Annotated in this window: 47 protein-coding genes and 1 tRNA gene; 18 read left to right on the forward strand and 30 right to left on the reverse strand. The window is 66.9% G+C overall.

Annotated features, from left to right (window positions below):
- Positions 1 to 116: 116 nt before the first annotated feature.
- The 9 genes from ACLD0W_RS18000 to ACLD0W_RS18040 form a co-directional block, all read right to left on the reverse strand.
- The gene (locus tag ACLD0W_RS18000) at positions 117 to 1343 is read right to left on the reverse strand and encodes an FAD-dependent monooxygenase (protein WP_410308828.1); all 1227 of its coding nucleotides are present in this window, start codon (positions 1341 to 1343) and stop codon (positions 117 to 119) included.
- A 118-nt stretch (positions 1344 to 1461) separates the two neighbouring features.
- Positions 1462 to 2190 (reverse strand): ABC transporter ATP-binding protein, encoded by a 729-nt coding sequence (locus ACLD0W_RS18005; RefSeq protein WP_410308829.1) that lies wholly within the window; start codon positions 2188 to 2190, stop codon positions 1462 to 1464.
- On the reverse strand, positions 2187 to 2975 hold the full coding sequence (locus ACLD0W_RS18010) for an ABC transporter ATP-binding protein (protein WP_410308830.1): 789 nt from the start codon (positions 2973 to 2975) through the stop codon (positions 2187 to 2189). The genes ACLD0W_RS18005 and ACLD0W_RS18010 overlap by 4 nt, the downstream gene beginning before the upstream one ends.
- The gene (locus tag ACLD0W_RS18015) at positions 2972 to 3958 is read right to left on the reverse strand and encodes a branched-chain amino acid ABC transporter permease (protein ID WP_410308831.1); all 987 of its coding nucleotides are present in this window, start codon (positions 3956 to 3958) and stop codon (positions 2972 to 2974) included. Before ACLD0W_RS18015 ends, ACLD0W_RS18010 begins: the two co-directional genes overlap by 4 nt.
- 2 nt (positions 3959 to 3960) lie before the next feature.
- Positions 3961 to 4833 (reverse strand): branched-chain amino acid ABC transporter permease, encoded by an 873-nt coding sequence (locus ACLD0W_RS18020; protein WP_410308832.1) that lies wholly within the window; start codon positions 4831 to 4833, stop codon positions 3961 to 3963.
- Between the two features lie 3 nt (positions 4834 to 4836).
- Entirely contained in the window at positions 4837 to 5970 is a 1134-nt protein-coding gene (locus tag ACLD0W_RS18025; protein ID WP_410308833.1) for an ABC transporter substrate-binding protein, read from the reverse strand.
- A gap of 222 nt (positions 5971 to 6192) precedes the next feature.
- On the reverse strand, positions 6193 to 6978 hold the full coding sequence (locus ACLD0W_RS18030; RefSeq protein ID WP_410308834.1) for a hypothetical protein: 786 nt from the start codon (positions 6976 to 6978) through the stop codon (positions 6193 to 6195).
- Between the two features lie 83 nt (positions 6979 to 7061).
- Positions 7062 to 8771, reverse strand: coding sequence for a toxin-antitoxin system YwqK family antitoxin (locus tag ACLD0W_RS18035; protein ID WP_410308835.1), 1710 nt, complete (start codon positions 8769 to 8771; stop codon positions 7062 to 7064).
- Entirely contained in the window at positions 8768 to 10888 is a 2121-nt protein-coding gene (locus tag ACLD0W_RS18040) for a hypothetical protein (RefSeq protein WP_410308836.1), read from the reverse strand. Before ACLD0W_RS18040 ends, ACLD0W_RS18035 begins: the two co-directional genes overlap by 4 nt.
- Before the next feature lie 104 nt (positions 10889 to 10992).
- Between ACLD0W_RS18040 and ACLD0W_RS18045 the strand changes: the two genes are divergently transcribed.
- Positions 10993 to 11667, forward strand: coding sequence for a tRNA (guanine(46)-N(7))-methyltransferase TrmB (locus tag ACLD0W_RS18045; RefSeq protein ID WP_410308837.1), 675 nt, complete (start codon positions 10993 to 10995; stop codon positions 11665 to 11667).
- Positions 11668 to 11675: 8 nt separating this feature from the next.
- On the opposite strand, the gene ACLD0W_RS18050 is transcribed toward ACLD0W_RS18045, so the two are convergent.
- From ACLD0W_RS18050 to ACLD0W_RS18080, 7 genes are all read right to left on the reverse strand, one after another.
- On the reverse strand, positions 11676 to 11840 hold the full coding sequence (locus ACLD0W_RS18050; protein ID WP_410308838.1) for a hypothetical protein: 165 nt from the start codon (positions 11838 to 11840) through the stop codon (positions 11676 to 11678).
- A gap of 78 nt (positions 11841 to 11918) precedes the next feature.
- On the reverse strand, positions 11919 to 12350 hold the full coding sequence (locus ACLD0W_RS18055; RefSeq protein ID WP_204428807.1) for a GNAT family N-acetyltransferase: 432 nt from the start codon (positions 12348 to 12350) through the stop codon (positions 11919 to 11921).
- 10 nt (positions 12351 to 12360) lie between these two features.
- The gene (locus ACLD0W_RS18060; RefSeq protein WP_410308839.1) at positions 12361 to 13488 is read right to left on the reverse strand and encodes a JmjC domain-containing protein; all 1128 of its coding nucleotides are present in this window, start codon (positions 13486 to 13488) and stop codon (positions 12361 to 12363) included.
- A gap of 1 nt (position 13489) precedes the next feature.
- Positions 13490 to 14860, reverse strand: a complete 1371-nt coding sequence (purB, locus tag ACLD0W_RS18065) for an adenylosuccinate lyase (protein WP_410308840.1) — start codon at positions 14858 to 14860, stop codon at positions 13490 to 13492.
- 108 nt (positions 14861 to 14968) lie between these two features.
- Positions 14969 to 15595, reverse strand: a complete 627-nt coding sequence (gene hflD, locus ACLD0W_RS18070; protein WP_410308841.1) for a high frequency lysogenization protein HflD — start codon at positions 15593 to 15595, stop codon at positions 14969 to 14971.
- Positions 15592 to 16713, reverse strand: coding sequence for a tRNA 2-thiouridine(34) synthase MnmA (gene mnmA, locus ACLD0W_RS18075; protein WP_410308842.1), 1122 nt, complete (start codon positions 16711 to 16713; stop codon positions 15592 to 15594). The genes hflD and mnmA overlap by 4 nt, the downstream gene beginning before the upstream one ends.
- Before the next feature lie 2 nt (positions 16714 to 16715).
- Positions 16716 to 17183: an NUDIX hydrolase gene (locus ACLD0W_RS18080; protein ID WP_410308843.1), complete on the reverse strand. Its 468-nt coding sequence runs from the start codon at positions 17181 to 17183 to the stop codon at positions 16716 to 16718.
- Positions 17184 to 17317: 134 nt separating this feature from the next.
- On the opposite strand from ACLD0W_RS18080, the gene moaC reads away from it, so the two are divergent.
- From moaC to ACLD0W_RS18095, 3 genes are read left to right on the forward strand one after another with little or no spacing between them, the layout of a single operon-like run.
- Entirely contained in the window at positions 17318 to 17809 is a 492-nt protein-coding gene (gene moaC, locus ACLD0W_RS18085; RefSeq protein ID WP_410308844.1) for a cyclic pyranopterin monophosphate synthase MoaC, read from the forward strand.
- A gap of 4 nt (positions 17810 to 17813) precedes the next feature.
- A complete protein-coding gene (gene moaD / locus ACLD0W_RS18090) occupies positions 17814 to 18068 on the forward strand; it encodes a molybdopterin converting factor subunit 1 (RefSeq protein ID WP_410308845.1) in 255 nt (84 codons plus the stop codon).
- A gap of 1 nt (position 18069) precedes the next feature.
- Positions 18070 to 18537: a molybdenum cofactor biosynthesis protein MoaE gene (locus ACLD0W_RS18095; RefSeq protein WP_410308846.1), complete on the forward strand. Its 468-nt coding sequence runs from the start codon at positions 18070 to 18072 to the stop codon at positions 18535 to 18537.
- Here the strand turns inward: ACLD0W_RS18095 and ACLD0W_RS18100 are convergent.
- Positions 18443 to 19066 carry a pseudouridine synthase gene (locus ACLD0W_RS18100; RefSeq protein WP_410308847.1) on the reverse strand — a complete coding sequence of 208 codons (624 nt, stop codon included), beginning with the start codon at positions 19064 to 19066 and terminating at the stop codon, positions 18443 to 18445. The two genes, ACLD0W_RS18095 and ACLD0W_RS18100, sit on opposite strands and share 95 nt — an antisense overlap.
- A 108-nt stretch (positions 19067 to 19174) precedes the next feature.
- On the opposite strand from ACLD0W_RS18100, the gene icd reads away from it, so the two are divergent.
- Entirely contained in the window at positions 19175 to 20437 is a 1263-nt protein-coding gene (gene icd, locus ACLD0W_RS18105; protein ID WP_410308848.1) for an NADP-dependent isocitrate dehydrogenase, read from the forward strand.
- A 24-nt stretch (positions 20438 to 20461) separates the two neighbouring features.
- Here the strand turns inward: icd and ACLD0W_RS18110 are convergent, their stop codons facing one another.
- A complete protein-coding gene (locus ACLD0W_RS18110) occupies positions 20462 to 20752 on the reverse strand; it encodes a cold-shock protein (protein ID WP_410308849.1) in 291 nt (96 codons plus the stop codon).
- 209 nt (positions 20753 to 20961) lie between these two features.
- On the opposite strand from ACLD0W_RS18110, the gene clpS reads away from it, so the two are divergent.
- From clpS to ACLD0W_RS18125, 3 genes are all read left to right on the forward strand, one after another.
- The gene (clpS, locus tag ACLD0W_RS18115; RefSeq protein ID WP_410308850.1) at positions 20962 to 21357 is read left to right on the forward strand and encodes an ATP-dependent Clp protease adapter ClpS; all 396 of its coding nucleotides are present in this window, start codon (positions 20962 to 20964) and stop codon (positions 21355 to 21357) included.
- 43 nt (positions 21358 to 21400) lie between these two features.
- Entirely contained in the window at positions 21401 to 23665 is a 2265-nt protein-coding gene (clpA, locus tag ACLD0W_RS18120; RefSeq protein WP_410308851.1) for an ATP-dependent Clp protease ATP-binding subunit ClpA, read from the forward strand.
- 483 nt (positions 23666 to 24148) lie between these two features.
- A complete protein-coding gene (locus ACLD0W_RS18125) occupies positions 24149 to 25354 on the forward strand; it encodes an ISL3 family transposase (RefSeq protein ID WP_410308852.1) in 1206 nt (401 codons plus the stop codon).
- Positions 25355 to 25467: 113 nt separating this feature from the next.
- Here ACLD0W_RS18125 and infA read toward each other — a convergent pair whose 3' ends face one another.
- Both infA and ACLD0W_RS18135 read right to left on the reverse strand, forming a co-directional pair.
- Positions 25468 to 25686 carry a translation initiation factor IF-1 gene (gene infA, locus ACLD0W_RS18130; RefSeq protein ID WP_014994331.1) on the reverse strand — a complete coding sequence of 73 codons (219 nt, stop codon included), beginning with the start codon at positions 25684 to 25686 and terminating at the stop codon, positions 25468 to 25470.
- A gap of 75 nt (positions 25687 to 25761) precedes the next feature.
- Complete coding sequence (locus ACLD0W_RS18135) at positions 25762 to 26496, reverse strand: arginyltransferase (protein ID WP_410308853.1); 735 nt, start codon at positions 26494 to 26496, stop codon at positions 25762 to 25764.
- 183 nt (positions 26497 to 26679) lie between these two features.
- Here ACLD0W_RS18135 and ACLD0W_RS18140 point away from each other — a divergent pair, with 183 nt between their 5' ends.
- The gene (locus ACLD0W_RS18140) at positions 26680 to 28656 is read left to right on the forward strand and encodes an acetoacetate--CoA ligase (RefSeq protein ID WP_410308854.1); all 1977 of its coding nucleotides are present in this window, start codon (positions 26680 to 26682) and stop codon (positions 28654 to 28656) included.
- Between the two features lie 25 nt (positions 28657 to 28681).
- On the opposite strand, the gene aat is transcribed toward ACLD0W_RS18140, so the two are convergent.
- Both aat and trxB read right to left on the reverse strand, forming a co-directional pair.
- Positions 28682 to 29383 carry a leucyl/phenylalanyl-tRNA--protein transferase gene (aat, locus tag ACLD0W_RS18145; protein ID WP_410308855.1) on the reverse strand — a complete coding sequence of 234 codons (702 nt, stop codon included), beginning with the start codon at positions 29381 to 29383 and terminating at the stop codon, positions 28682 to 28684.
- Positions 29380 to 30327, reverse strand: a complete 948-nt coding sequence (trxB, locus tag ACLD0W_RS18150) for a thioredoxin-disulfide reductase (RefSeq protein WP_410308856.1) — start codon at positions 30325 to 30327, stop codon at positions 29380 to 29382. The genes aat and trxB overlap by 4 nt, the downstream gene beginning before the upstream one ends.
- 307 nt (positions 30328 to 30634) lie before the next feature.
- On the opposite strand from trxB, the gene ACLD0W_RS18155 reads away from it, so the two are divergent.
- From ACLD0W_RS18155 to cysG, 5 genes are all read left to right on the forward strand, one after another.
- The gene (locus ACLD0W_RS18155; protein ID WP_410308872.1) at positions 30635 to 32878 is read left to right on the forward strand and encodes a DNA translocase FtsK; all 2244 of its coding nucleotides are present in this window, start codon (positions 30635 to 30637) and stop codon (positions 32876 to 32878) included.
- Between the two features lie 23 nt (positions 32879 to 32901).
- A complete protein-coding gene (lolA, locus tag ACLD0W_RS18160) occupies positions 32902 to 33513 on the forward strand; it encodes an outer membrane lipoprotein chaperone LolA (protein WP_410308857.1) in 612 nt (203 codons plus the stop codon).
- Entirely contained in the window at positions 33510 to 34841 is a 1332-nt protein-coding gene (locus ACLD0W_RS18165; protein WP_410308858.1) for a replication-associated recombination protein A, read from the forward strand. The genes lolA and ACLD0W_RS18165 overlap by 4 nt, the downstream gene beginning before the upstream one ends.
- Before the next feature lie 118 nt (positions 34842 to 34959).
- Positions 34960 to 36252: a serine--tRNA ligase gene (gene serS / locus ACLD0W_RS18170; RefSeq protein ID WP_410308859.1), complete on the forward strand. Its 1293-nt coding sequence runs from the start codon at positions 34960 to 34962 to the stop codon at positions 36250 to 36252.
- A gap of 31 nt (positions 36253 to 36283) precedes the next feature.
- Positions 36284 to 37675, forward strand: coding sequence for a siroheme synthase CysG (gene cysG / locus ACLD0W_RS18175; protein WP_410308860.1), 1392 nt, complete (start codon positions 36284 to 36286; stop codon positions 37673 to 37675).
- Positions 37676 to 37695: 20 nt separating this feature from the next.
- Here the strand turns inward: cysG and ACLD0W_RS18180 are convergent, their stop codons facing one another.
- Genes ACLD0W_RS18180 through ACLD0W_RS18200 form a run of 5 tightly spaced genes read right to left on the reverse strand, consistent with a single transcriptional unit; the run spans position 37696 to position 40302 of the window.
- Complete coding sequence (locus ACLD0W_RS18180; protein WP_410308861.1) at positions 37696 to 38682, reverse strand: glycosyl transferase family protein; 987 nt, start codon at positions 38680 to 38682, stop codon at positions 37696 to 37698.
- A 3-nt stretch (positions 38683 to 38685) separates the two neighbouring features.
- Positions 38686 to 38943, reverse strand: coding sequence for a hypothetical protein (locus ACLD0W_RS18185; RefSeq protein WP_410308862.1), 258 nt, complete (start codon positions 38941 to 38943; stop codon positions 38686 to 38688).
- Between the two features lie 16 nt (positions 38944 to 38959).
- Positions 38960 to 39274 carry a hypothetical protein gene (locus tag ACLD0W_RS18190; RefSeq protein ID WP_410308863.1) on the reverse strand — a complete coding sequence of 105 codons (315 nt, stop codon included), beginning with the start codon at positions 39272 to 39274 and terminating at the stop codon, positions 38960 to 38962.
- Positions 39267 to 39623, reverse strand: a complete 357-nt coding sequence (locus ACLD0W_RS18195) for a DsrE/DsrF/TusD sulfur relay family protein (RefSeq protein WP_410308864.1) — start codon at positions 39621 to 39623, stop codon at positions 39267 to 39269. Before ACLD0W_RS18195 ends, ACLD0W_RS18190 begins: the two co-directional genes overlap by 8 nt.
- The gene (locus ACLD0W_RS18200) at positions 39616 to 40302 is read right to left on the reverse strand and encodes a Bax inhibitor-1/YccA family protein (protein WP_410308865.1); all 687 of its coding nucleotides are present in this window, start codon (positions 40300 to 40302) and stop codon (positions 39616 to 39618) included. The genes ACLD0W_RS18195 and ACLD0W_RS18200 overlap by 8 nt, the downstream gene beginning before the upstream one ends.
- Before the next feature lie 150 nt (positions 40303 to 40452).
- Here ACLD0W_RS18200 and ACLD0W_RS18205 point away from each other — a divergent pair.
- Positions 40453 to 40542 (forward strand) — tRNA-Ser (locus ACLD0W_RS18205).
- Between the two features lie 46 nt (positions 40543 to 40588).
- On the opposite strand, the gene ACLD0W_RS18210 is transcribed toward ACLD0W_RS18205, so the two are convergent.
- From ACLD0W_RS18210 to ACLD0W_RS18220, 3 genes are read right to left on the reverse strand one after another with little or no spacing between them, the layout of a single operon-like run.
- A complete protein-coding gene (locus ACLD0W_RS18210) occupies positions 40589 to 41485 on the reverse strand; it encodes an efflux RND transporter periplasmic adaptor subunit (RefSeq protein WP_410308866.1) in 897 nt (298 codons plus the stop codon).
- Positions 41482 to 41697: a DUF1656 domain-containing protein gene (locus tag ACLD0W_RS18215; RefSeq protein WP_410308867.1), complete on the reverse strand. Its 216-nt coding sequence runs from the start codon at positions 41695 to 41697 to the stop codon at positions 41482 to 41484. The genes ACLD0W_RS18210 and ACLD0W_RS18215 overlap by 4 nt, the downstream gene beginning before the upstream one ends.
- Positions 41694 to 43727 (reverse strand): FUSC family protein, encoded by a 2034-nt coding sequence (locus ACLD0W_RS18220; RefSeq protein WP_410308868.1) that lies wholly within the window; start codon positions 43725 to 43727, stop codon positions 41694 to 41696. Before ACLD0W_RS18220 ends, ACLD0W_RS18215 begins: the two co-directional genes overlap by 4 nt.
- Before the next feature lie 173 nt (positions 43728 to 43900).
- Between ACLD0W_RS18220 and ACLD0W_RS18225 the strand changes: the two genes are divergently transcribed.
- The 3 genes from ACLD0W_RS18225 (at position 43901) to ACLD0W_RS18235 (ending at position 46649) form a co-directional block, all read left to right on the forward strand.
- Positions 43901 to 44728: an AraC family transcriptional regulator gene (locus ACLD0W_RS18225; RefSeq protein WP_410308869.1), complete on the forward strand. Its 828-nt coding sequence runs from the start codon at positions 43901 to 43903 to the stop codon at positions 44726 to 44728.
- A 102-nt stretch (positions 44729 to 44830) separates the two neighbouring features.
- Positions 44831 to 45505 carry a TetR/AcrR family transcriptional regulator gene (locus ACLD0W_RS18230; protein WP_410308870.1) on the forward strand — a complete coding sequence of 225 codons (675 nt, stop codon included), beginning with the start codon at positions 44831 to 44833 and terminating at the stop codon, positions 45503 to 45505.
- A 112-nt stretch (positions 45506 to 45617) separates the two neighbouring features.
- Positions 45618 to 46649, forward strand: a complete 1032-nt coding sequence (locus tag ACLD0W_RS18235) for a leucyl aminopeptidase (protein WP_410308871.1) — start codon at positions 45618 to 45620, stop codon at positions 46647 to 46649.
- Positions 46650 to 46832: the final 183 nt, after the last annotated feature.

Raw genomic sequence — 46832 nt, forward strand, 5'->3', positions numbered from 1 at the left:
GCCGGGCGGTGAGCATGGCCGGAATCTCGGTCTCCATGGTGATGTTGGAGCTCGGTACGATCTGGCCGATTCGATAGAGGTTTTTTTTATCCGCGCTTTGCATGGCTGGGCTCCGATCAGGCGGTGGCGGTGGCGTCGAACCGCTCGGCGCAGGTGGTGGCGTCGTACTCGTAGATCCACTCGGCGCGGATGCCCACCGCGTTGGGGTCCTTTTTCTGTGCTTCGCGGAACGCTTCGTCGCGCTTGCGCAGTTCTTCCGGCGTGGACAGGTGGTAGCTGCGGCCGCGCTCGCGGGCCTGCAGCTGCACTTCGGCGGTGCGCGGGCGGCGCTCCTGCTCGTAGGCGCGCAGGGCGGCGGCGGTGTCGCTCTGATAGTGGGTCAGCGCCTCGGCCAGCACATAGGCGTCCTCGATGGCCATGGCGGCGCCCTGGGACAGGAACGGCAGCATCGGGTGGGCGGCGTCGCCGAGCAGGGTGGCCCGGTCGGTGGACCAGCGCGTCAGCGGGTCGTGGTCGAACAGGCCCCATTTGAAGGTCTGGCTGGGGTCGGTCATTTTGAACAGACGGATCAGGTCGTCGTTCCAGCCTTCGTAGGCGGCCAGCAGCTCCTCGGTGCTGCTCGGTTCGGTCCAGGATTCCTCCACCCAGTCGGCGGTCTCGGTGACGGCGACGATGTTCACCGCCTGGCCGCCTTTCACATAGTAGGTGACCACATGGGCCTTGGGGCCCATCCAGAAGGCGGCGTCCGGGCCCACGAAGGGCAGCGGGTGCTGCTCCACCGGCACCAGCGCGCGCCAGCACATATGGCCGGTGAACTGAGGCTGGTCGTGGCCCCACAGGGAGGCGCGCACCGGGGAATGGATGCCGTCGGCGCCCACCACCAGGTCGGCCTTGAACTCGCCGCCGTCGGCGAAGCGGGCCAGCACGCCGTCGTCCTGTTCTTCGATGCCGGTGCAGCGGGCGTTGAAGGTCACTTTGTCCGCCGGCAGGTCGGCGGCCAGGATGCCGTGCAGGTCGGCCCGGTGCACATGGTAGAACTCGGCGCCGTAAACCTGGGGGAAGGCGTCCTTGAGCGGCGTGCGGAACAGGGTCTCACCGGTCTGCCAGTTGATGCCGCGCATGGATTCCGGCAGAAAGCCGATCTCGTCCAGGGCCTCGGTGAGGCCCAGGGCCTTGAGCACTTTCACCGCGTTGGGGGTCATCTGCACCCCGGCGCCCACTTCGCCGAACGCCGGCGCCTGCTCGAACAGGTGAAAATCGATGCCGCGACGGCCAAGGGCCCGGGCCAGTGCCACGCCGCCGATGCCGCCGCCGATGATGCCGACACGAAGTTGCTCAGACATGGAATACTCCTTATTAAATATTCAACTAATTAATTATGGCGGTGCGCCGATAACGGGGCGCGACCGCCTTTTCGGTGGTAACCGTCGGTGGTGACGCTGGTCAGCCGTAACCGGCTGTTCAGGCGCCCAGATAGGCGCTCAACACCTCCGGGTCCTCGAGCAGGGTGGCGCTGTCCGCCTCGGTGCTGATGGTGCCGGTTTCCACCACATAGGCCCGGGAGGCCACCGCCAGGGCGTTGTGCACGTTCTGCTCCACCACCAGCACGGTGACGCCGTGGCCGTTGATTTCGCGAACCACCTCGAACACCTCGTCGGCCATTTTCGGCGACAGGCCCAGGCTCGGTTCATCGAGCAGCAGCAGGCGCGGCTCGGACATCAGCGCCCGGGCGATGGCGAGCATCTGCTGTTCACCGCCGCTGAGCGTGCCGGCCATCTGCTTGTAGCGCTCGCGCAGTCGGGGAAAGCGATGGAAGGCCATGCCCACCCGTTCTTCCACCTGCTGCTTGGAGCCCACCAGAAAGGCGCCCAGGATCAGGTTCTCGCGCACCGTCATGGCCGGCCACACGTGGCGTTCTTCCGGGCAGTGGGCGATGCCGGCGGCGACCACCTTCTCGGCGGGCCGGCCGGCGATCTCCTGGCCGTCCCAGACAATGCTGCCCCGGCTCGGTTTGAGCAGGCCGGAGATGGCCCGCAGGATGGTGCTCTTACCGGCGCCGTTGGCGCCGATCAGCGCCACGGTTTCGCCTTCGCCCACCGCCAGATCCACGCCGTGCAGAGCGGCGATCTTGCCGTAGGCCACGTGCAGGTCGCGCACCTGCAGCAGGGTGTTGTTATGGCTCGCGGTCATGCCCGTGCCCTCCCCAGATAGGCTTCCACCACCTGTGGGTTGTTTTTCACCTCGGCCGGCTTGCCTTCCGCCAGCTTGCGCCCGAAGTCCATCACCATGACCCGGTCGCTGACGTCCATCACCAGGCTCATGTTGTGTTCGACGATGACGATGGACGGCACCTGTTCGCGGCGCAGCCGCTTGAGGATGCCGCCGAAACGCATGGCCTCCTGGCTGTTGAGGCCCGCCGCCGGCTCGTCGAGCATCAGCAGGGTGGGCCGGGCGGCCAGGGCCACCGCCACTTCCAGCAACCGCAGTTCACCGCAGGACAGCCGGTAGGCCGGGGTGTCCATGCGCGCGCCCAGGTCCAGCAGGGTCACCAGCCGGGCGGCGTTGTCGCGGGCCTCCCGTTCCGCCCGCCGCACCGGCGCGGTGGGGAAGAAGGTTGCCAGCAGGCTCTGCCGGGCGCTCAGGTAATGACCGGCCAGCACGTTCTCGAACACCGTCAGCGGCTTGAGCACATTGGTTTTCTGGAAGCTGCGCACCAGGCCCCGGCGGGCGATCCGGTAGGGGCTCTGGCCGGTGATGTCCTGGCCCTGGAAAGCCACCCGGCCGGTGGTGGGCGTGTAGAAGCCGGTGATCAGATTGAAGCAGGTGGTCTTGCCGGCGCCGTTGGGCCCGATCAGGCCGAACACTTCACCCCGGTTCACCTGGAAGTCGATGTCCTGCACCGCCTTGATGCCGCCGAAGGTCTTGCTCAGGCCCTCCACGGTGAGCAGCGGTGCGTCGCTTTGCGTCGGGTTCATGCCGGACCTCCCTGTACGCGGGTGGCGCCGTCGTCGGGCTCGGCGCGGTCGCCGCGCTCGCGACGATGGTTGAGAAAGCCCATCAGGCCGTTGGGCAGGAACAGCACCACCGCCATCACGATCAGCCCGAACAGGGACAGACGCAGCTCCTGCAGTTCACGCAGGTACTCGGTGAGCAGGGTCACCAGCAGGGCGCCCAGCAGCGGTCCGATCAGGGTGCCCTTGCCGCCGATCAGCACCATGATGATCATGCTCACCATAAAGGCGAAGCCGAACACATTGGCGCCCACGAAGGTGATGTAGTGGGCGTAGAAGCCCCCGGCCAGCCCGGCCAGGAAGGCGCCCAGCACGAAGGCGCGCATGGCGTAGACGAACGGGCGGATACCCACCGACTGGGCCACGAAGCGGTTCTCGCGCACGGTCACCGCGGCGCGGCCGTTGTTGGAGTACACGAAGCGGTAGGCCAGGTAGAGCGACACCGCGGTGAGCGCCAGGGCCAGATAGAAATAGAAGCGCTTGGCGATCAGCGGCGAGGCGTCGGCCAGCAGCGCCGGCTGGGCCACCCCGGACAGTCCCATGGGGCCGTTGGTGAAATCCACCCAGTTGTTGGCGATCAGCCGCAACACCTCGGCGAACGCCAGGGTGATGATCACGAAGTAGGGGCCGCGCAGCCGCAGGGTGATGGCGCCGATCACCACCCCGAACAGGGCCGACACCACCCCGGCCAGCGGGATGGTGGCCCAGGCCGGCAACCCCAGCCGCAGGGACAGCAGGGCGGCGGTGTAGGCGCCCAGGCCGAGAAAGGCGGTGTGCCCCAGGGAAAACTCGCCCACGTAGCCGACGATCAGGTTGAGGCTGGTGGCGAGTATCGCGTAGAGCAGCACCATGATGCCGATGTGCAGCAGATACTGGTTGCCCACCAGCAGGGGAAAGGCGAGGGCGATCAGGCCCAGCACCAGCAGGGTATTGCGTTCGAATTTCATGCTCAGGCCCTCTCCACCTGGGTTGAAAACAGCCCGTAGGGTTTGAAGATCAGAGTCAGGATCACGATGATGAAGCCGATGATGTCCACCGTCCCGGTGGAGATGTAGCCGCCCCACAGGGCTTCGGCCACGCCCAGGATCAGGCCGCCGACGATGGCGCCGGCGAAGCTGCCCATGCCGCCCAGGATCACCACCACGAAGGCCTTCAGGCTGACCAGCCCGCCGGCGCTGACATGGGTGGAATAGATGGAGCCCAGCACCATGCCGGCGGAGGCCGCCAGCATGGTGCCCAGGGCGAAGGTGCTGGCGTACACCCGGGCGGTGTTGATGCCGGCCAGCCGCGCTGCCATCGGATCCTGGAAGGTGGCGCGCATGGCGCGCCCCAGGCGGGTGTGGCGGATCACCAGATGGGCGGCCAGAATCAGCACCGCGCAGGCGGCCACCGCGAACACGCGCAGCTCGGTGAGCACCACCGGGCCCAGGAACACCGGTTTGTTGGGCAACGGGCCTTCGATGGTCAGCGGCGCGGTGCCCACCAGCAGCAGGGCGGTGTTGGTGAGAAAGATCGACAGCCCGATGGTGAGCAGAATGCTGGGCTCCTCGCCCTGGTCGCGCACCCGCTCGATCAGGAAGCGGTCCACCAGCCAGCCGCAGGCGCCCATCACCGCCAGGGTCAGTGCCAGCCCGGCGAAGAAGTTCAGGCCCAGCACGGTGGTGGCCAGCCAGCCCATCACCCCGCCCAGCATATACAGCTCACCGTGGGCGAAGTTGACCACCCGCATCAGCCCGAAGATCAACGTCAGGCCCAGGGCCGAGAGCGCGTAGAACGCCCCCGACACCAGACCGTTGGCGACAAACTGCAACAGCATATCCATGGATTATTGCCCGTCCTTGGCGCTGCCTGCCTCGGGGTCGGCGATACGGGTGGTGGCGACCACCTCGGTGTGGCCGTCGCGGATCTGCACCAGCGCCGCCTCGAAGCCATAGCCCTGGCCTTTCCGGGTGAACCGGTAGCGGCCGTTGGGCGCCTCGTAGTCGGTGGCATGGAGCCCGTCGACGATGGCGCCGGCGTCGGTGCCGCCGGCCCGGTCGATGGCGTCCATCATGATGTTCAGGGAGTTGTAGCCGGCGGCGGCGTACTTGCCGGGGGCATGGTCATAGGCGGCGCTGTAGTCCTTCACGAAGCGCTGGTTGCGTTCGCCGGGCAGGTTGGAGACATAGGGCACGGCGGCGTAGATGCCTTCCGCCGCGTCACCGGTGATCTTGATGAAATCGCTGGTGGCCCAGGAGCCCACCCCGAACACGTCCATGTCGATGCCGAACTGTTTGATCTGCTTGACCAGGGTGGAGCCGTCCTGGGTCTCGGCGGCCACGAACACGCCATCGGCGCCGGAGCCGCGCAGCTTGGTGAGCAGGGTGTAGAAGTCGGTGGCGCCATGGTTGAAGTATTCGATCATGGTGGTTTCGACGCCGTGGCTGGACAGCTCCTGCTCGAACGCCTTGGCGCTGCCCCGGCCCCAGTCGTCGTTGACGCCGATATAGGCCACCTTCTTGAGGCCCAGGTTGTCGACGATCAGACGGGAGAACGCCTGGCCGAGCAGGCCGTCGGTTTCGGCGGAGCGGAAGAAGTAGGGGTTGCCTTTCTCGGTGAGGCTGGCTTCCGAGGACACACCGGTGAGGAAGGGCGTTTTGTACTTGCGCGCCACCGGCATCACCGCCGAGGTGGCGGAGCTGCAGAAGGCGCCCACCAGGGCCACCACCTGGTCACGCTGAATCAACTTCTCGGCGGCGTTCACCGAGTTGGCCGGGCTGCACTGGCCGTCCTCGATGATCAGTTCCACCTGCTTGCCGAGCACGCCACCGGCGGCGTTGCGCTGCTTCACGGCCAGCCGCGCGCCGTTGGCGTCGGCGGTGCCGTTGTAGGCCACCGAGCCGGTGAGCGGCTGGATCAGCCCGATCTTGACGGTGTCCTGGGCCGGAGCCGCGGCGGAGGCCAGCACGGCAGTCGCCATTATGGGAGCCAGAATCAGTTTTCTCATCGTCGTTATCTCCTGTTGAACTTTGTTGTTAGCGCGACTGACCGACATATTAATTAATCGGTTAGTAAATTTACAAGCGCTGTGGCTCTCATAGCAAGTTGCGGACCAGAATACGGGACGGCCGGCGGCGCCGGAGGGCGTCTGAAGAGGGCTGTTTTGGTGCGCCGCAACGAAAACCGCCCCGTGACGGGGCGATCAGTCGCCTTGCAGTTCCACCTTCACTTCCAGGGGCAGGGACAGCCGTTCGCTGTGGCGGTCGGCCCCGCCCAGGCCGGCGGCACTGCTGTCCTCGGTGACGGTGATGGCGCCCAGGGGCTGCCATTGGCCGGGCACCATCATCAGGGTGCTGGCGGCGCCCTGAATCTCGGCGGTGCCGCCGCCGGCGGGCCGTTCGAAGCGCTGGGCGATGTCCAGCCGCACCCGGCCGTCGCCGGTGAGCATGGGGCGCACCTCAATACCCTGGCGCAGGCTCATCAGTGCCGGGTACTGGGTGCCGGTGAGCGCCACCAGCGTGCCCTGGCCGATGGCCGCGGCGTGGCCGGAGAGGGTGTTGATGCGGTAATCGTCCTGGCGCTGGCGGGTGACGCTGCCGGCGCCGGCGCTGACGCCGCCGGGGCCGACCCGGATGCCGCCGCCGGCGCTCTCGCCACCGGCCCGGCGGCGCAGATGCACGGCCACCGTGCGCGGCGCCTCCGGCATGTCGCCCAGGGCGGCCAGGATCTCGTCGAAGTTGGCGGTGCTGGTGCGGATGATCAGCTTGCCCTGATAGGCGTTCACATAGCCGCCTTCAGGCAGCAGCGGTCGGATCACCGGCACCAGGGCCTGGGCGTCGGCGCGCTGGATCACATGGATCGACAGGGCCTGGGCCTGGCCGGCGCGGGGCAGGGCGAACAGAACGCACATCGAGGCGGCCAGGATCGCCAGCGCCAGCCATTTCAGCGGCGGCGACCGGTGCGCGGGGACGGAGCGGGCAGGGGCCATGATCAGCATTCCTTTGGCTGAAAAAGCGCGGGAAAAACCATCATAGCCCCAACCCCGCGGGGATCAACAGGGCGCCGGGCCGCTCACCGCGCCGCCCCCGGGCGCCCGGACGACCGCGAGGGCGCCACCAGACGGCCCTGTTCCCAGCGGGCCGGCACCAGCTTGCCCTGGCGGTCGCGGATCCAGCCTTCGCCGTCCGGCTGGTTGTCCCGGTAGGGCGTGATCTCCTCCACCCGGCCCTGCTCGCCGTATTCCACGAAACGGCCCTGACGCTTGCCGTCCTGGTAGTGGCCTTCCAGCCTCGGGTAGCCCTCGGCGGTGGTTTCCCGGTAGGGCCCGTCCAGGCGATCCTTGTCGAAGCGGGCGTACACCTGGACACCGTCGTCGCGCCGCTCGAACACGTCGCCGTGCCGTCGGCCGTCGCGGTAGGGCACCCGCGACAGCAACTGGCCACTGTCGTCGTACTGCGTCCATTCGCCGGTCCGCTGGCCGTTCCGGTAATGGCGCTCGGCGAGCAGCTCGCCGTCGGCGGAATGCAGGGTCCAGTCGCCGTCCAGCTCGCCGTCGACATAGTGGGCGTCGCGCACCCGGCCATCGTCCTCCAGGGTGCGCCAGTCGCCCACCGGCTGGCCCTGGCGGTAGTGGCCGGACTCGACCACCTCGCCGTCGGCGTTCTCGGTGCGCCAGGGGCCGTCTTCCTGGTCCTGGCTGTAGTGTTTGTGGGTCCAGCGCTGGCCGTCCGGGCCACTGCGTTCACGCCAGTCGCCGTCCAGCCGGCCTTTTTTGTAGTGCATGACCCGGACCAGTTGGCCGTCGTCGTCGTAGGCTTCCCAGGTGCCGGTGCGCAGGCCGTCGCGCATCTGGCCCTGTTCGCGGCCACCGTTGCCCAGCGGGGCGATGGCCGGCCCTTGCTGCACACGCTTGACCCAGTGTTCCAGCCTCACCACGGTGTCGCCGTTGAAGCCGATCCGCCACTGGCTGTTCTGTTGCGGGTAACGCAGACTGACACTGCTCGGCGAACCGTCGCGGTTATGATCGGCCATCAGAGACAGCCACTGCGGCGCGCCGTCCCGGAAGCGGCCCTGATCGTCCCGGAAGAAGTGGGCTTCGCGGCGCGAATAACTGCCGTCGCCGCGCCGGTTCCAGGCCATCAACACCCCGGGGGCGGTGAAGTCGGCATGGCCGATGCGGTTGCCGTCGCGGTCGTAGCGGTTGTAGAAATTGTCGTAATCGCCGTCGCGGTAGCGTCGCTCCTCCTGAATCTGACCGCCGTCCGGGCCGCCGTTTTCCCGGTAATAACTGATCTGCATGCCGTCGGGGCGGTTGTCCTTGACGGGCCTTTCCAGCAGCAGGTTGCCTTCCTCGTCGTACATTTTTTCGACGCCGTTCATTTTGCCGTCGCGGTACGGCTTGTACTTCTCCACCTGGCCGTTTTCGTAGTAGGTGATCAGTTCGCCGTCCGGGCGGCCTTGCTCATCGTTATGGCCCTTCTCCTTGACCTGGCCGTCCGGGTACAGATAGCGGAAGTCGCCGAGCCATTGATCGTCCTTGCCGGGCCCGCTGCGCACCCCTTCCGCGTAGAGGGCGTCGCCGTCCTGGTAGTGGGCCTGGAAGCGATAACCGGGGCCGTCCGGATTCTCCGGCAGCGGCACCTCCACGTAGTAGAAGGCGTTGTCCGGTTTGTCGACCGGGTAGCCGTATTCGCTGAAGTAGCGGCGCTCCGCGTGGGCGCCGGCGCCGAGCAGCAGGGCGCCCAGCGTGACCAGCGCGGTGGGCATCAGGGTCGGTTTCATTGTGGCACCTCCGCGAAGTCGGCCCGCAGATCACGGTGCTGTTCGCCGTCCGCGCGCAGCAGCCGCACCTCCTTGACCTTGCCCCAGAAGCGGCGTACCCCCTGGTCGTCCTCGCCGAGCGTTTCCAGGGCCAGGCCGGTGTCGTCCAGGGCGGCGTAGTCCAGGCCCTCGATGCCGCCGCAATCGTCGCCCAGTGCCACGCCGTCGTCGCCGTCGAAGCGCGCGCAGCCGGGCTGCTCGCGGGTCAGCGTGACGGTGTCCACCTCGGTGGGGCAGCGGGCCTGGAAACGCAGTTCGCGGCCGTAGAAGTAGCGGATTTCGTCGTCTTCCGTGCGCAGCTCGAAACCCGGGTCGATGCCCTCGCGGGCGCTGCCCTTGTCCCAAACGAAACGCAGGGGCGTGCCGTGAAACTCGGCGCCATCCTCCGGAGTCAGGGTGCACAGCCGCAGCCCCGGCGGGCCGGTGACCCGCAGACGGTTGTCGTCGAGACCCTCCAGGGTCAGCCCCTCCAGCAGCGCCTCGGTGTCGTCCGGTACCTCCGGCAGCGGTGAGGGCTGGTGGCGCACGCCGCCGGGGTTGAGGCCGGGCGGCCCGTCCCGCGGCAGCGGCCGCACGGTAAACGTCAGCGGGCGCTGGCTTTCCTTGAGCGGGGTCAGGCGCAGAGCGGCGATGGGTGCCTCGGTGATCAGGGTGATCTGGTCCAGGGACGGGCCCAGGGTCAGGCGGCCCACGAAGACTTCGGCGGAGGTGTCCGCCTGCTGGTAGGGCCGGTAGACCACCGCGTAGGGCAGCGGCTCGCCGTCCGCGTCCAGGGGCTCGGCGCGCCAGTGACCCTGGTCGCCGCCCAGTTGCAGGTCCACGCGCCGGTCCTGCCAGTCGAGGATTTTCGGCGCCTCCGGCGTGTCGCCGTCGCGTTTCACGATAACCGGTTCGCCGTCGGTCCAGATGCGGGCGGCGCCGGTGATCTTCACCGGCTGGTCGGCGTCGAACTTGCCGTCCCCGGTGAGCACCAGCGGGTCGCGGCCGATGTCCGAGGGGATCGGCGAGGCCAGGCCATAGAAGCCGCCGCTCTCGCCCAGCCGGTTGAGCAGCAGGCCGTCCGGCGCCGGGCCGTCGAAGCCGGTCAGATGGAAGCTGGCCTGTTGCTGCAACGGGGTGGCCAGGGTCCAGTCTCCCTCGGTGAGCAGCCGGGTGTCTTCCAGCTCGTCGCGTTTGTAGAACAGGCTTTGCTCCAGGCTGTCCAGCAGGGTGTCCACATAGGCGTCATCGCGCATCGGCTGGCGCTGGTCCGGGGACAGAATGCGCGGCTCTCGCAGTTCGCGCTCGGTGCGGTCCGCGTACATCTCCACCTGCATCGGGTCCACGTCCCAGTCCTGCACCGGGTAGGGGTAGTGCTGCTGGCTGATCAGCACCAGTCGTTGCTCCATGCGCGCGTCCTGTTCCGGCACCGGCAGGCTGCTTTGCAGGCGCAGCGCCTCGGGCATGCCGGAGGGCCAGCGGGCGATCATGCGTGCCTGGCCGGTGACGCCGTCGCCGTCCAGGGTCAGAGCGATCAGCACCCGGTCGCCGTCACGGGCCAGCACCCGGTAGTCGGCGGTGACCTTGGGCAGACCCCACAGCGAGGCGCTGGCCTGCCAGGTATCCCCGGGCCGGGGATCGTCGGGCAGCGGCACCGCGGTGGCGGTGGCCTGATCCAGCAGTTGTTCCACCTTGTCGCCGAAGCGCTCCACCATTTCCGCGTGGAGCGCCGGGTCGGCGATGCGGGTTTCGGTGATTTCGCCATCTTCCACCCGGCTCAGCGTGCCGGTGTCGAGGAAGCGGCGCAGCGGCTTGGCGCGCTCACCCAGCGTCGCCAGGTTGCGGGTGTCCAGTTCGCCGCTGCCGAGGCGCATCCAGGGCAGGGTGGTGCGGATCCACAGGCCGCCGCCGGCGTCGTCGTCCACCCGGTTGCGGACCATCGCCTGCAGCCGCATGTCCTGGCCGTAGTCGCGGTCGGCACGCTTCAGGGTCTGGTGGGCGACGAGCAGAAAGTCGTCTTCGTAATCAGCGTCGGGGGCGCGGTTGTCCTGGCAAGCCGCCAGCAGGAAAAGGCAGAAAAAAGGCAGTAAAAAACGCATAATAAGAGCTCTCCGTCAGCGTCGAAGTGTAGCGAATGCCGCTGCGTCACGGGGCGCTGTAAACGAAAATTGTGAAAAACACCCGGCAAAAAAAGAGAGAGCTGATGGTGGGGAACAGCCGGTCCGTGACCAGCAATCAGGACGATCTGCATCCGGCCCTGGAGGCCACCGTGCGCCGTCATCTGGACCATGCGTGGCGGGCGCCGCTGGCGGACCATGATCGGGCCGCGTTCCAGCGCGCGCGGGAGTGGGTGGGTGATCGTGACCGGCCGCTGATCCTGGATTCCGGGTGCGGCACCGGACGCTCCTCGGTGCGGTTGGCGCACTGCTATCCGGACGCGCTGGTGCTGGGGCTGGATCAGTCCGCCCACCGTCTGGCGCGGGCACCACGGCGCTTCGACATACCGGACAACGTGCTGCTGGTGCGCACCGACTGCGGCGGTTTCTGGCGGCTCGCCGAGCAGGCCGGCTGGCGGCCCTGGCGGCATTATCTGCTGTACCCGAACCCCTGGCCGAAAAGCGCCCATCTGAAGCGCCGCTGGCATGGCCACCCGGTGTTCCCGCATTTGCTGGCGCTGGGCGGCACCCTGGTGCTGCGTACCAATTGGGCGCTCTATGCCCGGGAGATGGCCGCCGCTCTGGCCCTGGCGGGCCGCGCGGCGACCCTGAGCGAGGCGGAGGTCGGCGCTCTGGCGCTCACCGATTTCGAGGACAAATACCGCAACAGCGGCCAGCGGCTCTGGGAGCTGGTGGCCGAGACGGCGCGTCCGCCCCGTTGACGGTCAGGTCAGTTGAAGGTCAGGTAGAGTTTGTAGGCGATGGTGGCCAGCATGCAGATCGTGCCCGCCGCCAGCAGCGCCACGCCCCAGTTGTACTGGCGGCCGGCGAAACCCGCCGCCATCAACGCCAGCCCCACCACGATCAAAGCGATCAACCCGTCAAAAAGCGCCATCGTCGTCCCCCCGCCGGGAGTGGTTATTGTTACTCACCATGATGCCGATTTTCACCGGCGCCGCCAGTGCGGCGCCGCTCAGTCGAGCAGTTTGAACATCTGCCGGTGGGGGATGTGGGCGTCCATGAAGATGCCGCCGGAGACACTGAAGCCGGCGGTTTCATAGAAGCTGGTGGCGTGGGTCTGGGCGTACAGGAAAATCTCGCCCATGCGCGCGGCGCGAGCGGCTTCCTCGGCGGCCACCAGCAGGGCGCGGCCGACGCCGCTGTTGCGGTGGGTTTCCAGCACGCAGAGGCGGCTGATCTGGCCGCTGCCCAGCAGGCGCAGGCAGCCGATCGGTCGTTGTTGGTCATCCAGCGCCAGGAAGTGGCGGGCGGCGTGGTCGGCGCCGTCCCATTCCAGTTCCTCGGGAACACCCTGTTCGCCGATGAAGACGCGCTCGCGCAGCGCGCTCAGTTCATCGCGGTGTTCGTCCCAGGACGTTTCGATGATGGTAAAGCTAAAGCCCATGGCGTTCTCGTCAAAGCTCGGCAAAGTAGCCCTGGTCCATCCAATGGTCCAGCAGGGCGCGGCCGTCGGCGTCGAGCACCGCGGCCAATTCCTTATCGGTGTAGCGGCGTTGGCGGGCGAGCAGCCCGGCCAGGGCGAGCTGGCCACCGTGCAGGGGCCAGGGCTCGCCGTTGAGCCAGGCGGTGTCGTCCGCCACCAGGAGACGCACGCCGCCATGGCGAACCAGGACGGCGTCGGAATCGGCGGCGCGAATGTGCGCCGGGTCGATCAGAAAATCAAGTCCCGATTGTCGCGGGGTGCTCAGCCAGCGGGCCAGGGCGTTGCGCGCGGCGGCCCGGTCGAACAGGCCCAGGGCCTGCTCCAGCATGGCCTCGCGCTCGCCGGCCTCGAGCCGGCCCGGGTCCGCCGGCGCCACGCGGCCGGCATCCCGGTACAGGGTGGGCGCGGCGTCGGCCAGGGTCTCGGCCACCATTTCCGCCAGCAGATCCCGGTAATCCGGGGCGCGGAAGCCCACCGACCAGGTGATGCAGTCGCTGTCCAGGGCGACGCCGTGGTGAGCCACCCCCGGCGGCAGGTAGAGCACGTCCCCGGGGCCGGCGATGTGCTCCCCGGTCACCGGCATGTCGGCCAGCATTTTCAGCGGCACGTCGCCGCGCAGCCGGCTGCTGTCGTCGCACTCCGGGCCCAGTCGCCAGTGCCGCCGACCGGCGGCCTGCACCAGAAACACGTCGTACTGGTCGTAATGGGGACCCACGCTGCCGCCCTCGGCGGCGTAGCTGATCATGATGTCCTCCAGCCGCCAGCCCGGCAGGAACCGGAAGTCGTCCAGCAGCAGCGACACCTCGGTGAGGTAGTGGTCCACGGACTGCACCAGCAGGGTCCAGTCGCGCTCGCCGAGTTCCGCGAAGCGTTCCGCTTCCAGCGGGCCCTGTTCCAGGCTCCAGGGGCCGTCGCCGGCGCCCTGGATCAGCCGCGACTCCACCTCCGGTTCCAGCGCCAGGCCGGCCAGGGTGTCCGCGTCCGGGTGCGCCAGCCCGGCGGCGGCGCCGGGCATGAACAGGGGCGCGCGTTGCCAGTGGCGGGCCAGGAAATCCTCCGGCGCCAGCGGCAGCGTGAAGCGGGGCAGGGGCTGGGTCACGTTACTGAACGTCGCGGGCCTGTTGCCCGGCGTTGCCCACGTAGCTGCCCGGGGTCATTGCCTTGAGGCGTTCCTTGGCGTCCTCGGGGATCGCCAGGCCGTCGATAAAGGCGGCCAGGTTTTCCTGGGTGATGGCCTTGCCGCGGGTCAGCTCCTTGAGCTTCTCGTAGGGCTTCTCGATGCCGTAGCGGCGCATCACCGTCTGGATCGGCTCGGCCAGCACTTCCCAGGCGTGGTCCAGATCGTCCGCCAGCCGCTCGCGGTTGACTTCCAGTTTGCCGATGCCCTTCAAGGCGGCCTCATAGGCGATCAGGCTGTGCGCCAGGCCCACGCCCACGTTGCGCAGCACCGTGGAGTCGGTGAGGTCGCGCTGCCAGCGGGAAATCGGCAGCTTGGCGGCGAGATGGTCCATCACCGCGTTGGCGATGCCCAGGTTGCCTTCGGAGTTCTCGAAGTCGATGGGATTGACCTTGTGCGGCATGGTGGAGGAACCCACTTCGCCTTCCACCGCGCGCTGCTTGAAGTAGCCCAGGGAAATATAGCCCCACACGTCCCGATCGAAGTCCAGCAGGATGGTGTTGAAGCGCATCAGGGCGTGGAAATACTCCGCCACCCAGTCATGGGGCTCGATCTGGGTGGTGAACGGGTTGAAGGTCAGGCCCAGGCTTTCCACGAAGCGGCGGGCGAAGGCCGGCCAGTCCACCTCCGGGTAGGCGGCGTAGTGGGCGTTGTAGTTGCCCACCGCGCCGTTGATCTTGCCCAGGATCTGCACCGCCACGAACTGGTCGCGCTGGCGCTTGAGGCGCTCCACCACATTGGCCATTTCCTTGCCCACGGTGGTCGGGGAGGCGGACTGGCCGTGGGTGCGCGACAGCATCGGCACGTCGGCCAGGCCGTGGGCCAGCTGGCGGATGGTGCGAATGATCTGGTCGAGCTTGGGCAGCAGGGCGTCGCGGGCCTCGCGCAGCATCATCGCGTAGGACAGGTTGTTGATGTCCTCGCTGGTGCAGGCGAAATGGACGAACTCGGTCATCTCGTCCAGTTCTTCATGCTCGGCCATGCGCTCCTTGATGAAGTACTCCACCGCCTTGACGTCGTGGTTGGTGGTGCGCTCGATCTCCTTGATGCGCTCGGCGTGCTGTTCCTCGAAGTCCCGGGTCACGCCGCGCAGATGCCAGGCGGCCTTGCCGCTCATCAGCGGCACTTCCGGAATGTGCTTGTCGTGGGACAACTGTTCCAGCCAGCTCACTTCCACGTGCACCCGGTAGCGGATCAGGCCGTACTCGCTGGTGATCGGGCGCAGCGCCTCGCACTTGCCGGCGTAGCGGCCGTCCACCGGAGAAATGGCGGTGAGGGGGTTAAGGCTGGACATGGGGGACTCCTGAAATGGGAAACCGTTGGCGGCGCAATGATACCGTAATTGACCGGGAATCGCGCGCCGGTCTCGTAACCTCGAAATGGCTTTATATGTAGCTGCTAATTATCTGATTTTAATACTATTAAGAATCTCAAGACGTTGCTTGCGTTGAAACAGCAGCCGCCACCGGCGACCGTCCAGCTGGTGCCACAGGAAGGCGGCGCGCACGCCGGCCAGGAACAGGGCGCGAATGCGCGCCGCGTTGTCCTCGTCCTGCAGCTTGGCCGGGTCGCCCTGCACCCGGATGCGGAAGCGGAAGGTGCCCAGGGTATCCAGGTAGATGCCGGCCAGGCGATGGCAGAAAGTGACATTGGCCAGGCTGTCGAAATGTTCGCGCTGGCCCTGCAGGGCGATCAGACGGTGACGCAGCAGGCTGATCACCTCGTCGTTCTTGCGCAGCTTGGACGACAGGTGCAGCAGCGCCAGGGCGTAGCTGAGCGGCCGCGCCGCGTCGCGGGTGTGCTCCCGGCCCAGGCTCTGGCGCAGCAGGCGTACGCCGTCTTCCAGCGCCGCCGGGTTCGGGTAGATCTGGTCGAACTCGCCGGCATCCATGGCCATCACCCCGCCCAGCAGGGCTTCCACGGCGCCGCTGTCCGCATCGCCCCGGGTGGCGATGCGGTCGGCCAGCACCGCGGCTTCGAACACCGCCGCCAGCGCCAGCATTTGTTGTTGCTCGTGATTGAACGTCATTCCGTCGCCTCGATCACGGCGCCGCCCAGGCAGGTGTCGCCGTCGTAGAACACCACCGATTGCCCCGGGGTCACCGCCCGCTGGGGTTGCTCGAACGTGACCCGCACCCGGCCGTCGCCGGCGTCTTCCACCCGGCAGGCCTGATCCGCCTGGCGGTAGCGGGTTTTCGCGGTGAGCCGGGCGGGCAGGGCCGGCGGCTCGCCGGCGACCCAGTCCACCGCGGCGCTGGTCAGCGCCTGGCTGAACAGCAGCGGGTGGTCCTGGCCCTGCACCGCCACCAGCACATTGCGGTCCAGATCCTTGCCAGCCACGTACCAGGGCGCGTCGCCGGCGTCGGCGCGGCCGCCGATGCCCAGGCCCTGGCGCTGACCCAGGGTGTAGTACATCAGGCCGTCGTGGCGGCCGATCACGTGACCCAGGTCGTCCTCGATGTCACCGGGCTGGGCGGGCAGATAGGTCTCCAGGAAATCCTTGAAGCGGCGCTCGCCGATAAAGCAGATGCCGGTGGAGTCCTTCTTTTTATGGTTGTCGAAGCCGCGCTCGGCGGCCAGCCGGCGCACCTCAGGCTTCTCCAGGTCGCCCAGGGGAAACAGGGTGCGGGCGAATTTGTCGCCGCCCACCGCGTGCAGGAAGTAGGTCTGGTCCTTATTGTGGTCCACGGCGCGCAGCAGCCGGCCGCGCCCGCCGTCGTGACGGACTTGCGCGTAGTGACCGGTGGCGATGTAGTCCGCGCCCAGGGTCAGGGCCCGGTCGAGAAAGGCGGCGAACTTGATTTCCTTGTTACAAAGGATGTCCGGATTGGGGGTGCGCCCGGCCCGGTATTCGGCCAGAAAATGCTCGAACACCCGGTCCCAGTATTCACCGGCGAAATTGGCGGTGTGCAGCTCGATGCCGAGCACGCCGGCCACCTGCATGGCGTCCAGCAGGTCTTCCCGGGCGGTGCAGTAGTCGGTGCCGTCGTCCTCGTTCCAGTTCTTCATGAACAGCCCCTCGACCTGGTAGCCGGCGTCGAGCAGGCGCGCCGCCGCCACCGACGAATCCACGCCGCCGGACATGCCGACGATCACGCGGGTGGAGCGAGGATCCCGGGGCAGGTCCCGGGCAAGGGTATCGGACATCGTCAGCCTCGTTGCAGGGGCCAGGGGTGTTGATAAATGGCGTCCAGCGGCAGGCGCCGGCCGCTCCGGTAGTCGTCCACGCAGCGCTGCACCAGCGGGCTGCGGTGTTCACCGCCGCGGGCCGCCAGTTCCTCCGGGGTCAGCCACACCGCCTCCAGGATGCCGGTATCCAGCTTCTGGTGCGGGTCGTGGCCCAGCGGCCGGGCCAGAAAGCAGGTCCGGTAATAGACCCCGCCACCGGGCTGCGGTTGAAAGATATACCAGCCCAGCAGGTCGGTGATCTCCACCCGCCAGGCGGTTTCCTCCAGGGTTTCCCGGTAGGCGGCCTGCATCAGATCCTCGCCGAATTCGGCGTGGCCGGCGGGCTGATTGAGCACCGCCTGGCCGCCCTTCATCTCGCGCACGAACAACAGGCGGCCCTCTTGTTCCACGACGGTGGCCACAGTAATGTGCGGTTCGAAGCTGTTCATCGAAGGCTCCAGCCGGGCGGTTATGATCGGTCAGCGGGCGCAGATGGTAGCGCACCGCCGGCCGCCGTGACAGCCGCGGCCCGCGTCAATTGATGCCGACTGATCCGCCAAGGGGTGGGGCCGCGTCCCGGAGAATGCAATACGTGAATGATACCTTCAGCCATCTGGACGACCAGGGCCGCGCCCGCATGGTCGACGTCAGCGGCAAGGCGGAAACCGCCCGCACCGCCCATGCCCGGGCTCGTGTGCGCATGGCGCCGCGCACCCTGGCCATGATTCTCGACCAGCAACACCCCAAGGGCGACGTGCTGGCGGTGGCCCGGGTGGCCGGCATCCAGGCGGCGAAAAAGACCTGGGACCTGATTCCGCTTTGCCACCCGCTGATGCTCAGCGGCGTGAAGGTGTCCCTGGAGCCGGAAGGCGACGATGCCCTGCGCATCGACGCCCACTGCAAACTCAAGGGGCTCACCGGGGTGGAAATGGAAGCCCTCACCGCCGCCTCGGTGGCGGCGCTCACCGTCTACGACATGTGCAAGGCGGTGGACCGGGCGATGGTGATCGAGCAGGTGTGTCTGGTGGAAAAGACCGGTGGCCGCAGCGGCGACTTCCGGCGGGAGGAGGCCTGAAGCCATGATCGAAGTGGTGTTTTTCGCCGCCCTCCGGGAGCGCGTGGGCGAGGATTCCCTGCGCGTGACGCCGCCGGAGACGGTGACCACGGTGGCCGCGCTGTGCGACTGGCTCGCCGAACAGTATCCGGCGGTGGGCCGGGCCCTGGACGCCACGCCGCGCCGCATGGTGGCGATCAACGAGCAACTGGCGGAGCCGCGCAGCGCCGTGGCCGACGGCGACACGGTGGCCCTGTTTCCGCCGGTGACCGGGGGGTGAGATGACGCGCATCGAGGTGGCGATCACCGCCGAACCCCTGGAATCACGCCTCTCCAGCGAGGGCCGGGACGGCCGCAGCGGCGCCGAAGTGCGCTTCTCCGGGCGCGTGCGCGACGAATCCGGCCAGGTGCGGGCTCTGTTCCTGGAGCACTATCCGGGCATGACCGAGCGCGCCCTGCGCCGCATCGGCGAGCACGCCCGAGAGCGCTGGCCTCTCAATGCCATCGAAATGATTCATCGGGTCGGTGAGATCCGGGTCGGCGAGGAGATTGTGCGGGTGGTGGTCTGGGCCGGCCACCGGCAGGCCGCCTTCGAAGCCTGCGCCTTCCTGATGGACGTGCTGAAAAGCCAGGTGCCGCTGTGGAAGAAGGAGCTCACCGACGACGGCTGGCATTGGGTCGAGGCCCGTGAGCGCGACGCCGAGGCGGCCGCCCGCTGGATGGCGCCGTCTTCGGAGGATGCACGGTAACTTCCCGCCACTGGCCCGGCGCCAGCCCGTCCAGGGTCCAGTCGCCGATGCGCCAGCGCACCAGCCGCAGGGTAGGGTAGCCCACCGCTGCGGTCATGCGCCGCACCTGCCGGTTGCGACCTTCGTCCAGTATGATCTCCAGCCAGCGGTCCGCTACCGTGAGCCGCTCGCGCACGGGAGGTTGGCGTGGCCACAGGTCCGGTTCCGGGATCAGCCGGGCCGGGGCCGGGCGACAGGGGCCGTCCTTCAGGGTGAGCCCCTGGCGCAGCGGCGCCAGGTCCTGATCCGCCGGGTCGCCTTCCACCTGGGCCCAGTAGGTCTTGGGCAGATGGAAGCGGGGGCTGGCGATGCGCGCCTGCAGCCCCCCGTGGTCGGTCAGCAGCAGCAATCCTTCCGAATCCCAGTCCAGCCGGCCCGCCGGATAGACCCCCGGCACGGGGATGTAGTCCTTCAGGGTAGGACGCCCCCGGTCATCGCTGAACTGCGAGAGCACCTGAAAGGGTTTGTTAAACAAAATCAGCCTTGCCATGGTCGAAATCGCTCTCCGAAGGTCGCGAAGCCGAGCAAGAATACCACCTGGGTGCTATACTCGCGCGGCGACCGAATACTACGGTTTTTCTCAGAGGGAGTAGTGTAGATGGGATACCAAAAGATCACGGTTCCGGCGGACGGTGACAAAATCACCGTTAATGCGGACCTATCCCTGAATGTCCCCAACCACCCGATCATTCCATATATCGAAGGGGACGGCATCGGCGTTGATATCTCGCCGGTGATGATGAAAGTGGTAAATGCCGCCGTGGAAAAAGCCTACGGGGCAAAACGTGCGATCACGTGGATGGAAGTGTTCGCGGGCGAGAAGGCCACCAAGGTCTACGGCCCGGACACCTGGATGCCGGAAGAGACCCTGGAAGCGCTGCGGGAATTCACCGTCGGCATCAAGGGCCCGCTGACCACCCCGGTGAGCGGTGGCATCCGTTCCCTGAACGTGGCCCTGCGTCAGGAACTGGACCTGTACACCTGCATGCGCCCGGTGCGCTGGTTCGAAGGCGTACCGAGTCCGGTGCGGCACCCCGAGCTCACCGACATGGTGATCTTCCGGGAGAACTCCGAAGACATCTACGCCGGCATCGAATGGCCCGCGGACAGCCCGGAGGCCACCAAGCTGATCAAGTTCCTGCGGGAGGAAATGGGCGTGACCCAGATCCGCTTCCCCGAGAGCTGCGGCATCGGCATCAAGCCGGTTTCCCGCGAAGGCACCCAGCGCCTGGTGCGCAAGGCGATTCAGTACGCCATCGACAATGACAAGGATTCCGTCACCCTGGTGCACAAAGGCAACATCATGAAGTTCACCGAGGGGTCGTTCAAGAACTGGGGCTACGAGCTGGCCCGTGACCGTTTCAATGCCGAGCTGCTCGACGGTGGCCCGTGGATGGTCATGAAGAACCCGCGTACCGGCAAGGACATCGTCATCAAGGACGTGATCGCCGACGCCTTCCTGCAGCAGATCCTGATGCGCCCCGCCGAGTACAGCGTGATCGCCACGCTGAACCTGAACGGCGACTACATCTCCGACGCCCTGGCGGCGGAAGTGGGCGGCATCGGCATCGCGCCGGGCGCCAACATCGGCGGCTCCGTGGCCCTGTTCGAGGCCACCCACGGCACCGCGCCGAAGTACGCCGGCCAGGACAAGGTGAACCCCGGTTCGCTGATTCTGTCCGCGGAAATGATGCTGCGCCACATGGGCTGGGAAGATGCCGCCGATCTGGTGATCAACGGCATGGAAGGCGCCATCGCCGCGAAGACCGTGACCTACGACTTCGAGCGACTGATGCCCGACGCCACCCTGCTCAAGTGCTCTCAATTCGGCGACGCCGTGATCGAGCACATGGGCGTGTAACCACGCCCACCCGCGCCGCGCTCCTTATTGCGAGGAGACGGCGTTGCTTTCCTGATCCCGCCGCCGTGCCCTGGCCGGCCGGCGGGAAGACGGGGCTTCCCCTTTCTTCACGTCACCGGGTTTAAGATTGACGGCGTGGTAGCCCTTGGAGGCTTCGCGCAGTTCATACTCGACGCTTTGTCCCGCGTACAGGGTTTTGTATCCTTCTTCCTGTATATAGGAATAGTGGACGAACAGATCGTCGCCGCCCTCGTCGGGCCGCACGAATCCGTAACCCTTGGTGTTGTTAAACCACTTCACTGTACCCGTTGGCATGGTGCTCCCTCTGGCCGCTGGCTGCGAAGTTGTTGTTATCGGCCACAACCACCCCCGGCTCGGTTAGAATAGGTTGGTTTTTGAACAACTGTTCCTTAAGGTCCGCGGGGTGTCAACCCCCGAGCCACCGGGATTGAAAAACGTCGTGATACCCCTCATTTGTTGATTGCCTGCTGACGCCAGCGGGTATACAACCGTTAGAGAAGGTTATGAACAGGCATCAAGACTCCACACCTCGAAACAGCAAAGCGGCGGCGTCCGCGCCGCGGGCCGCCCGGCTGGGCCCGGAAAAGCCCGAGGGGCCCGATCGACACGGCGAGGCCGCCGTCGAGGAGGCGCGACCCAAGGTCAAACGGCCGCCGATGTTCAAGGTGATGATGCTGAACGACGACTACACGCCCATGGATTTCGTCGTCGAGGTGCTGGAGACCTTCTTTCGGATGGACCGTGAGCAGGCCACCCGGGTCATGCTGACGGTGCACACGAGAGGTAAGGCGGTGTGCGGGGTTTATCCCCAGGACATCGCCGAAACCAAGGCCGCGCAAGTGGTCGATTATGCCCGCGAACATCAGCATCCGCTGATGTGTCAGGTGGAACGCGCCTGACGCCGTCCGGCGACGGACAGGGCACCAAGCAGTGAGGTAGCCTATGCTCAGCAAAGAACTGGAACTGACTCTCAACGAGGCTTTCCACCACGCCCGCAGCCACCGTCATGAGTTCATGACCGTGGAGCATCTGTTGCTGGCGCTGCTCGACAATGAGGCAGCAGTGGAAGTGTTGCGCGCCTGCGGCGCCGATCTGGAAGAGCTGCGCGAGGCCCTGACTCAGTTCATTGACGATTCCACCCCTCTGCTGTCCGACGATGGAGACCGCGACACCCAGCCGACGCTGGGCTTCCAGCGGGTGCTTCAGCGCGCCGTGTTCAGCGTGCAGTCGTCCGGCAACAAGGAAGTCACCGGCGCCAATGTCCTGGTGGCGATCTTCAACGAGCAGGAGAGTCAGGCGGTTTACCTGCTCAACAGCCAGGATGTGCACCGTCTGGACGTGGTCAATTTCATCGCCCACGGCATTTCCCAGGTGGAAGACAGCGACCCGGCCGCGGAACAGCGCGAGGACGCCGAGGTCGCCGGCGAAGGCGCCCCGGCCAGTGCGCTGGAAAGCTATGCCTCCAACCTGAACGAACTGGCCCGCGCCGACCGCATTGACCCGCTGGTCGGCCGTGCCTTCGAAATCGAGCGTGCCGCCCAGATTCTCTGCCGCCGTCGCAAGAACAACCCGCTGCTGGTGGGCGAGCCGGGCGTCGGCAAGACCGCCATTGCCGAGGGCCTGGCGCGCATGATCGTGGAAGAGAAGGTGCCCGAGCCGCTGCTCGACGCCGTGGTCTACTCCCTGGACCTGGGCGCGCTGCTGGCCGGCACCAAATACCGCGGTGACTTCGAGAAGCGGCTGAAAACGCTGCTGGCGGAGTTGCGCAAGAAAGACAACGCCATTCTGTTCATCGATGAAATCCACACCATCATCGGTGCCGGGGCGGCGTCCGGCGGCGTCATGGACGCTTCCAACCTGCTCAAGCCGTTGCTCGCCTCCGGCGATCTCAAGTGCATGGGCTCCACCACCTTCACCGAGTACCGCACCATCTTCGAGAAGGACCGGGCCCTGTCCCGCCGCTTCCAGAAGATCGACGTGGTGGAACCGACGGTGGAGGACACCGTGGGCATCCTCAAGGGGCTCAAGAGCCGCTTCGAGAAGCACCACAACGTGAGCTACACCGACGCCGCCTTGAAAAGCGCCGCCGAGTTGAGCGCGCGGTACATCAACGACCGCTTCCTGCCGGACAAGGCCATCGACGTGATCGACGAGGTCGGCGCCTGGCAGCGGCTGCGGCCCGAGAACGAGCGCAAGGCCACCATCGATCAGGACGATGTGGAAGCCATCGTCGCCAAGATCGCGCGGATTCCGCCCAAGCAGGTGTCCTCGTCCGATAAGGAAGTGCTGCAGAATCTGGAGCGCGACCTGAAGATGACGGTGTTCGGTCAGGAAGACGCCATCGAGACCATCTCCGCGGCGATCAAGCTGTCCCGCGCCGGCCTCAAGGCGGACAACAAGCCGATCGGCTCCTTTATGTTCGCCGGGCCCACCGGGGTCGGCAAAACCGAGGTGAGCCGGCAGCTGGCCCGCGCCCTGGGCGTGGAGCTGGTGCGCTTCGATATGTCCGAGTACATGGAGCGGCACACCGTCAGCCGGCTGATCGGCGCGCCCCCGGGCTACGTCGGTTACGACCAGGGCGGCCTGCTCACCGAGGCGGTCACCAAGACGCCGCACTGCGTGCTGTTGCTGGATGAGATCGAGAAGGCGCACCCGGAGGTGTTCAACATCCTGCTGCAGGTGATGGACAACGCCACGCTCACCGACAACAACGGTCGCAAGGCGGACTTCCGCAACGTGATCCTGATCATGACCACCAACGCCGGCGCCGAGGTGCTCAACAAGCGCAGCATCGGCTTCACCGAGCAGGACCAGTCCTCCGACGGTCTGGAAATGCTCAAGAAGGTGTTCACGCCGGAGTTCCGCAACCGGCTGGACGGCATCATCCAGTTCAACCCGCTCACCACCGAGGTGATTCTGGGCGTGGTCGACAAGTTCCTGGTGGAACTGCAGGCCCAGTTGGACGAGAAAGCGGTGGTGCTGGACGTGGACGATCAGGCCCGCCGCTGGCTGGCCGAGAAAGGCTACGACAAGGACATGGGGGCCCGTCCGATGGCCCGCCTGATCCAGGAGCAGATCAAGAAGCCGCTGGCCGAGAAGCTGCTGTTCGGCGAACTGGCCGGCAAGGGTGGCCAGGTGCACATCGCCGTGGGCGACGACGGTCTGGTGCTCACCGTGGACGCCTCGGAAGAGGAAGCCACCTGCTGATCCGGCAAAGTCCTTCGACCCCTACCAAGCCCGGCCTCGCGCCGGGCTTTTTTATGGTTCATCGCGCTTTAGCGGGAAATCGATGCGACGGGTCTCTATCCGGGACGCGGATCTGTGTGGGTGCCTTCCGGGATCGCTCAAGCCGTCCCTGGGCGCTCCCGTTTTTGGCATCCCTGCCAAAAAGGGTCCCGGAAGGCACCCACACAGCTCCGCTTCGAGGTAGCGGAACCGGTCCGGGTCCGAACAACGATGAACCATGGGGGGTAGAGGTGGCGGCTCCGTAGAGCCCATCTTTGAGCCGGCAGGCTCCGTTTTTCGCTCCGCCAAGCGTTTGAAGTGGCCCGCAGCGCTGAGGTTCAGCGGTTCAGGGTGCCACGGACCAAGACGGATTCAGGAACCAGAAGGAGTAAATAGATAGGGGCGGACAGTGAACCGAGTTACGTTGTTTGTGCGACCAAGCAACCACGCGAGGACACTGCCGCCATGGGCGATGCTACGTTCCCCGGGGCCGGCTGGGAAGGCTTTATCGCCACCCGGTTTGTTCCGCTCTCCGACTCCCAGTGCCAGATTGACCTGATTCCCGATCCTCAAGTGCCGGCCCGTTGCCCGCGCTGCCGGCGCCCCTGCTCCCTGATCCACGACACCACCGTACGCCGCATCCGCGACCGGGACCTGTTCGAGTACCGGGTCTGGTTGTCGGTGCCGATACGCCGGGTACGGTGCGTCACCTGCGGTGTCGGGCGAGAAGCACTGTCCTGGCTGGCGCCCCGATCTCGTCTCACCCACCGGCTGCGCCAGCACGTCGAGGTCCTGCTGACCCTCCTGCCGATCAAGCAGATCGCCGAGCTAACGGGCCTGCACTGGCACACCCTCAAGAGCCTGGACAAGGCCCGGCTGGCCCGGGATCTGCCTGAACCCGACCTCCGCCGGGTCCGCTATCTGGTGATGGATGAGTTCGCCTTGTTCAAGGGCCACCGCTACGCCAGCGTGGTGATCGACGCCGAGACCCGGCAGGTGCTGTGGGTGGGCGAAGGCCGATCCCGGGAGGCGATCCGGCCCTGCTTCCAGTGGTTGGGCCCTCATTGCGAGCACATCGAGGCAGTGGCCATGGACATGAACACCGCCATGGACCTGGAGGTACAGGCCTGGTGCCCCAGGGCCCGGGTGGTCTACGACCTGCTCCATGTGATCGCCAAGTTCGGTCGGGAGGTGATCGACCGGGTTCGGGTGGATCAGGCCAACCAACTGCGCCACGACAAGCCCGCACGCCGCGCCGTGAAGCGCTCTCGCTGGCTGTTGCTGCGCAATCCGGAGAGCCTGAAGGGGGAGCAGGCCGGCGAACTGAAGGCCCTGCTGGATCTGAACCAGCCGTTGATGACGGTGTATCTGATGAAGGCCCAGCTTAAGGAGCTCTGGTATGCCCGCACCGAACGGGCCGCCCGCTGGCGCTGGACACGATGGTTCAACATGGCCCAGGCCAGTGGCCTGGCCCCATTGATCCGCTTCGCCCGCCTACTCAAGCCCTACGCCGAGGGCATCATCGCCAGTGCCGCTCACCGCCTCAACACCAGCGTCCTGGAGGGCATGAACAACCGCATCAAGGTCATCAAACGCATGGCCTATGGCTACCGGGACAGCGATTACTTCTTCCTCAAGATCAAAGCCGCCTTTCCCGGGAATCCGCGATGAACCTTTTTTATGCGTGGCCATCGCGGTCGGGCATGGGTTCCCGCGACACAAAGCAAAAAACCCGGCGGGGCCGGGTTCGGGGGTGCGCTTCGCGCCGCGCGGGCGGGAAGGGATTATTTCATGCGGAAGGTGATGCGGCCCTTGCTGAGATCGTAGGGCGACATTTCCACTTTCACCCGGTCGCCGGTGAGGATGCGGATGTAGAACTTGCGCATCTTGCCGGAGATGTGGGCGGTAATTACATGACCGTTGTCCAGCTTCACGCGGAACATGGTGTTGGGAAGGGTTTCAAGCACGACCCCTTCCAGCTCAATCTGCTCTTCTTTCGCCATTCAGTGACTGTCCTGATACGTGTCGGCTTCAGAGGGAGCGCAATTGTGCCGGAAATGCCGCCGTGCTGCAAAGGCTTATGCGCCGCCCCCGGCGGGCGGATCGCGGAGCTCGCGCCACTGTCCGCGCACCAGCACTTCCAGCGGCCGGTACTGGCTCTTGTAGCCCATCTTCTGGCACTGACGAATCCAGTAGCCGAGGTACAGGTAGGGCAGGCCGCGATCGCGGCTGGCCTGGATCTGCCAGAGCAGGGCGTTGACGCCCAGGCCGCGCTCGCCCCGGTCCGGGTCGAAGAAGGTGTAGACCGCCGACAGGCCATCGTCCAGATGGTCGGTGACCGCCACCGCCAGCAACCGGTCGTCGCCGTCCCGGAAGCAGTGGAAGCGGGTGTCCGCCCAGTCGCAGGTAAGAAAGCTGGTGAACTGCTCCTCGGAGGGCGGGAACATGTCGCCGTCGCCGTGGCGCTGATCGATGTAGCGGGCGTACAGCCGGTAGATTTCGCGGGTATAGCGGGCCGGTTCCTCGGTGACGCGCAGGTCGGCGTTGCGCTGCGCCAACCGCTTGTGGCGACGGCGGGGCCGGAAATCCGCCACTCGCACCCGCGCCGGAATACAGGCCTGGCAGCCTTCGCAATGCGGCCGGTACAGATAGTCGCCGCTGCGCCGGAAGCCCAGCCGCGACAGTTCGCTGTACAGCGAGGCGTCGAGCCGCGTCTGCGGATCGACGAACAGGGTCGCTGCCTGGTGCCCCTCCAGGTAACTGCAGGGGTGCGCCGGGGTGCGGAAAAAGCGAAGTTCGGACAGGTCGGTCATGGCTCAAGTGTAGCGGATAGGCGGACGCCGGGAACACCGTGGCGTGAAAGGCCGGCGCCGGGCACCCGGTGACTTGCCTTCCTCGCCACGGTTATAGTGTGGCCGGCGTAAAAACAACGACAACGCCGGCGACGGATCGGCCGCCCCCTTGGAGGCCGCCGCGTCGGTACCGGGAGAGCAAGAATGACAAACACCACGCCCGCGCCCCTGTGGCGCCCGGACGCCGCGCGCGTCGAGAACGCCCGCCTCACCGATTATCAGCGCTGGCTGAGCGCGGAGAAGGGGCTGGCCTTCGACGACTACCAGAGCCTGTGGGCCTGGTCGGTGGAGCACCTGGAAGACTTCTACGAATCGCTCTGGCGGTACTTCGACATCCGCCATTCCGCCCCTTACGAACGGGTGCTGGACGGCCTGACCATGCCCGGCGCCAAATGGTTCGAGGGGGCGCGGCTGAATCTGGCCGAGCAGGTGTTCCGCCATCACGAGAACGAACCGGACCGGCCGGCGATTCTGTCCCGGTCCGAACTGCGCGGCCTGGACACCCTGACCTGGGGCGAGCTGCGCGGGCACATCGCCGCCCTGGCCGACAGCCTGCGCCGACTGGGGGTGGGCCCCGGCGACCGGGTGGTGGCCTATCTGCCCAACCTGCCGGAAACCATGGTGGCGTTCTTCGCGGTAAGCAGCCTGGGCGCGATCTGGTCCAGCTGCTCGCCGGACATGGGCACGCGCAGCGTGCTGGACCGCTTCCGCCAGATCGACCCCAAGGTGATGATCGCCGTGGACGGTTACCGCTACGGTGGCAAGGATTTCGACCGGCTGACGGTGGTGGACGGACTGCGCGATCAGCTGCCGACCCTGGAAAAGGTGGTGCTGCTGCCGTATCTGAACGCCGACGCGCGCCTGGACGGCGCGTTGCTCTGGGACGATCTGGTCAGCCACGAGGCGTCCATGCGTTTCGAGCAGGTGCCGTTCGATCATCCGCTCTGGGTGGTCTATTCCTCCGGCACCACCGGCATGCCCAAGCCCATCGTCCACGGCCACGGCGGCGCGCTGCTGGAAGGTCTGCAGGACCATGCCCTGCAACTGGATCTGGGCCCCCGGGACCGCTACATGTGGTTCACCACCACCGGCTGGATCATGTGGAACTCGCAGATGTCCGGCCTGCTGACCGGCGCCACCATCTGCCTGTACGACGGCAACCCGGGCTACCCGGACCTGGGCACCCTGTGGCGGTTCGCGGAAGAGACGGAGATGACCTTCTTCGGCGCCGGCGCCGCCTATTTTCTCAACTGCAAGAAAGCGGACATCCGCCCCGGCGACTGGGTGGACACCGGCCGCATCCGCTCCATCGGCGCCACTGGCTCACCCTTGCCGGAGGAGGGCTACCGCTGGCTGATGGAGCAGTTCGATGACGTCATGATCGCCGCCATCAGCGGCGGCACCGATGTGGCCAGCGCCTACGTGGGCGCCTGCCCGACGCTGCCGGTGTTCGCCGGCGAGATGCAGTGCCGCTATCTGGGCACGGCGGTGTACGCCATGGGCGACGACGGCGAGCTGCTGGACGACGAAGTGGGGGAGCTGGTGGTCACCAAACCGATGCCCTCCATGCCGCTGTATTTCTGGAACGACGAGGGCGGCGAACGCTACCGGGACAGTTATTTCGACGTATTCCCGGGCATCTGGCGTCACGGCGACTGGATCCGCATCACCCCGCGCGGCGGCGCCATCATCTATGGCCGCTCCGACACCACCATCAACCGCCACGGCATCCGCATGGGCACCGCCGAGATCTACCGGGTGATGGAGGAATTCGATGCGGTGTTGGACAGTCTGGTGGTGGATCTGGAGTACCTGGGCCGGGAGTCCTACATGCCGCTGTTCGTGGTGCTGCGCGAGGGCGTGACCCTGGACGAGGGGCTGAGCGGACGCATCAAGGCGGCCATTCGTGACCAGCTGTCCGCCCGCCACGTGCCCAACGACATCATCGCCGCGCCGGACGTGCCGCGCACGCTCACCGGGAAGAAGATGGAACTGCCGATCAAGAAGCTGCTGCTGGGCCAGACCATCGACAAGGTGGCCAACCCGGACGCCATGGCCAACCCGGACAGCATCGCCTTCTACAGTGACTTCGCGGAACGGCAGGGCACGGCCGGGCGTTGATGGCGACGTTGCGCTTCAGTCGCGATCAGACCTCGCCCCAATAAAACGGCCCCTTGGGCCAGGGGCGGGGCGCGGTCTCGACGATCAACCGATCCAGTTCCCGCTGAAAGTCCGCCCTCGGCATCAAATACGCCCCCAGGCGCATCAGGTGGGGGTTCTCCACCTGGGCGTCGAGCAGGCCGATACCGAGCCGGGGCGCCAGGGCCCACAGCATGGCCAGGGCGCTCTTGGAGCCGTTGGTGCGGGTGGAAAACATGGACTCGCCGAAGAACACCCCGCCCAACTGCACCCCATAGATACCACCAGCCAGTTCGTCATCCTGGCGCACGGTCAGGCAGTGGGCATGGCCCAGGGCGTGCAGCCGCAAATAGGCGGTGCGCATGGCGGTGGTGATCCAGGTGCCGCCGCCGGGCTCGCGGGGCGCCGCGCAGGCGTCCAGCGTGCCGGCGAAATCGTCATCCAGATGAAAACTCAGCCCGGTGCCGCGCAGGTGGCGGGCCAGCCGCCGGCTGATATGAAAATCCCCGGGGCGGAACACGCACCGGGGATTGGGGGACCACCAGAGTATCGGCTGGTCGGCTTCGTACCAGGGAAAGATCCCCAGCCGGTAGGCGCGCACCAGGGTGGTGGCGCTCAGATCGTTGCCGGCGGCGAGCAGACCGTTGGGGTCGTCCAGCGCGTGCTCCGGCGGCGGGAATTCGCTTCCCGCCGGCAGCCAGGGGATCACTCTTCCAGGCTTTCCAGATAGCGCTCGGCGTCCAGCGCGGCCATGCAGCCGGCGCCGGCGGAGGTCACCGCCTGCCGGTACACGTGGTCGGCCACGTCGCCGGCGGCGAACACGCCTTCCACGCTGGTGGCGGTGGCGTTGCCGTCCAGACCGCTGCGGATCTTGATGTAGCCGTTGTTCATCGACAGTTGGCCTTCGAAGATGCCGGTGTTGGGCTGGTGGCCGATGGCGATGAACACGCCCTGCAGGTCCACGTCGGTGGTGGCGCCGTCGGCGGTGGCCTTGACGCGCATGCCGGTGACGCCGGAGTCGTCGCCCAGCACCTCATCCAGGGTGTGATCCCACAGCACCTTGATGTTGTCCTTGGCCAGCAGCTTGTCCTGCAGGATCTTCTCGGCGCGCAGCTTGTCACGGCGGTGCACCAGCACCACTTCCTCGGCGATATTGGACAGGTACAGCGCTTCCTCCACGGCGGTGTTGCCGCCGCCGATCACCGCCACTTTCTGGCCGCGATAGAAGAAGCCGTCGCAGGTGGCGCAGGCGGACACGCCCTTGCCCATGAACGCCTGCTCGGACTCCAGGCCCAGGTACATGGCGGAGGCGCCGGTGGCCACGATCAGGGCGTCGCAGGTGTAGGTGCCGTTGTCGCCCTTGAGCACGAACGGGCGCTGGTCCAGGTTCACCTGGTTGATGTGGTCGAACAGGATCTCGGTCTCGAAGCGCTCGGCGTGCTTCTGCATGCGCACCATCAGGTCGGGACCCTGCAGGCCCTCCACGTCGCCGGGCCAGTTGTCCACCTCGGTGGTGGTGGTGAGCTGGCCGCCGGGCTCGATGCCGGTGATCACCACCGGCTTCAGGTTGGCGCGGGCCGCGTACACCGCCGCGGTGTAACCGGCCGGGCCGGAACCCAGAATGATCAGTCGATGGTGTTGGGCGTCGCTCATGGCTGTCTCCGCGGAGAATCGGGTTTCAGGGCGCATGCAAACTACAACAAAACCCCCGATCCGTGAAGGGCGTACACTCTATGGCCGCGATAGCCGGCGCCAGGGCGCCATCGAGCGCTGGTCCAAGGCCCCCGGATTGACTACAATCCCAAGGTTTTCAAGTCGTTAGATTCAAGGAGCCCGGCGCGCAAGGCGTGATTCGGCGGCTCCTCAACCCCAGAGGCCTGCGGTGTCCAAGGCAAAGGCAGCAACCGGCGGCAACCCTTCCGGGTTCTCCCGTCATCTCAAGAAAGGCCTGGTGGAAGGCATGGTGATCGCGCTGATCGCCCTGTCCCTGTACCTGTTGTTGGCGCTGGTCACCTATGACAGCGGCGACCCGGGCTGGTCCTACGTGGGCAACGCCGGCGAGGTGAACAACGCCGGTGGCCGGGCCGGTGCCTTCTGCGCCGATTTGCTGCTCGGGCTGTTCGGTTTCATGGCCTATGTGTTCCCGGTGCTGGTGGCGTTCTGGGCGGCCCGGGTGCTGCGCGAGCGCCACGCCGGCCTGGCCGGCAGCTGGCCGCTGTTCAGCCTGCGGCTGGTGGGTTTTGTACTGACCATGATGAGCGGCACGGCGCTGGCCTACATGCATTTCTCCGGCGGCGGCCTGCCGCTGCCGGAGGACGCCGGCGGCATTCTCGGCCATGTGGTCGGCGACGCCGCCCTGGACGCCTTCAACCCCCTGGGGGGCACCCTGGTGATGGTGGCCCTGTTCCTGATCGGCGTCACCGTGTTCACAGACCTGTCCTGGATCGCCCTGGCGGAGCGGCTCGGCGCCGCGGTGCTGGCGGTGGGGCAGAAGGTACCGGCCTGGTTCCAGGCCCGCCGCGAGCGCCGCGCGGAGCAGAAAGTAGCCCGCGAAGCCCGCCAGAAGCGCGCCCAGGTGGTCACCGAGGCGAAGAAGAAGCAGGAAAACCGCACCCCGCCCAAGATCGCCCAGCCGGCCCGGCCGGTGGAAAAAAGCGAGCGGGTGCAGAAAGAGAAGCAGCAGCCCCTGTTCACCGCCCAGGTCACCGGCGATCTGCCGCCGCTGGCCCTGCTCGACGCGGTGGACGAGAGCAAGGGCGGCTACTCCGAGGAAGCCCTGGACGGCATGTCCCGGCTGCTGGAGATCAAGCTCAAGGACTTCAACATCGACGCCGAGGTGGTGGCGGTGCAGCCCGGCCCGGTGATCACCCGCTTCGAGATTCAGCCGGCGGCGGGCATCAAGGTTTCGAAAATCTCCAACCTGGCCAAGGACCTGGCCCGCTCCCTGGCGGTGATCAGCGTGCGGGTGGTGGAGGTGATTCCCGGCAAGACCACCGTGGGCATCGAGATTCCCAACGAGCAGCGCGAGATGATCCGCCTCACCGAGGTGGTGGGGTCGCGGATGTTTGACGACGCCGCCTCGCCGCTGACCCTGGCCCTGGGCAAGGACATTTCCGGTAATCCGGTGATGGCCGATCTGGGCAAGATGCCGCACCTGCTGGTGGCCGGCACCACCGGGTCCGGTAAGTCCGTGGGCCTCAACGCCATGCTGTTGTCGATCATGTTCAAGGCCAGCCCGGAAGAGGTGCGGCTGATCATGATCGACCCCAAAATGCTTGAGCTGGCGGTGTACGATGGCATCCCCCATCTGCTCACCCCGGTGGTCACCGACATGAAGGAAGCGGCCAGCGCGCTGCGCTGGGGTGTCGGTGAGATGGAGCGCCGCTACAAGTTGATGGCGGCCATGGGCGTGAGGAACCTGGCCGGCTACAACCGCAAAATCAGCGACGCCGAGAAGAAGGGCGAGCCGCTCAAGGACCCGCTGTGGAAGCCGAACGACCCCATGGACCTGAGCGAGGAAGCGCCGCTGGCGGTGAAGCTGCCCTATATCGTTATCGTGATCGACGAGTTTGCCGACATGATGATGATCGTCGGCAAGAAGGTGGAAGAGCTGATCGCGCGCATCGCCCAGAAGGCCCGCGCCGCCGGCATCCACCTGATTCTCGCTACCCAGCGCCCGTCGGTGGACGTGATCACCGGCCTGATCAAGGCCAACGTGCCGTCGCGGATCGGTTTCCAGGTGTCGTCCAAGATCGACTCGCGCACGGTGCTTGACCAGGGCGGGGCGGAGCAGTTGCTCGGCCACGGCGACATGCTTTATTTGCCCGCCGGCACCAGCATGCCGGAACGGGTGCATGGCGCCTTTGTCTCAGATGAGGAGGTGCACCGCGTTTGCGACGACTGGCGCAAACGGGGCGAGCCCAACTATCTGGAGGAAATCCTGGAAGGCGGCGGCGATCTCAACGCGCCGCTGCCCGGCATGGAAAACCCGGACGGCGGCGGCGAAGAGGACGACCCGCTCTACGACGAGGCGGTGGCCTATGTCACCGAATCCCGGCGCGCCTCGATTTCCTCGGTGCAACGAAAACTGAAGATCGGCTACAACCGGGCCGCGCGCCTGGTGGAGGCCATGGAAATGGCCGGCGTGGTGTCCGAAGCCGGACACAATGGACAGCGTGAAGTGCTGGCCCCCCCGCCGGTCTGATGCCCCTTTCTCAAGGACCTGATATGCGACTTTTCTGGATCATCGCGCTGTTGTTGCCTTCCCTGGCCCTGGCCGGCCCCACCGAGGACCTGCTGGCCCGGCTCGGCGGCCTGCACAGCCTGGCTGGCGGTTTCCAGCAGACCGTGGTGGGCGAGGGCGGTGAGCGCGCCCGCGACAGCACCGGCACCATGGAAGTGGCCCGGGGCAACCGGTTCTACTGGCACACCGAACGGCCCTACGAGCAGCTGGCGGTGTCCGACGGCCGCCAGGTCTGGGTCTATGATCCGGACCTGGAGCAGGTGGTGGTGCGCCCGCTCACCCAGGACCTGGGCCAGACCCCGGCGCTGCTGTTCGGCGGCGATCCCCAGGCGGTGTCCAAGGCGTTCTCGATCAGCGAGCAGAGCCGGGAGGGCGACCGCGTCACCTACCGCCTCAAGCCCAAGGGCGGCGACCCGCTGTTCGACACCCTGGACGTGACCTTCGATGGCGACGAACCGCGCTCCATGCGCCTGGAAGACGCTCTGGGCCAGAAAACCATCATCGATTTCCGCGATCTGACCCTGAACGGCGAGCCCACCCCGGGCCGTTTCCAGTTCCAGCCGCCGGAAGGGACCGACGTCATCCGGCAGCAATGAGCGACCTGTTCGAGAACCAGCACCGCACCGAAGCCCAGCCGCTGGCGGCGCGGCTGCGCCCCGCCAACCTGGACGAATACGTGGGCCAGCGCCATCTGGTGGGGCCCGGTAAACCGCTGCGCCAGGCCGCCGAGCGCGGGCAGTTGCATTCCATGATCCTGTGGGGGCCACCGGGCACCGGCAAGACCACCCTGGCGCTGATTCTGGCCGGCGTGGTGGACGCCGAGTTCATCACCCTGTCGGCGGTGCTGTCCGGGGTCAAGGACATCCGCGCCGCCGTGGATCAGGCCAGGGCACGGCTCGGCCAGGGCCGCCGCACGGTGCTGTTCGTGGACGAGGTGCATCGCTTCAACAAGGCCCAGCAGGACGCCTTTCTGCCCCATGTGGAAGAGGGCACGGTGATCTTTATCGGCGCCACCACCGAGAACCCGTCCTTCGAGCTCAACAACGCGCTGCTGTCCCGGGCCCGGGTCTATCGCCTGCGCTCCCTGGAGCGGGAGGACCTGGCCGGGCTGCTGGAGCGGGCCCTGGGCGAGCCGGAACTGGCCGGCATCGAGCTGGCCGACGACGCCCGCGACCTGCTGCTGAGCTACGCCGACGGCGACGCCCGGCGCCTGCTCAACATGCTGGAAATCGCCGTGGACCTGGCCGAGGGCAGTGGCGACGCCGCCGTGATCGACCGGCCGCTGATGGAAGAGGTGCTGCGCGACGCGGTGCGCCGCTTCGACAAGGGCGGCGACGTGTTCTACGACCAGATCAGCGCCCTGCACAAGGCGGTGCGCGGTTCCGACCCGGACGCCGCCCTGTACTGGTTCGCGCGCATGCTGGACGGCGGCTGCGACCCGCTCTACATCGCCCGCCGGGTGGTGCGCATGGCCAGCGAGGACATCGGCAACGCCGACCCCCGGGCGCTCACCCTGTGCCTCAATGCCTGGGACGTGCAGGAACGCCTGGGCACCCCGGAGGGCGAACTGGCGGTGGCCCAGGCGATTGCCTATCTGGCGGTGGCGGCCAAGAGCAATGCGGTCTACAACGCCTACAACCGGGCCCGGGACCTGGTGGCCCGCAACCCCAGCAACGAGGTGCCCCTGCACCTGCGCAACGCCCCCACCAAACTGATGAAAAACGAAGGCTACGGCGCCGAATATCACTACGCCCATGATTTTCCCGAGGCGTTCGTGGCCGGCGAGAACTATTTCCCGGTGGAGCTCCGCGACACCCGCCTCTACGAACCGGTGGAGCGCGGCCTGGAAATCCGCATCGCCGAAAAACTGCGCCGCCTGCGCCAGCAAAACACCGACGCGGATTGGCACCGTTACGACGACTGAGCTTGCCGTGGCCGTGCCAACCTCCCGATCGCGGCTGAACCGCTCCTACATGGGGCCTGGTTTTTGCTAAGCTTGGCGCCCTGTATCCGAACGACCGAATTTCCCAAGGGGATCGAACATGCTTGATATCCGCGCGCTGCGCCAGGACGGCGAAGCCATTGCCGAGGCGCTCAAGAAGCGGGGCTTCGAACTGGATCTGGACGGGTTCCGGGCGCTGGACGCCCGCCGCAAGGACGCCGATGTGCGTTCCCAGGATCTGCAGGCGCAGCGCAAGAAAGCCTCCAAGGAAGTCGGTGAACTGATCAAGTCCGGCATGGACGTGGACGCGGCCAAGGCCAAGGTGGCGGAAACCCTGCAGCAGATCGACCAGCAGCTGGACGGCGAAGTGGAACGGGCCAAGGCGATTCAGGAGGAGATCCGCGACTTCCTGATGGGCATTCCCAACGTGCCCGCCGAGCAGGTGCCCGCCGGTTCCGACGAGGACGACAACGTGGAAGTGCGCCAGTGGGGCACGCCACGGACCTTCGAGTTCGAGCCCAAGGATCACGTGGACGTGGGCGAGAACCTGAGCGCCGGCGCCCTGGACTTCGAGCGCGCCAGCAAGCTGTCCGGCGCCCGCTTCGCGGTGATGACCGGCCAGCTGGCGCGGCTGCACCGGGCGTTGATCGACTTCATGCTCGACACCCACACCGGCGAGCACGGCTACCAGGAAGTCTATGTGCCGTACCTGGTGGGCCCGGAAGCCTTGCGCGGCACCGGGCAGCTGCCCAAGTTCGAGGACGACCTGTTCAAGATGCGCGGCGAGCGGGAGCTGTACCTGATCCCCACCGCCGAGGTGCCGGTGACCAATCTGGCCGCCGACGAGATTCTCGACGCGGACGCGCTGCCGCGCCGCTACACCTGCCACACCCCCTGTTTCCGCTCCGAGGCCGGCAGCCACGGCAAGGACACCCGGGGCATGATTCGTCAGCACCAGTTCGAGAAAGTGGAACTGGTGCAGCTGGTGCGTCCGCAGGACTCGGAGGCCACCCTGGAGGCGCTCACCGGCCACGCCGAGGCGATCCTGCAAAAGCTGGATCTTCCCTACCGGGTGGTGGTGCTGTGCGGCGGTGACCTGGGCTTCTCCGCCGCCAAGACCTACGACATCGAAGTGTGGCTGCCCAGCCAGCAGCGCTACCGGGAGATTTCCTCCTGCTCCAACTTCCGCGATTACCAGGCGCGCCGCATGCAGGCCCGCTGGCGTAACCCGGAAACCGGCAAGCCGGAGCTGCTGCACACCCTGAACGGCTCCGGCCTGGCGGTGGGCCGGGCGCTGGTGGCGATTCTGGAGAACTATCAGAACGAGGACGGTTCGGTGACCGTGCCCGAGGCTCTGCGCCCGTACATGCGCGGCCTGGAACGGCTGGCCTGAACCGGATCCGTCAGCGAAGAGGGAAGCGGCCATGGACTTCCTGCCCCTGGGTCTGAAAATCAAGGGCGCCACCGTGCTGGTGGCCGGCGGCGGTGATACCGCGCTGCGCAAGGCGCGCCTGCTGGACAAGGCCGGCGCCCGTCTGCGGCTGGTGGCGCCGCGCTGCCGCGACGATCTGGCGCGGCTGGTGGAGCAGGGCGGCGGTGAATGGCGCCGCCGCGCGGTGGAGGACCAGGACCTGGACGGCGTGCGCCTGGCGGTGGTCGCCACCGACGACGCCGGGGTCAACGAACGGCTGGCACGGCTGGCCGATGCCCGTGGCCTGCCGGTGAACGTGGTGGACCGGCCGGACCTGGGCAGCTTCGTGTTTCCCGCCCTGATCGACCGGGACCCCCTGTTTATCGCGATCAGTTCCTCCGGCGTGTCGCCGGTGCTGGTGCGGCGCCTGCGTGCCCGTCTGGAAGCCTGGCTGCCGGCCCGCTGGGGCCGGCTGGCGACGCTGCTGGGACGCTTCCGCGCGCCCCTGGAGCAGCGCTTACCGAACCGCCGGGACCGGGAAGCGTTCTGGGAAGCCCAGCTCGACGGGCCGTTGGAGGAGCGGGTGCTGTCCGGCCATGAATCCGACGCCGAGGCCGGCCTGCGCCGGGCCCTTGAGCAGGCCACCGGGCGTCCGGAGGGCGCCGCCGGTGAAGTCTATCTGGTGGGCGCCGGTCCCGGTGACCCGGACCTGCTGACCTTCCGGGCCCTGCACCTGATCGACAAGGCCGAGGTGGTGCTCTACGACCGGCTGGTGGCCCCGGAAATCGTCGCCCTGGCGCGGGCCGACGCGGAGAAGGTTTACGTGGGCAAGGCCCGTGACCAGCACACCCTGCCCCAGGACAACATCAACGACCTGCTGGTGCACTACGCCCGCCAGGGCAAAAAAGTGTGCCGGTTGAAGGGCGGCGATCCCTTTATCTTCGGCCGTGGCGGCGAGGAGCTGGAACAGGTGGTGGCCGCCGGCATCGACTTCCAGGTGGTACCCGGCATCACCGCCGCCAGCGGCTGCGCCGCCTACGCCGGCATTCCGCTGACCCATCGGGACCATGCCCAGTCGGTGCGCTTCGTCACCGGCCATCGCAAGGACGGCAGCGTGGACCTGGACTGGGCCGGGCTGATGGCGCCCCACGAAACCCTGGTGTTCTACATGGGCCTGGTGGGGCTGCGGCAGATCTGCCAGCGGCTGATCGAACACGGCCGCGACCCGGCCACGCCCATCGCCCTGGTGTCCCGGGGCACCACCGATCTGCAGGAAGTGATCACCGGTACCCTGGCGGATTTGCCGGACACCGTGGCAGGCCGGGAGATCCACGCGCCCACCCTGATCATCGTCGGCAGTGTGGTGAGCCTGCACCCGCGTTACCGCTGGTTCGGGCAGGATTAAGACGAGCCGATCCAGCGTCTTTAGAACGCCTCGCGGTCGCGGGCTTCCCAGAGGGCTTCGGCGGCTTTCAGGCCTTCTTCCAGGGATTCCACCTTCTCCAGCCCCCACAGCACCGTGGCCACGGTGCCGCGAATCGCCGCCACGCCGTAATCGTCCTCCGCGTCGCCGCGCCACACCGCGCGCACGTGCAAGGGTGACACCTCCCCCGGTGGCGCCTGGCGGGGCAGGCCGGCGTCCAGTACCGCCTCCGCCGGCTCTCCATGGCGCAGGCCGGTGAGGGCGGTGCGCGCATCCGGGCGGATCTCCGGTTCGCCGCCTTCGCCCTTGAACAGCAGCAGATGGCGATCACCGCACAGCCGCGCCGCGCCCAGGTGCAGCTCCAGATAGGCGGGATGGAAGACACTCTGCATGCTCAACGGCGCCGCCGCCGGGTTGAGGCTGCGCGCCAGGGTATTGATCGGCGAGCGCAGGCCCAGTTCGAAGCGCAACATCAGCAGCCGGGCCAGCGGCGCGCAGAAATGCTCCAGCCCCAGATAGGTGAGCCCCTCCCGTTCCAGCCGGGCGCCGGCCTCGGCCACCGAACCGGGCAGCGCGACGCCCAGTTCGGTGAGCATGTCGTCGCTGTAGCGCCGGTGCGGCGTATGGGCGGGCCCGCCGTGCATCAGAATGCGAACGCCGTGGCCGGCCAGCAGCCGGGCGGCGGCCAGGTACCAGGGGTGGTGTTTCTTCTTGCCGGCGTAGCCGGGCCAGTCCACGTCCACCGGCGGCAGTGCCGCCAGATGGTCGGCGCAGCGCGGCCGGCAGGCATCCAGAAAACCGGCCAGTTCCTCCGGGGTTTCCTCCTTGACGCGCAGCAGCATCAGAAAGGCGCCCACCTGGGCGTCGGTGGCCTGGCCGTCCAGGATCAGGCCCATGGCCTTGGCGGCTTCTTCCCGGGTCAGATCACGGCGGGCGCGCTTGCCGCGTCCCAGGGTGCGCACATAGGGGGCAAAGGCATGTTCAGTCATGGTTCAAGGGTACCAGCTGGTGACCGGTCCGTGGTCCGCCATCAGCGCCACGAAGCGGTGGTGATCGATGGTCTCCAGGGCGGCGGGCTGGCGCGCCGCCGCGGCCCCTTCCAGCAGATAGCCGGGGCCGCGCAGGGGGAACGCGGCCGCCACCAGGCCGCCGCCGTCGGCGAACACGCAGACGTCGCCGTCCCGGTACAGGGCCAGGCAGGCCTCCGCCAGGGGGTCGTCCAGGGTCTCGAAGGCAATCAGATGCAGCATGGCGGCTCCGTGTGGGTCAGAGCACGATAACGCGGTCGGCGTCATCACGGAGGGTGGCCAGGGCGACCCGATCCAGCCATTGGATCGACGCCGGCGCCCCGTCCCGATGATGGGCCCGGTCGGCCACGCAGGTTACGCCAAAGCCGGTGAGCTCGGCCAGCAGTTCGTCGCCGTCGGCCCGGCGCGCCAGTACCGTCACCACCTCGGCGCTCAGCCACACCCGGGTGGGCAGGGCGAAGGCGGCGCCGGTGAGCGCCATCTCCACGCTTTCCCGCCAGCGACCGTCGCGGCCGGGCACGCCCTGGATCAGATAGAGAACGGAGTCAGCCAAAATGCACCACCCGGCCGCCGTGGTTGAGCGCGTCCACCCAGTCCCCCAGCCCCACCAGCCGGAACCCGCCGGCCAGGGTCTCCTCGGTGACGCCGCGCTTGTAGGCGGCGCCCACGCACACCGAGGCCGGCGGCGCCGTGTCCCGCACCCACTGCTGCCAGGCTCGGGCGGTGTCATCGGCGCCGCCGTCGGTGTTCAGCAAACGCTGGGCAAGCAGCACGCCGTCGCCGTAGAAGAACAGCCGGTAGAGTGAGTAGGGGGAATTCTGAAGGGCGCGGGCGGTACGCAGGGCGGTGAGGGCGCCGGGCCGCTGGGGCCCGGCGGTCACGAGAAGACTGAAGTCAGTCATTCCCGCTGAGTGCGGTGAGAATGTTCAGCAGGGACAGGAACAGGTTGTAGATGGACACGAACAGGGTGACCGTGGCCATGATGTAGTTGGTTTCGCCGCCGTGGATGATGGCGCTGGTCTGCCACAGGATCAGCAGGGAAGACAGCAGCACGAAGGCGGCGGACACCGCCAGGGCCAGGGCCGGGATATTGAAGAACATGGCCGCCAGACCGGCCAGGAAGGCCACCAGCACACCGACCATGATGAAATTGGTCATGAAGCTGAAGTCCTTGCGCGTCACCAGGGCGATGGCGGACATGGCCACGAAAATGGTGGCGGTGCCGCCCAGGGCCAGGGACACGATTTCCATGCCGCCCTGCATCTGGGCGTACATGTTGATCAGCGGCCCGGTGGTGAAGCCCAGCCAGCTGGTCAGGGCGAACACGGCGACGATGCCCCAGCCGCTATTGCGCAGTTTGTTGGTGGCGAACAGCAGACCGAAGTAAACGGCGATGGTGATCAGCGGGCTCACATAGCCGATGCCCGCCGCCATGGCGAACACCGCCGCGCCGGTGGCGGCCATCAGGCTCAGGCCAAGCAGCATGTAGGTGTTCTTCAACACCTGGGCGGCACGTTCGCCGGTGACCTGGACTCCGCCGCCGCGGACCGGTGAGGCGTAGGGATTCGGGTGGTTGCTCATAATCGGACTCGTTGCTTGAAGGGCATACCCGGATAATAGGGACGTGCGCGCCAAAATCAAGATTTTCCCGTTGAATCACACAGTTAGGGCAGGCTTGTTGACGTGGGGGCGTTGACTGCCGGAGCGTCTCAGGTATGATGTGCGCCGACCGGAGAGGTGGCAGAGTGGTCGAATGCAGCGGTCTTGAAAACCGCCGAGGATTTGCGTCCTCCGTGGGTTCAAATCCCACCCTCTCCGCCAAATCGAAAAGGCGCCCGGATGGGCGCCTTTTTTCGTGGCGCCGGTATCAGGTGTCCTGATCCGCGCCGGCCCCGTCATCGGCGGGCATTATCTCCACGGTGGCGGTCATGCCCGCCGCCAGCTCCACCCCGGCGGGCACCGGGCCGATCCGGATGCGCACCGGCAGGCGCTGGGCCAGACGCACCCAGGAAAAGGTGGCCGCCACGTCCGGCAGACCCAGGTTCCCCGGCGTGTCGTTGCTGTTGTCGATGCCGCGACCGATGCTCTCGACCCGGCCGTGCAACGTCTGTTCATAGCCCATCAGGCGCACCCGTGCCGCATCGCCCACGTGGATTCGCCGGAGCCGCGTTTCCTCGAAGTAGCCGGTCACCCGGAAGCTGGACGCATCCAGCACCGTCACCTTGGTGGCGCCGGCGGTGGCATAGTCCCCCGGGCGCAGGCGCAGGTGGGTGACGTAGCCATCGGTGGGCGAGCGGACGGTGGCGCGGGCCAGGTCCAGTCGGGCCAGATCCAGCGCTGCCAGGGCCGCCTTATAGGCGGCGCTCGCCACCGCCGCCGCGCCGACGGTTTGTTGAACGGCCTCCCGGGACAGCACGTTCTTGAGTTTGCCGTGCCGCCGGGCGGTGGCTTTACGGACCACCATTTCCTGGCGCTTCGCTTCCACCTCAGCCTCCGCGAGGGCCACCGCCAGCTCCAGCCGCTTGGGGTTGATCCGATAGAGGGTGTCACCTTTCCTGACGTACTGATTGTCCGCCACCGGCACCGAGAGCACGGTACCGGACACCTCCGGGGCGATTTGCACCACATCCACGCCCACCCGCGCGTCACGGGTCCAGGGCGTGCGTTGGTAATGGTCCCAGGCTTTCAGGGCGATCACGGTGGCGAGAGCGACCACGCCCAGGGTCAGGGCATAGCGGCTGAGCAAGGAGATCAGGGATTTCACGGTAGCGGTCCGATGGTTGGCGGGTACTGCATAAGCAGGCCGAGGATGATCAGGAAGGTGGCGATTTCCACCACCGGCGGGTAAGCGAACCGGTGCGCCAGGCCGGTGGCGGAGAGCAGGCGCAGGGTGACGGCGGTGGCGGCCAGGGCCAGCAGGGCGAGAACCAGCAGCCCGGGAATCAGCACGCCGCCGATATTGATATCCATGATCATGAGTGGGTCTTTCCCCCCGGGATCGGCGCGCCGCTCTCCAGCGCGAAACGAAGATCGATCAGCGCATCCAGGAGCGACCGGCGACGGCTTGGTGTGTCCTCATTCAGGCGCCCCACCAAGGCCGCGATGCGGTCCTCCAGGCCGGCCAGATCGTCGGGCGCGGGCGGTTGCCTGGCGCTGAACGACGCGGCCAGGTCGTTCAGAAGCTGCTCCACGGCGCCCCGGGTTTCGCTGTCGGTGGGGGGGAGGGCGCGGCGAAGCCGGCCGGCCACGTGGCCGATACGAAGGTGGCGAAAGATTTCATCCAGCACGCTTGCCCGCTGTTTTCCGTGGCCGTGCAGCCGGGGGATCAGCAAGGCGGTGCGGTCCACCATCAGGCTGGTCCAGTGCGCTTCGTCCGGCCCGCCACCCCGTGCCCGTCGGACCACATCCGCCCGGCTGAGACGCAACAGTCGGCTCACCGCCAGGTCCGCGGGCACGGTCTGCAACAGGGACATGCTGAAGGCGCCGAAACCCACCGCCGCGAACAGGGCGATGGCGGCGTTGACGGAGGCGGCGAAGTCTCCGCTGTAATCGGGGCCGAGGCCGGCCAGGATCGGCAGGGTCAGGGTGATGCCCAGCGCCATGAAGGTGGTTTGCAGCCGCGCCTGCAGGGACCCCGCCAGCAGGCAAGCCGGCGCCAGAACCGCGATAAGCACGGCGAAGTCGGTGGTACGGGGCAGAACGACGAAACCGTAGATCAGGCTGACAGCCACCCCGTACACCGAACCGTGGATGTATTTGACGACAAAGGGGGCCGGCGCGTCGAAGTTACCGAACAGGGTGCAGCAGACGCCGAGAATCGACACCGCCAAGGCGCCCTCCGGCCAGCCCGAGCCGATCCAGAACGCACACCCGGCGAGAATGCCGACCATGGCGCCCAGGGTGGCGCGGGCGGCCATCCATGGATCACGGTGATGGATGTAGCCCTTGCCGCGCTGCGGACCGTGAAGCCCGCACGGTTTGCGGGCAACCGGGTCGGCGATGCGTGCCGTAAGCCGGTCGCAGTCATGCAGCAATCCGATCATCTCCATCAGATGGCCGGCCAGATTGGCGCCAATACGGTCATTCAGACTGACCGCGCCGGCGGCCAGATGGTGGTGCACCGAGCGGGCCTGTTCGATCAGCCGCGGCGCCGCGTCTTCCCCCGCCTCGTGATGCGCCGCCGCGGGGTTGCTGATCCAGGCCTCGGTGTCCGCCACCAGCCGGGTCAGTCGGTCTTCGCCCTTGCCTTGGCCTTGGCCGATGCCGAGAACCCGTACCCGGTGCTCGATTTCCGTGGAGAGCGGAAGAAGCCGGGCCAGCCGATCGTGGATAAGCCGCACGGTCTCCCGCCGTGGTGATACCAGGCCCGGGTCGTAGGGCAGGTGGGTGGCCAGGCCATCCAGCGTCAGCAGGTCCACGGACAGCAGGTGCCGATCGTGACGGTTGGTTCGGGGGGTGGCCTTGAGCGCGTCGCCGGCCAGTCGGCGCGCGTCCCGCAGGGTGGCCGCCAGCCTGGCCATGAACGGACCGGTGATCGGCCGGGGCAACACATAGCGGTGTATCAGTACCGCGCAGAGAATGCCGATGGAGATTTCCTGAACGCGCAGGGAGGCGGTGTCGAACACCGCGCCGGGGTCGAGCACGCTGGGAAAGCCGATCAGGCTGGCCGTGTAGCCGGCGAGAACAAACGCATAGGCCCTGGGCGTGCGGTCAAGCAGGGAGAAAAACAGGCAAAGCCCGATCCAGCCGGCCAGCATCAGGCTGCACAGCATGGGCTCATTCACGAATCGAGGAACGATCACCACCGTCGCGATGGCGCCGATGAAGGTGCCGACGAACCGGTAGACGCCACGGCTGAGAGAGGCCCCGGCGGAGGTCTGCGAGACGATATAGACGGTGACGATGGCCCAGAACGGCTTGGGCAGCCCAATCCGCAGGGACAGATAATAGGCCAGCATGGCGGCGGCGAAGCTCTTTGCCGAGAACAGCACGGCCTCCGCGTCCACCCTGATTTCCGGCCCGCGAAGCCGTTGGGTGAACGTCCGGGGCGGGGTGGTGGCGGACCTGGCCGAAGGGGTGTTTGGGGGTGTCGGTGTGTTCATGCCGACATTGTTGAATGATTCTCATCTGGCGGTAAATTCAATATCATGACAAGAAATCACTAAAAGCAGACAATCCCGTGACCCCATCCTCGTCCGCCGTTTCCGTTCTCGACCCGGACCTGACGCTTCTGCCGGCGGTGGCCCACCGGCTGGACTTCACCGAGCATCAGGCGGAAGTGCCGTTGCACACGCATCGCAAGGGCCAGTTGATCCTGGCTCTGCATGGCGCCGTGACCTGCACCGCCGCCGACCAGATCTGGATCGTGCCGCCCCATTGCGGGGTCTGGATTCCCGGGGCCATACCGCACAGCGCCAGGGCCACCGCCAACGCGCGGCTCAACTATCTGTTCGTGGAGCCGGGGGCCGCCAACCTGCCTGATTCCTGCCGGACCCTGTCGATCTCGCCGATGATCCGGGAAATGATCGACCGGCTCGCCGATGAGGGCGCGGACTACCCGGCCGACGGCCACGCCGCCCGGCTGGCGCGGGTGGCCCTCGATGAACTGGCGCGGATGCCGCGCCAGCGTTTCAACCTGCCGGTCTCGGGCAATCCGAAAATCCGCCTGATCGCCGACGCGCTGACCACGGAGCCTTCGGATCGCCGTACCCTGGGCGAGTGGGCCGGACGGGTCGCCATGAGTGAGCGCTCCCTGGCGCGCCTGATCGTGCGCGAAACCGGCCTCACTTTCGGCCGCTGGCGGCAGCAGCTCCATCTGGTGGTGGCCCTGCGTGAGCTGGCCAGTGGCGAGGCGGTGCAGAACGTTTCGGTGGCCCTGGGCTACGATTCCGTCAACGCCTTTATCACCATGTTCAAGAAGGCCCTGGGGACCACGCCGGCTCAGTATTTCGCGCAACGTAACGGCGGGCGGTCGCCTGCCCGGCCGGGGCGGCCCCGGTCGCGGTGAGCCACCTCCCGCGCTGCCAATTTGCCGTGAACTCCGTTACCGTGCAGCGTCACCGCGCCGGGGCGCTGAACCAACGGGCTGATGAGGGAGCCGAGCAAGGCCATGACGGAACAAAAGCTAACCCGTAAACGGCGGGGTCCGGGACGGCCCAAGGACGACCAGGCGGTGCGCGAGGTGATCCTGGATCAGGCGGAGCTGGCCTTCGCCGAGCATGGTTTCGCCGGCACCAAGGTGCGCGACATCGCCCGGGCGGCGGACGTGAACCAGAACATGATCCGCTACTACTTCGGCACCAAGGATGAGCTGTTCGACGCGGTCTACCGGCGCCACGGCGGCGTTATCTCCCGGGGTCGCCATCAACGGCTGGATGCGCTGCTGGCCGACGACGGCCGGCCCACCGTGTCGCAACTGATCCACGCCTACCTCAAGCCCCAGTGGGACATGAAATACAGCGGCCCCGGCGGCGCCGCCTTCGTGCGGCTGCAGGCGCGCCTGCACGCGGAGCCCGCCGAGTACGCCCTGCGCCTGCGCCGGGAAGTGTACGACGACTCCCTGCGCCGCTATATCCAGGCGCTGTCCGAGGCGCTGCCCGGCATTCCCCGGCAGGTGATCAGCGTGCGCATGGCGTTCCTGGTGGGCACCTATATGTTCATGCTCAACGACCTGGGCCGCCTCAACGACCTCACCGAAGGGCAGATCGGCGAACCGGGCCGGGACGAAATGCTGCGCCAGCTGGTGCTGTTTCTCACCGCCGGGCTGACCGCGCCCCTGGAATAAGCCCCCGGTGGTTCGTCGGTGTGCTGATCATCGGCCTTGTAATTATACGAAATTATAATTTATGCTCGGAGGCAATGGTTATCCCCATAACGACGACTCCGGGAGAAAGATCATGGATCCCATCAGCTTCGCGGATATCTGCCTGCACCAGCTCAAGATGTCCGGCGTCCATGAGGGCGAGAAAGTGGTTGTCCTGACCCAGGGCAACGAACGACTGGACTATGCCGACGCCTTCATGGCCGCCGGGCAAAAGCTGGGCGCGCGCATGTACCACATGCGCCTGCCGGCGCCGCCGGCCATGGGCGGCTGGGTGGTGGGCCAGACCGGTCTGGCGGCGCTGCCGGACGCGGTGGAAGCGCTCAAGCAGGCGGACATGCTGATCGACTGCATGTTCCTGTTGTTCTCCCCGGAGCAGATGGCGATCCAGGCCGCCGGCACCCGCGTGCTCACCGCCGTGGAGCCGCCGGAGCTGCTGGCGCGCATGCTGCCCTCCAAGGAGCTGCGTGAGAAGGTGGAAATCGCCGGTGAGCTGCTGGCCAAGGCCAAGGTGATGCGCATCACCTCGCCCCACGGCACCGACGTGACCTACAAGCTCAACACCTACCCGACCATCATGGAATACGCCTGCACCGACGAGCCGGGCCGCTGGGACCACTGGCCCTCCGGTTTCGTGTTCACCGGCGGCGACGACGACGGCGTGGACGGGCAGATCGTGGTGGCGCCGGGCGACGTGCTGCTGCCGCAGAACATGTACGTGCGCGACCCGATCACCTACACCATCGAGAAGGGCTGGATCACCGATATCCGTGGCGGCCTCGACGCGGATTTGGTGAAGTCCTACATGGACAGCTTCAACGACGAGCGCGGCAACGGCATGAGCCACGTGGGTTGGGGCATGAACCCGGATGCCAAATGGCACCGCATGACCCCGGGCGAGTTCCCCGGCGGCATGGGCATGGAGCCGCGCAGCTTCTACGGCAACGTGATGTTCTCCACCGGGCCCAACAATGAGCTGGGCGGCAGCAACGATACCGCCTGCCACCTGGACATTCCGATGCGGGATTGCTCCCTGTTCCTGGACGACGAGCCGGTGGTCATCGACGGCGATATCGTGGTCAAGGAAATCCAGATGGAACGCCGCTAGGCGCGCCGTCCGGCTCCTGAAGAAAAGCGGCCCGGAGGCCGCTTTTTTTTGGTTCATAGCGCTTTGGTGGGAAGTTTCGCTCCATCCGGGGCGCGGCTCAGGGCATGACGCCCTTCCGGGAACGCCGCGAGTACGTCCCTGTAGGCTCCCTTTCGAACGTCCTGTTCTCAAGGGTCCCGGAAG

This window comes from Alloalcanivorax sp. C16-1, from assembly GCF_046507805.1.
Taxonomy (GTDB): domain Bacteria; phylum Pseudomonadota; class Gammaproteobacteria; order Pseudomonadales; family Alcanivoracaceae; genus Alloalcanivorax.

Excerpts from the sequence above, each read along its gene's own strand:
- infA (WP_014994331.1), bottom strand. The coding sequence starts at position 25,686 with ATGGCGAAAGAAGAGCAGATTGAGCTGGAAGGGGTCGTGCTTGAAACC.
- trxB (WP_410308856.1), bottom strand. The coding sequence starts at position 30,327 with ATGAGCGACGCCCAACACCATCGACTGATCATTCTGGGTTCCGGCCCG.
- ACLD0W_RS18035 (WP_410308835.1), bottom strand. The coding sequence starts at position 8,771 with ATGAAACCGACCCTGATGCCCACCGCGCTGGTCACGCTGGGCGCCCTG.
- ACLD0W_RS18095 (WP_410308846.1), top strand. The coding sequence starts at position 18,070 with ATGACGCGCATCGAGGTGGCGATCACCGCCGAACCCCTGGAATCACGC.
- ACLD0W_RS18235 (WP_410308871.1), top strand. The coding sequence starts at position 45,618 with ATGGATCCCATCAGCTTCGCGGATATCTGCCTGCACCAGCTCAAGATG.
- lolA (WP_410308857.1), top strand. The coding sequence starts at position 32,902 with ATGCGACTTTTCTGGATCATCGCGCTGTTGTTGCCTTCCCTGGCCCTG.
- ACLD0W_RS18110 (WP_410308849.1), bottom strand. The coding sequence starts at position 20,752 with ATGCCAACGGGTACAGTGAAGTGGTTTAACAACACCAAGGGTTACGGA.
- ACLD0W_RS18125 (WP_410308852.1), top strand. The coding sequence starts at position 24,149 with ATGGGCGATGCTACGTTCCCCGGGGCCGGCTGGGAAGGCTTTATCGCC.
- cysG (WP_410308860.1), top strand. The coding sequence starts at position 36,284 with ATGGACTTCCTGCCCCTGGGTCTGAAAATCAAGGGCGCCACCGTGCTG.
- ACLD0W_RS18015 (WP_410308831.1), bottom strand. The coding sequence starts at position 3,958 with ATGAAATTCGAACGCAATACCCTGCTGGTGCTGGGCCTGATCGCCCTC.
- ACLD0W_RS18180 (WP_410308861.1), bottom strand. The coding sequence starts at position 38,682 with ATGACTGAACATGCCTTTGCCCCCTATGTGCGCACCCTGGGACGCGGC.
- ACLD0W_RS18140 (WP_410308854.1), top strand. The coding sequence starts at position 26,680 with ATGACAAACACCACGCCCGCGCCCCTGTGGCGCCCGGACGCCGCGCGC.
- ACLD0W_RS18230 (WP_410308870.1), top strand. The coding sequence starts at position 44,831 with ATGACGGAACAAAAGCTAACCCGTAAACGGCGGGGTCCGGGACGGCCC.
- moaD (WP_410308845.1), top strand. The coding sequence starts at position 17,814 with ATGATCGAAGTGGTGTTTTTCGCCGCCCTCCGGGAGCGCGTGGGCGAG.
- hflD (WP_410308841.1), bottom strand. The coding sequence starts at position 15,595 with ATGACGTTCAATCACGAGCAACAACAAATGCTGGCGCTGGCGGCGGTG.
- ACLD0W_RS18050 (WP_410308838.1), bottom strand. The coding sequence starts at position 11,840 with ATGGCGCTTTTTGACGGGTTGATCGCTTTGATCGTGGTGGGGCTGGCG.
- ACLD0W_RS18000 (WP_410308828.1), bottom strand. The coding sequence starts at position 1,343 with ATGTCTGAGCAACTTCGTGTCGGCATCATCGGCGGCGGCATCGGCGGC.
- ACLD0W_RS18005 (WP_410308829.1), bottom strand. The coding sequence starts at position 2,190 with ATGACCGCGAGCCATAACAACACCCTGCTGCAGGTGCGCGACCTGCAC.
- serS (WP_410308859.1), top strand. The coding sequence starts at position 34,960 with ATGCTTGATATCCGCGCGCTGCGCCAGGACGGCGAAGCCATTGCCGAG.
- clpS (WP_410308850.1), top strand. The coding sequence starts at position 20,962 with ATGAACAGGCATCAAGACTCCACACCTCGAAACAGCAAAGCGGCGGCG.
- ACLD0W_RS18025 (WP_410308833.1), bottom strand. The coding sequence starts at position 5,970 with ATGGCGACTGCCGTGCTGGCCTCCGCCGCGGCTCCGGCCCAGGACACC.
- ACLD0W_RS18040 (WP_410308836.1), bottom strand. The coding sequence starts at position 10,888 with ATGCGTTTTTTACTGCCTTTTTTCTGCCTTTTCCTGCTGGCGGCTTGC.
- ACLD0W_RS18165 (WP_410308858.1), top strand. The coding sequence starts at position 33,510 with ATGAGCGACCTGTTCGAGAACCAGCACCGCACCGAAGCCCAGCCGCTG.
- ACLD0W_RS18215 (WP_410308867.1), bottom strand. The coding sequence starts at position 41,697 with ATGATCATGGATATCAATATCGGCGGCGTGCTGATTCCCGGGCTGCTG.
- ACLD0W_RS18055 (WP_204428807.1), bottom strand. The coding sequence starts at position 12,350 with ATGGGCTTTAGCTTTACCATCATCGAAACGTCCTGGGACGAACACCGC.
- moaC (WP_410308844.1), top strand. The coding sequence starts at position 17,318 with ATGCAATACGTGAATGATACCTTCAGCCATCTGGACGACCAGGGCCGC.
- ACLD0W_RS18135 (WP_410308853.1), bottom strand. The coding sequence starts at position 26,496 with ATGACCGACCTGTCCGAACTTCGCTTTTTCCGCACCCCGGCGCACCCC.
- purB (WP_410308840.1), bottom strand. The coding sequence starts at position 14,860 with ATGTCCAGCCTTAACCCCCTCACCGCCATTTCTCCGGTGGACGGCCGC.
- ACLD0W_RS18195 (WP_410308864.1), bottom strand. The coding sequence starts at position 39,623 with ATGACTGACTTCAGTCTTCTCGTGACCGCCGGGCCCCAGCGGCCCGGC.
- ACLD0W_RS18030 (WP_410308834.1), bottom strand. The coding sequence starts at position 6,978 with ATGGCCCCTGCCCGCTCCGTCCCCGCGCACCGGTCGCCGCCGCTGAAA.
- ACLD0W_RS18045 (WP_410308837.1), top strand. The coding sequence starts at position 10,993 with ATGGTGGGGAACAGCCGGTCCGTGACCAGCAATCAGGACGATCTGCAT.
- ACLD0W_RS18080 (WP_410308843.1), bottom strand. The coding sequence starts at position 17,183 with ATGAACAGCTTCGAACCGCACATTACTGTGGCCACCGTCGTGGAACAA.
- clpA (WP_410308851.1), top strand. The coding sequence starts at position 21,401 with ATGCTCAGCAAAGAACTGGAACTGACTCTCAACGAGGCTTTCCACCAC.
- icd (WP_410308848.1), top strand. The coding sequence starts at position 19,175 with ATGGGATACCAAAAGATCACGGTTCCGGCGGACGGTGACAAAATCACC.
- ACLD0W_RS18185 (WP_410308862.1), bottom strand. The coding sequence starts at position 38,943 with ATGCTGCATCTGATTGCCTTCGAGACCCTGGACGACCCCCTGGCGGAG.
- ACLD0W_RS18020 (WP_410308832.1), bottom strand. The coding sequence starts at position 4,833 with ATGGATATGCTGTTGCAGTTTGTCGCCAACGGTCTGGTGTCGGGGGCG.
- ACLD0W_RS18100 (WP_410308847.1), bottom strand. The coding sequence starts at position 19,066 with ATGGCAAGGCTGATTTTGTTTAACAAACCCTTTCAGGTGCTCTCGCAG.
- ACLD0W_RS18010 (WP_410308830.1), bottom strand. The coding sequence starts at position 2,975 with ATGAACCCGACGCAAAGCGACGCACCGCTGCTCACCGTGGAGGGCCTG.
- ACLD0W_RS18200 (WP_410308865.1), bottom strand. The coding sequence starts at position 40,302 with ATGAGCAACCACCCGAATCCCTACGCCTCACCGGTCCGCGGCGGCGGA.
- ACLD0W_RS18155 (WP_410308872.1), top strand. The coding sequence starts at position 30,635 with ATGGTGATCGCGCTGATCGCCCTGTCCCTGTACCTGTTGTTGGCGCTG.
- mnmA (WP_410308842.1), bottom strand. The coding sequence starts at position 16,713 with ATGTCCGATACCCTTGCCCGGGACCTGCCCCGGGATCCTCGCTCCACC.